51 protein-coding genes (2 of these 51 only partly in view) are annotated in these 56,409 nt (G+C 65.5%); 18 read left to right on the top strand and 33 right to left on the bottom strand.

Features of this window, described 5'->3' with window-relative positions; translation table 11 throughout:
- The 4 genes from AB4099_RS15805 to AB4099_RS15790 form a co-directional block, all read left to right on the top strand.
- On the top strand, positions 1-16 hold the 3' end of the coding sequence (locus AB4099_RS15805) for a methionine ABC transporter ATP-binding protein (protein ID WP_441478734.1). It extends 1,091 nt beyond the left edge of the window; 16 of the gene's 1,107 nt are visible here — the last part of the coding sequence; the start codon falls outside the window, past its left edge; it ends in the stop codon at positions 14-16.
- Positions 6-671 (top strand): methionine ABC transporter permease, encoded by a 666-nt coding sequence (locus AB4099_RS15800; RefSeq protein WP_113517950.1) that lies wholly within the window; start codon positions 6-8, stop codon positions 669-671. Before AB4099_RS15805 ends, AB4099_RS15800 begins: the two co-directional genes overlap by 11 nt.
- Before the next feature lie 43 nt (positions 672-714).
- Positions 715-1,515, top strand: coding sequence for a MetQ/NlpA family ABC transporter substrate-binding protein (locus tag AB4099_RS15795; RefSeq protein WP_113517951.1), 801 nt, complete (start codon positions 715-717; stop codon positions 1,513-1,515).
- A 159-nt stretch (positions 1,516-1,674) separates the two neighbouring features.
- Positions 1,675-2,070, top strand: a complete 396-nt coding sequence (locus AB4099_RS15790) for a cupin domain-containing protein (RefSeq protein ID WP_441478733.1) — start codon at positions 1,675-1,677, stop codon at positions 2,068-2,070.
- Positions 2,071-2,212: 142 nt separating this feature from the next.
- Here AB4099_RS15790 and AB4099_RS15785 read toward each other — a convergent pair whose 3' ends face one another.
- Both AB4099_RS15785 and AB4099_RS15780 read right to left on the bottom strand, forming a co-directional pair.
- On the bottom strand, positions 2,213-4,414 hold the full coding sequence (locus AB4099_RS15785) for an esterase-like activity of phytase family protein (protein WP_441478732.1): 2,202 nt from the start codon (positions 4,412-4,414) through the stop codon (positions 2,213-2,215).
- A 216-nt stretch (positions 4,415-4,630) separates the two neighbouring features.
- Positions 4,631-5,038: a hypothetical protein gene (locus AB4099_RS15780; protein WP_441478731.1), complete on the bottom strand. Its 408-nt coding sequence runs from the start codon at positions 5,036-5,038 to the stop codon at positions 4,631-4,633.
- Positions 5,039-5,180: 142 nt separating this feature from the next.
- On the opposite strand from AB4099_RS15780, the gene AB4099_RS15775 reads away from it, so the two are divergent.
- Together AB4099_RS15775 and AB4099_RS15770 are read left to right on the top strand one after the other, a co-directional pair.
- Positions 5,181-6,017 (top strand): helix-turn-helix domain-containing protein, encoded by an 837-nt coding sequence (locus AB4099_RS15775; RefSeq protein WP_441478730.1) that lies wholly within the window; start codon positions 5,181-5,183, stop codon positions 6,015-6,017.
- An 89-nt stretch (positions 6,018-6,106) separates the two neighbouring features.
- Entirely contained in the window at positions 6,107-6,298 is a 192-nt protein-coding gene (locus AB4099_RS15770) for a CsbD family protein (protein ID WP_043234134.1), read from the top strand.
- Between the two features lie 74 nt (positions 6,299-6,372).
- Here the strand turns inward: AB4099_RS15770 and dnaJ are convergent, their stop codons facing one another.
- Positions 6,373-7,512 (bottom strand): molecular chaperone DnaJ, encoded by a 1,140-nt coding sequence (dnaJ, locus tag AB4099_RS15765; RefSeq protein WP_113517956.1) that lies wholly within the window; start codon positions 7,510-7,512, stop codon positions 6,373-6,375.
- Positions 7,513-7,664: 152 nt separating this feature from the next.
- Positions 7,665-9,590: a molecular chaperone DnaK gene (gene dnaK, locus AB4099_RS15760; protein WP_113517957.1), complete on the bottom strand. Its 1,926-nt coding sequence runs from the start codon at positions 9,588-9,590 to the stop codon at positions 7,665-7,667.
- 331 nt (positions 9,591-9,921) lie between these two features.
- Between dnaK and AB4099_RS15755 the strand changes: the two genes are divergently transcribed.
- The gene (locus tag AB4099_RS15755) at positions 9,922-10,812 is read left to right on the top strand and encodes a hypothetical protein (RefSeq protein WP_441478729.1); all 891 of its coding nucleotides are present in this window, start codon (positions 9,922-9,924) and stop codon (positions 10,810-10,812) included.
- A 9-nt stretch (positions 10,813-10,821) separates the two neighbouring features.
- Here the strand turns inward: AB4099_RS15755 and AB4099_RS15750 are convergent, their stop codons facing one another.
- Positions 10,822-11,289: an Lrp/AsnC family transcriptional regulator gene (locus tag AB4099_RS15750; RefSeq protein WP_043234130.1), complete on the bottom strand. Its 468-nt coding sequence runs from the start codon at positions 11,287-11,289 to the stop codon at positions 10,822-10,824.
- A gap of 160 nt (positions 11,290-11,449) precedes the next feature.
- Between AB4099_RS15750 and AB4099_RS15745 the strand changes: the two genes are divergently transcribed.
- From AB4099_RS15745 to AB4099_RS15725, 5 genes are all read left to right on the top strand, one after another.
- Positions 11,450-12,475 carry an ABC transporter substrate-binding protein gene (locus AB4099_RS15745; RefSeq protein ID WP_113517962.1) on the top strand — a complete coding sequence of 342 codons (1,026 nt, stop codon included), beginning with the start codon at positions 11,450-11,452 and terminating at the stop codon, positions 12,473-12,475.
- Between the two features lie 19 nt (positions 12,476-12,494).
- Positions 12,495-13,247, top strand: coding sequence for an ABC transporter permease (locus AB4099_RS15740; RefSeq protein ID WP_441478728.1), 753 nt, complete (start codon positions 12,495-12,497; stop codon positions 13,245-13,247).
- Positions 13,235-13,999, top strand: a complete 765-nt coding sequence (locus tag AB4099_RS15735; protein ID WP_441478727.1) for an ABC transporter ATP-binding protein — start codon at positions 13,235-13,237, stop codon at positions 13,997-13,999. The genes AB4099_RS15740 and AB4099_RS15735 overlap by 13 nt, the downstream gene beginning before the upstream one ends.
- Positions 14,000-14,280: 281 nt before the next feature.
- On the top strand, positions 14,281-16,455 hold the full coding sequence (locus AB4099_RS15730) for a protein-disulfide reductase DsbD family protein (RefSeq protein WP_441478726.1): 2,175 nt from the start codon (positions 14,281-14,283) through the stop codon (positions 16,453-16,455).
- Between the two features lie 22 nt (positions 16,456-16,477).
- Complete coding sequence (locus AB4099_RS15725) at positions 16,478-17,116, top strand: redoxin domain-containing protein (RefSeq protein WP_113517044.1); 639 nt, start codon at positions 16,478-16,480, stop codon at positions 17,114-17,116.
- 149 nt (positions 17,117-17,265) lie between these two features.
- Here AB4099_RS15725 and AB4099_RS15720 read toward each other — a convergent pair whose 3' ends face one another.
- The 4 genes from AB4099_RS15720 to AB4099_RS15705 all read right to left on the bottom strand — a co-directional run bounded on the left by AB4099_RS15720 (position 17,266) and on the right by AB4099_RS15705 (position 22,938).
- A complete protein-coding gene (locus AB4099_RS15720; protein WP_441478725.1) occupies positions 17,266-18,147 on the bottom strand; it encodes a formylglycine-generating enzyme family protein in 882 nt (293 codons plus the stop codon).
- Positions 18,148-18,196: 49 nt separating this feature from the next.
- A complete protein-coding gene (gene nirK, locus AB4099_RS15715) occupies positions 18,197-19,327 on the bottom strand; it encodes a copper-containing nitrite reductase (protein WP_113517043.1) in 1,131 nt (376 codons plus the stop codon).
- A 353-nt stretch (positions 19,328-19,680) separates the two neighbouring features.
- Positions 19,681-22,338, bottom strand: a complete 2,658-nt coding sequence (gene uvrB, locus AB4099_RS15710) for an excinuclease ABC subunit UvrB (protein ID WP_441478724.1) — start codon at positions 22,336-22,338, stop codon at positions 19,681-19,683.
- Between the two features lie 183 nt (positions 22,339-22,521).
- Complete coding sequence (locus AB4099_RS15705) at positions 22,522-22,938, bottom strand: DUF1801 domain-containing protein (protein ID WP_441478723.1); 417 nt, start codon at positions 22,936-22,938, stop codon at positions 22,522-22,524.
- Between the two features lie 578 nt (positions 22,939-23,516).
- Here AB4099_RS15705 and greA point away from each other — a divergent pair.
- Positions 23,517-23,984, top strand: a complete 468-nt coding sequence (greA, locus tag AB4099_RS15700; protein ID WP_441478722.1) for a transcription elongation factor GreA — start codon at positions 23,517-23,519, stop codon at positions 23,982-23,984.
- A 9-nt stretch (positions 23,985-23,993) separates the two neighbouring features.
- Here the strand turns inward: greA and AB4099_RS15695 are convergent, their stop codons facing one another.
- Complete coding sequence (locus AB4099_RS15695) at positions 23,994-25,211, bottom strand: TIGR03862 family flavoprotein (protein ID WP_441478721.1); 1,218 nt, start codon at positions 25,209-25,211, stop codon at positions 23,994-23,996.
- Between the two features lie 73 nt (positions 25,212-25,284).
- Here AB4099_RS15695 and AB4099_RS15690 point away from each other — a divergent pair, with 73 nt between their 5' ends.
- Complete coding sequence (locus AB4099_RS15690; RefSeq protein WP_441478720.1) at positions 25,285-25,605, top strand: YnfA family protein; 321 nt, start codon at positions 25,285-25,287, stop codon at positions 25,603-25,605.
- Between the two features lie 104 nt (positions 25,606-25,709).
- On the opposite strand, the gene phoB is transcribed toward AB4099_RS15690, so the two are convergent.
- The 7 genes from phoB to AB4099_RS15655 form a co-directional block, all read right to left on the bottom strand.
- Positions 25,710-26,408, bottom strand: coding sequence for a phosphate regulon transcriptional regulator PhoB (gene phoB, locus AB4099_RS15685; RefSeq protein WP_043235687.1), 699 nt, complete (start codon positions 26,406-26,408; stop codon positions 25,710-25,712).
- A gap of 33 nt (positions 26,409-26,441) precedes the next feature.
- Positions 26,442-27,161 (bottom strand): phosphate signaling complex protein PhoU, encoded by a 720-nt coding sequence (gene phoU / locus AB4099_RS15680; protein WP_069878062.1) that lies wholly within the window; start codon positions 27,159-27,161, stop codon positions 26,442-26,444.
- 48 nt (positions 27,162-27,209) lie between these two features.
- Complete coding sequence (pstB, locus tag AB4099_RS15675) at positions 27,210-28,010, bottom strand: phosphate ABC transporter ATP-binding protein PstB (protein ID WP_069878064.1); 801 nt, start codon at positions 28,008-28,010, stop codon at positions 27,210-27,212.
- A gap of 44 nt (positions 28,011-28,054) precedes the next feature.
- Entirely contained in the window at positions 28,055-28,942 is an 888-nt protein-coding gene (gene pstA, locus AB4099_RS15670) for a phosphate ABC transporter permease PstA (RefSeq protein WP_113517038.1), read from the bottom strand.
- A gap of 13 nt (positions 28,943-28,955) precedes the next feature.
- Complete coding sequence (gene pstC / locus AB4099_RS15665; RefSeq protein WP_069878068.1) at positions 28,956-29,927, bottom strand: phosphate ABC transporter permease subunit PstC; 972 nt, start codon at positions 29,925-29,927, stop codon at positions 28,956-28,958.
- Positions 29,928-30,022: 95 nt separating this feature from the next.
- Positions 30,023-31,048 (bottom strand): phosphate ABC transporter substrate-binding protein PstS, encoded by a 1,026-nt coding sequence (pstS, locus tag AB4099_RS15660; protein ID WP_113517037.1) that lies wholly within the window; start codon positions 31,046-31,048, stop codon positions 30,023-30,025.
- A 100-nt stretch (positions 31,049-31,148) separates the two neighbouring features.
- Positions 31,149-32,210, bottom strand: a complete 1,062-nt coding sequence (locus tag AB4099_RS15655) for an ATP-binding protein (RefSeq protein ID WP_113517036.1) — start codon at positions 32,208-32,210, stop codon at positions 31,149-31,151.
- Positions 32,211-32,824: 614 nt separating this feature from the next.
- On the opposite strand from AB4099_RS15655, the gene AB4099_RS15650 reads away from it, so the two are divergent.
- Positions 32,825-33,115, top strand: a complete 291-nt coding sequence (locus AB4099_RS15650) for a peptidoglycan L,D-endopeptidase MepK (protein ID WP_441478719.1) — start codon at positions 32,825-32,827, stop codon at positions 33,113-33,115.
- Positions 33,116-33,227: 112 nt separating this feature from the next.
- Here AB4099_RS15650 and AB4099_RS15645 read toward each other — a convergent pair whose 3' ends face one another.
- The 4 genes from AB4099_RS15645 to AB4099_RS15630 all read right to left on the bottom strand — a co-directional run bounded on the left by AB4099_RS15645 (position 33,228) and on the right by AB4099_RS15630 (position 38,772).
- Positions 33,228-34,175 carry a lysylphosphatidylglycerol synthase domain-containing protein gene (locus AB4099_RS15645; RefSeq protein WP_162768303.1) on the bottom strand — a complete coding sequence of 316 codons (948 nt, stop codon included), beginning with the start codon at positions 34,173-34,175 and terminating at the stop codon, positions 33,228-33,230.
- 250 nt (positions 34,176-34,425) lie between these two features.
- A complete protein-coding gene (locus AB4099_RS15640) occupies positions 34,426-35,949 on the bottom strand; it encodes an ABC-F family ATP-binding cassette domain-containing protein (protein ID WP_441478718.1) in 1,524 nt (507 codons plus the stop codon).
- Positions 35,950-36,299: 350 nt separating this feature from the next.
- Entirely contained in the window at positions 36,300-36,863 is a 564-nt protein-coding gene (locus AB4099_RS15635) for a hypothetical protein (protein ID WP_441478717.1), read from the bottom strand.
- A gap of 109 nt (positions 36,864-36,972) precedes the next feature.
- Positions 36,973-38,772: an ABC transporter ATP-binding protein/permease gene (locus AB4099_RS15630; protein WP_441478716.1), complete on the bottom strand. Its 1,800-nt coding sequence runs from the start codon at positions 38,770-38,772 to the stop codon at positions 36,973-36,975.
- A gap of 254 nt (positions 38,773-39,026) precedes the next feature.
- On the opposite strand from AB4099_RS15630, the gene AB4099_RS15625 reads away from it, so the two are divergent.
- The 3 genes from AB4099_RS15625 (at position 39,027) to AB4099_RS15615 (ending at position 40,381) form a co-directional block, all read left to right on the top strand.
- Positions 39,027-39,299 (top strand): hypothetical protein, encoded by a 273-nt coding sequence (locus AB4099_RS15625; protein WP_113517031.1) that lies wholly within the window; start codon positions 39,027-39,029, stop codon positions 39,297-39,299.
- On the top strand, positions 39,289-39,606 hold the full coding sequence (locus AB4099_RS15620) for a hypothetical protein (RefSeq protein ID WP_113517030.1): 318 nt from the start codon (positions 39,289-39,291) through the stop codon (positions 39,604-39,606). Before AB4099_RS15625 ends, AB4099_RS15620 begins: the two co-directional genes overlap by 11 nt.
- 145 nt (positions 39,607-39,751) lie before the next feature.
- Positions 39,752-40,381: a nitroreductase family protein gene (locus AB4099_RS15615; RefSeq protein WP_441478715.1), complete on the top strand. Its 630-nt coding sequence runs from the start codon at positions 39,752-39,754 to the stop codon at positions 40,379-40,381.
- Positions 40,382-40,402: 21 nt separating this feature from the next.
- On the opposite strand, the gene AB4099_RS15610 is transcribed toward AB4099_RS15615, so the two are convergent.
- The 12 genes from AB4099_RS15610 to AB4099_RS15555 form a co-directional block, all read right to left on the bottom strand.
- Positions 40,403-41,449: a GSCFA domain-containing protein gene (locus AB4099_RS15610; protein ID WP_441478714.1), complete on the bottom strand. Its 1,047-nt coding sequence runs from the start codon at positions 41,447-41,449 to the stop codon at positions 40,403-40,405.
- Positions 41,450-41,595: 146 nt separating this feature from the next.
- On the bottom strand, positions 41,596-43,005 hold the full coding sequence (locus AB4099_RS15605; protein ID WP_113517027.1) for a polysaccharide pyruvyl transferase family protein: 1,410 nt from the start codon (positions 43,003-43,005) through the stop codon (positions 41,596-41,598).
- The gene (locus AB4099_RS15600) at positions 43,002-44,180 is read right to left on the bottom strand and encodes a hypothetical protein (RefSeq protein WP_441478713.1); all 1,179 of its coding nucleotides are present in this window, start codon (positions 44,178-44,180) and stop codon (positions 43,002-43,004) included. Before AB4099_RS15600 ends, AB4099_RS15605 begins: the two co-directional genes overlap by 4 nt.
- Positions 44,180-45,382 carry a polysaccharide pyruvyl transferase family protein gene (locus AB4099_RS15595; RefSeq protein WP_441478712.1) on the bottom strand — a complete coding sequence of 401 codons (1,203 nt, stop codon included), beginning with the start codon at positions 45,380-45,382 and terminating at the stop codon, positions 44,180-44,182. The genes AB4099_RS15600 and AB4099_RS15595 overlap by 1 nt, the downstream gene beginning before the upstream one ends.
- 41 nt (positions 45,383-45,423) lie before the next feature.
- Positions 45,424-46,728, bottom strand: a complete 1,305-nt coding sequence (locus tag AB4099_RS15590) for a glycosyltransferase family 4 protein (protein ID WP_244523375.1) — start codon at positions 46,726-46,728, stop codon at positions 45,424-45,426.
- A gap of 2 nt (positions 46,729-46,730) precedes the next feature.
- Positions 46,731-48,914, bottom strand: coding sequence for a glycosyltransferase family 2 protein (locus AB4099_RS15585; protein WP_441478711.1), 2,184 nt, complete (start codon positions 48,912-48,914; stop codon positions 46,731-46,733).
- Positions 48,915-48,918: 4 nt separating this feature from the next.
- Positions 48,919-49,668 (bottom strand): hypothetical protein, encoded by a 750-nt coding sequence (locus AB4099_RS15580; RefSeq protein ID WP_113517023.1) that lies wholly within the window; start codon positions 49,666-49,668, stop codon positions 48,919-48,921.
- Positions 49,665-50,918 carry a glycosyltransferase family 4 protein gene (locus AB4099_RS15575; protein ID WP_441478710.1) on the bottom strand — a complete coding sequence of 418 codons (1,254 nt, stop codon included), beginning with the start codon at positions 50,916-50,918 and terminating at the stop codon, positions 49,665-49,667. Before AB4099_RS15575 ends, AB4099_RS15580 begins: the two co-directional genes overlap by 4 nt.
- On the bottom strand, positions 50,915-51,748 hold the full coding sequence (locus AB4099_RS15570; RefSeq protein WP_113517021.1) for a class I SAM-dependent methyltransferase: 834 nt from the start codon (positions 51,746-51,748) through the stop codon (positions 50,915-50,917). The genes AB4099_RS15575 and AB4099_RS15570 overlap by 4 nt, the downstream gene beginning before the upstream one ends.
- Positions 51,745-54,021: a glycosyltransferase gene (locus AB4099_RS15565; RefSeq protein WP_441478709.1), complete on the bottom strand. Its 2,277-nt coding sequence runs from the start codon at positions 54,019-54,021 to the stop codon at positions 51,745-51,747. Before AB4099_RS15565 ends, AB4099_RS15570 begins: the two co-directional genes overlap by 4 nt.
- 62 nt (positions 54,022-54,083) lie before the next feature.
- Positions 54,084-54,878, bottom strand: a complete 795-nt coding sequence (locus AB4099_RS15560; protein ID WP_113517019.1) for a calcium-binding protein — start codon at positions 54,876-54,878, stop codon at positions 54,084-54,086.
- Positions 54,879-55,191: 313 nt separating this feature from the next.
- Positions 55,192-56,409 carry the 3' portion of an HlyD family type I secretion periplasmic adaptor subunit gene (locus AB4099_RS15555; protein ID WP_113517018.1) on the bottom strand. The gene runs 138 nt beyond the window's last position, so 1,218 of the gene's 1,356 nt are visible here — the last part of the coding sequence; its start codon lies beyond the right edge, outside the window; the stop codon is at positions 55,192-55,194.

Here is a 56,409-nt window from a genome sequence, read left to right as displayed (position 1 = left end):
CGGCCATGTCTCCTGAACTCATCCGCCTCATCGCCCAGGCGACCGCCGACACGCTGCTCATGGTCGCGGTCGCAGCTGGGATCGGTACGCTGATCGGCCTGCCCCTCGGCGTCTTCCTGGCAACCAGCAAACGTGGTGAGCTTTTCGCCGCGCCCGCCGTCAACGCCGTGCTCGGCGTGCTCGTCAACGCCACGCGCTCGACGCCCTTCATCATTCTCGTCGTCGCGATCATCCCCTTCACCCGACTGCTGGCCGGCACCTCGATCGGCACCAATGCCGCCATGGTCCCGCTCACCGTCGCGGCCGCCCCCTTCATCGCCCGGTTGATCGAGGGCGCCATCCGCGAAGTCGATCAGGGCCTGGTCGAGGCGGCGCGCGCCATGGGCGCGAGCCCGCTGCAGATCGTGCGCAAGGTTCTGGTGCCCGAGGCACTGCCGGCGATCACCCTCGGACTGACGCTGGCCATCGTCAGCCTGATCGGCTTCTCGGCCATGGTCGGTGCAGTCGGTGGCGGCGGCCTCGGCGACCTCGGCATCCGCTACGGCTACCAGCGCTTCATGCCGGACGTGATGGCCGTCGTCGTCGCCGTGCTGATCGTCCTCGTCCAGACCGTGCAGAGCATCGGCGACCGGCTTGCCCGCCGCCTCAACAAGCGCCTGCGCCACGCCTGAGCCATTCCGTCCTCAACCATTCAAACACCCGCAAGGAAACATCATGTCGATCAATCTGACCCGCCGCGCCGCGCTTGCCGCCTCCGGCCTCGCCCTTCTCCTCTCGGCGCCGGCCCTCGCCCAGCAGAACCAGACGCTGCGCATCGGCGTCTCGCCCGGCCCCCATGCCGAAATCCTCGAGAAGGTGAAGCCGATCGCCGCCAAGAAGGGCCTCGACATCAAGATTGTCGAGTTCTCCGATTATGTCGTACCGAACCAGGCTCTGGATGCCGGCGAGCTGGAGGCCAACTCCTTCCAGCACCAGCCCTATCTCGACAATCAGGTGAAGGACCGCGGCTACAAGCTGGTCAGCGTCGGCCTGACCGTGAACTTCCCGCTCGGGATCTATTCGTCGAAGTACAAGAGCTGGGCCGAGATTCCGGATGGGGCGACCGTCGCCATCCAGAACGACCCGACCAATGGTGGCCGTTCGCTGCTGCTGCTGCAGGACAAGGGTGTGATCAAGCTGAAGGACGGCGTCGGCGTGAAGCCGAGCGTCGCCGACATCACGGCCAATCCGAAGAAGCTGAAGATCATCGAGATCGATGCGGCACAGGCACCGCGCTCGCTTGCCGATGTCGGGGCCGCCTCGATCAACACGAACTATGCCGTCGACGCCAAGATCGAGCCGACCTCGGCCATCCTGCGCGAAGACCCGAAGGGCCCCTATGTCAACGTCATCGCCGTGCGCGAGGCGGACAAGGACAAGCCCTGGGTCAAGACCCTGGTCGAGGCCTATCACTCACCGGAGATCAAGGCCTTCGTCACCGAGCGCTTCAAGGGCAACGTGCTCGCCGGCTGGTGATCTCAACCGTTCCTCCCACCTGGTCACGCGATGCGGCCAGGCACCTGCCCCGGATGCGCGAGCATCCGGGGTTTTTCTTTGCAGGCAAGATAGGCGGGACCTGCCGCGGTGCAGGCGGTTATGATGGGCGCAGGATTACCGTGATCAGAGGAGGAGATCATGCGTTGCCTGCCGCTCGCCGCCTGCGCCCTCGCCTCACTGCCGGCCGCCGCCCAAACCGACCGGCTGGCGCGCCCTGAACTCGTGCTCAAGACAGTGGTTCCGGGAATGCCGACCGGCCCCCAGCAGGAAATCAGAGTGATGACCGCCATGATCAGGCCGGGAGACAGGACACCGTTCCATACGCACCGTTTTCCGGTGACGGTCCATGTCATCGAAGGCGCCTTCACCCTGGAAATGCAGGGGCGCACGGCCGTGACAGTGAAGGCCGGCGAATCGCTGGTCGAGCCGCCGAACGTCAAGATGACCGGCTACAACCGCGGCAACGAGATGCTGAAAGTGGTGATCTTCTATGTCAGCGAGCCGGACACGCCGTTCCTGGATCCGGTTCGCTAGAAACCCGGCCGCGTCAGAGCATCAGACCGGATCTTTCGGTCCGATGATCTGACCATCTCGTGTTTGCGTCGTCTTTCCCGAAAGGCGCAATCCGCTTTTCGGGACGGTGCCTGAGGCCCGCTGCCGGGCCATTGCGCGCCCCTTACTGCGCGATCTTGCCGAAGGCGAAGAACTGGGTCTCGCCGGAGGAATCGTCGACACCGTCATTGTCGGTGACAACGAAGAGATCGCCGGCCTTGTCGACAGCCATGCCCTCGACCTTGTCGAGCCCATAACCGCCAGCCTTCATCAGATCCGGCGTGAGATCGCGCAGCGGCTTCTTCTCGACGGTGGGGATGGCGGCGGCGCCGATTGCGGCCGGCGTCAGACCCTTGACCGAGAAGGTGGCCAGCGTCTTCACCGCCTTGGCGCCAAAGAGATTGTCGCGCTCGATCACGGCAAAGGTCTCGTTGCCGAGATAGGTCAACTCCGAGAGGCCCATCCAGGCACCGGCGGCCGGAGCCGTCAGCGGGTAATGCAGCACGCCCCACTGCTTGCTGGCCGGCTTGTAGGACAGGATCTTGGTCTTGCCCTTGGGATCGTCCTTCCATTCGCGCTGCACGGCAAGCCAGACGGTCTCGTCCGCGCCCTCGCCGGTCACCGTCACGCCCTCGAAGCCGAAGCGCACGGCATGCTTGTCGAGCTCTTCGGGAAGGTGGATCTCCTCCTCGATCTCACCCTTTGCGGTCGCCCGCAGCAGGATATTGCGGGTCGGCTTGTCCTTGATCTCGGGATTGCCTTCCGAAGCCAGCCAGAAGCCGCCATTGGCGCGGGTCGCGATCCCTTCCAGGTCATAGGAAGCGGGCTTGCCATCCTTGGTCACCGTCAGGCCGGCGACGATCCTGGCCGGCTTCTGCGTGGCGTCGATCTCGAGGATGCGGGACGGCGTATAGGCACTGTCGGTCACGGCAAAGAGGCGGCCAGCCGTGCTGCCATGGGCGGCAAGTCCGGACAGCGCGCCCCAGCCGATCGGCAGACCCTCATGATCCTGCGAGACGATCGTCGGATAGGCGGCCGGGCCTTCCTTGCGCTCATAGATCGTCACTGCGGAGCGGGCGCCGCCCTTCTCGCCGACATCGGTCTCGGAGGCCGAAACAAGGAGATTGCGCTGCGGGATGGCGAGCAGGCCTTCCGGACCGATGCCTCCCGGCAGGGCCTGGAGGTAACGCGGCGCTTTCCCGGCGCCCTCGTCCTTGAAGACCAATACGAGCGATGCGCGCTCCAGGCCGACGAAGATCAGCTTGTCATTGCCGTAGGTGCCGACCTCGATCCCTTCCGGCTCGCTGCCCTTGGCGGCCGAACGCTTTTCCGGATAATGGCCGTGACGCATGGCGATATGGTCGACCATCGAGGCGGAATCGAACTCGATCGTGCCTTCCTTGCGGAAGATGGTGAAGCCGCGCGAGCCACCCTTCCAATCGCCTTCATTGGCGGTGACGAAGCGCTCGGTGTCGATCCAGCGCACCGCGTCCGGCTCGCGGGCGACGCCCTTGAGTTCCTCGACCGGCTTGATCTCGCCGTCGCGGGTCTTGTCGATGTTCTTCAGATCGACGGTGCCCGCGGAGAAATGGGTGACGATCCTGCCAGTCTTGGTGTCGACGATGGCGAGGTGGTTGTTCTCCTGCAACGTCACCACGGCGAGGCCGTCCTGGTTGACGTCGACGAATTCCGGTTCCGGGTCGGTCGGCTCGATGGCGGCGATCCCCGTCAGGTCGACCACCTGACGCGAGGCGCAGTCGGCGCCCCCATCCTTGATGCCGATCAGGGTCAGGTTGCCGGCGGGCAGCTGCGGCAGCGCACCCTTGTTCAGCTTCTCGTCGCGCTCGTTCTCGATGACGATGGCGAGCTTACCCTTGTCCTTGGTCAGCGCGATCGAATCCGGCTGGCCGCCGAGCTCGCATTTGGCAACGACCTGCCGTGTCTTGAGATCGACCGTGGCAAGATGACCCGCCGGCTCCTTGAAATTGTCACCGGAGGTGACGACCACGACGAAGGCCTTGTCGCCAAGGATCACGACCGAGGTCGGCTCGCCTTCGAGCGGAATGAAGCCTGCCGGCTTCGGGGCGGAAGCCGTCGTGATGTCGATCAGGCCGAGGGCCTTCTGCTCGGCATCGGTATAGGCCAGGAGCGTCCCCGCTTCGTTGGACGCGATGATTTCAGACACGGTTTTCTTGGATGCGTCGCGGTCGGCCGGCAGGTTGAGCGGCACGGAGAAGGTCGCGACACGGTTGAACATCGGCTCGGCCAAAGCCGTGCCGCCAAGCAGGACCGAGGCGAGAGCCGCGAGAACGAGTGAGGTGCGCATGGGGCGGTCCTGTTCCGTTGGGGCAAGAAACTGTGCAGGCCGCATCAGCTATTGAGTGCGCACGACAGTTTCGTGACGCTGTCCCCGATCGGAGCCCGCGTGCTCCCTTATCGGGCCGCGAACAGCCCCCCGCCACGTGGTGGCTTTGCGAAAACAGCAGAACGCCCTCCGGCGGGGGCCGGGGGGCGTCTGGTTGGAGATGGCTGCTGCTCGCGTTCAGGCCGCGACGGCAGCCGCGGTCGAGCGCTTGAAGCCGATGATCTCGAGTTCGGTGACGATGGCGACCGCCGCAGCCTGCGCCAGGACGAAGGCTACGCCGAGCCCCGTCGGCGCAAACCATCCGGCGACCAGGATCAGGATGCTGTCGGCGATCCAGAGGAGGTTGATGCCGATCACCGCGTAGACGGCGAGCCGCGGCAGGGTCTCGCGACTGGAGAAGAGAGCCAGCAGCGCGGCGCAGGGAAGCAGCACCAGGCCGGCGCCGCGGAGGAAAGCTTCGGGGAATCCGAGCAATCCGGCGAGCGGCGCAGCAGCGAAGGCGAGCAGCAGACCGGTGGCAGCGCAGGCAGCGGCATCGAGAGCAAGGGCATTGCGGAGGAAACGCGAGGACTGGATCGAGGACATGGCGTGGTCTCCTGGGTGTGAGCCCGTTCCGGCAGCCGGCCCGGGCAGTTGATGTTGGAGCCATGCTGACGCCGTCCTGTCGGCGCGTCGATTAAGCCGGAGGTAATTGGAACGAACCGACAGCCCGGATAGGTTTCTCGCCATGAACAAGCATCATCAACCCACCGTCGGTCACCTCATCCGCGACTGGCGCCAGCTGCGCCGGCTGAGTCAACTCGACCTCGCAGTCGAGGCCGAGATCTCCCAGAAGCATCTCAGCTTCATCGAGAGCGGCCGCTCGGCGCCGAGCCGCGATATGGTCCTGCACCTGGCAGAATATCTCGCCGTACCGCTGCGCGAGCGTAACGCCCTGCTGCTCGCCGCGGGCTATGCGCCGGTCTATCTCGAACGGTCGCTGGAGGATCCGAGCCTGCAGGCAGCCAAGTCGGCGATCGATCTCGTGCTGAAGGGCCACGAGCCCTATCCGGCGGTTGCGGTCGACCGGCATTGGACGTTGCTCGCCGCAAATGCCGCAGTGACGCCTCTGCTCGGCCTCGTCGCCGATGCCGAGCTGTTGCGCCCACCCGTCAACGTGCTGAGGCTCAGCCTGCATCGGGGCGGGCTCGCGCCCTTCATCGTCAATCTCGCGGAATGGCGGAGCCATCTGATCGCCAGGCTGAGGCAGCAGATCCGGGCGACCGCCGATCCGATCCTGGCCGATCTCCTCGTCGAGCTGCTGACCTATCCGGCGCCGCTGCAGCCCGTTCGCAAGGGCCATGCGCCAGACCCCGAGGTGGAGGCGGCGATCGTCGTACCGATGCAGCTGAAGGTCGGCGACCAGGTGCTCTCCCTGATTTCGACGACGACCGTCTTCGGCACGCCGGTCGACATCACGCTGTCGGAGCTGGCGCTGGAGACGTTCTTTCCGGCCGATGCGGCGACGGCCGAAGCGCTCCGGGCGATGGCCGCGGCATCTGCGGACCGGTCCGGGCCGGCCTGAATTTTTCCGGGAACCTTTGCGCGTTCCAGCCGTTTCCTCAGCACAAGTCGCTGATGCGACATGCGTTTTTCAACAGAGGAACACGACTCATGGGCAGCACTGCAGACAAGATCAAGGGCATGGCGAACGAGGCCGCTGGCAACGTCAAGCAGGGCGTCGGCAAGGCGATGAACAAGCCGGGGCTTCAGGCCGAAGGAATTGCGCAGGAGCGCAAGGGCGAGGCCCAGCAGGCCGTTGGCAAAGCCAAGGATGCGGTCAAGAAAGTGATCGACAAGGCCTGATTTGCATCAGACCGGCGATCTGAAAGGCGGGTGCCCCGGACGGGTCGCCCGCCTTTTCAATTGCGGGGCCGCCCTCAGGCCGCGCCGCCGCTCATGCCGCCCAGGAACTCTTTGACGCGACCGAAGAAGCCGGCAGTTTCCGGATGGGTTGCGCCTGAGCATTCGCGCTCGAATTCCAGCAGCAATTCGCGCTGGCGCGCCGTCAGCTTCTGCGGCGTCTCGACCACGACCTCGATATAGAGATCCCCGACCTCCCGCGAGCGCAGCACGCTCATGCCCTTGCTCTTGAGCCGGAACTGCTTGCCGTTCTGCGTACCCTCGGGAATCTTGACCCGCGCCTTCTCGCCGGTCAGCGTCGGCACTTCGATCTCGCCTCCGAGCGCAGCAGAGGTCAGGCCAAGCGGAACGCGGCAGAACAGGTCGGCCCCGTCGCGCTGGAAGATCGCGTGCGGCTTAATCGACAGGAAGATGTAGAGATCGCCCGCCGGCCCGCCGCGCAGGCCCGCCTCGCCCTCACCGGCAAGCCGGATGCGTGTGCCGTCCTCGACGCCGGCCGGGATATTGACCGACAGCGTGCGCTCGCGGGTGACGCGACCCGCGCCCGAGCAGTTCTTGCAGGGGTCATCGATAACTTCGCCGCGCCCGTTGCAGGTCGGGCAGGTGCGCTCCACCGAGAAGAAGCCCTGATTGGCGCGCACGCGGCCATGACCGCCGCAGGTCGGGCACTGGCGCGACGTCGAGCCCGGCTTGGCGCCCGTCCCAGAGCAGGATTCGCAGGCGATCGAGGTCGGCACGCGGATCGAGGCGCTCTTGCCGGCGAAAGCGTCCTCCAGCCCGATTTCGAGATTATAGCGGAGATCGGCGCCGCGCTCGCGGCCATTGGCTCCGCGCGGCCCACCACGGCCACGCGCATCGCCGAAGAAGGAATCGAAGATGTCCGACATGAAGTCGGAGAAATCGGCACCGCCGCCGGCACCACCGCCGCCATTTTCGAAGGCCTGGTGGCCATAGCGGTCATAGGCGCCGCGCTTTTGGCCATCGGCCAGCACCTGATAGGCCTCGTTCAGCTCCTTGAACTTGGCCTCGGCCCCCTTGTCGCCGGGATGGCGATCGGGATGGCATTGCATGGCGAGCTTGCGGAAAGCACTCTTGAGCTCCGCCTCGTTAGCCGTCTTCGAGACGCCGAGGATCTCGTAGTAGTCGCGTTTGGACATCAAACAGCCACCCCTTCGTTCTTCTCGGCATCATGGCCGGGCACCCGGCCATACTCGTCAGAAGAACGACATTTTCCCTTGCAAGAGGCCCTTCCCGAACGAGATGGCCGGGGCAAGCCCGGCCAGGTCGTCGTGGAGAGGTCAGAGCGCGATCAGGCGCTCTTCTTCTTGTCGTTCTTGTCGTCGCTGACATCCTTGAAGTCGGCGTCGATGACGTCGTCCTTCTTGGCGTCGGCATGCTCTTCGCCGCCTTCTGCCGTGGCACCCTCGGCCTGGCTCGCCGCATACATGGCTTCACCGAGCTTCATCGAGGCCTGCATCAGGTCGGTCGTGCGCGAGGTGATCGCCTCGACATTCTCTTCGGCCAGCGCGGCCTTGAGCGCGTCCAGTGCGGTCTCGATCGCTGACTTGTCGGCGGCAGAAACCTTGTCGCCATAGTCCTTCAGCGATTTCTCGGTGGAGTGGACCAGGCTCTCGCCCTGGTTCTTGGCTTCCACCAACTCGCGGCGCTTCTTGTCCTCGGCGGCATTCGCCTCGGCGTCCTTCACCATCTTCTGGATATCGGCCTCGGAGAGACCACCGGAAGCCTGGATGCGGATCTGCTGCTCCTTGTTGGTGGCCTTGTCCTTCGCCGTCACCGAGACGATGCCGTTGGCGTCGATGTCGAAGGTCACCTCGATCTGCGGCATGCCGCGCGGCGCCGGCGGGATGCCCATCAGGTCGAACTGGCCGAGCATCTTGTTGTCGGCAGCCATCTCGCGCTCGCCCTGGAAGACCCGGATCGTCACCGCGCCCTGGTTGTCCTCGGCGGTCGAGAAGACCTGGCTCTTCTTGGTCGGGATCGTGGTGTTGCGGTCGATCAGGCGCGTGAACACGCCGCCCAATGTCTCGATGCCGAGCGAGAGCGGGGTCACGTCGAGCAGCAGCACGTCCTTGACGTCGCCCTGCAGCACGCCGGCCTGGATCGCGGCGCCAATGGCGACGACTTCGTCCGGATTGACGCCCTTATGCGGCTCCTTGCCGAAGAACTGCTTCACCACCTCCTGGACCTTCGGCATGCGGGTCATGCCGCCGACGAGAACGACCTCGTCGATCTGGCCCGCCGAAAGACCGGCATCCTTGAGCGCCTTGCGGCAGGGCTCGATGGTGCGCTGGATCAGATCGTCGACCAGGCTCTCGAACTTGGCGCGCGAGAGCTTGATGGCGAGGTGCTTCGGCCCGGAGGCGTCGGCAGTGATGTAGGGCAGGTTGATTTCGGTCTGCGCGGCGCTGGAGAGCTCGATCTTAGCCTTCTCGGCAGCTTCCTTCAGGCGCTGCAGGGCGAGCTTGTCCTTCTTCAGGTCGATGCCCTGCTCGCGCTTGAATTCGTCCGCAAGGTACTCGACGAGGCGCATGTCGAAGTCTTCGCCACCCAGGAAGGTGTCGCCATTGGTCGACTTCACCTCGAAGACACCGTCGCCGATCTCGAGGATCGAGACGTCGAAGGTGCCGCCGCCGAGATCATACACCGCGATCGTGCCGGCGGCCTTCTTGTCCAGGCCATAGGCGAGCGCAGCCGCCGTCGGCTCGTTGATGATGCGCAGCACCTCGAGGCCGGCGATGCGGCCGGCATCCTTAGTGGCCTGGCGCTGGGCGTCGTTGAAATAGGCGGGAACGGTGATGACCGCCTGCGTGACCGGCTGCCCGAGATAGGCCTCGGCGGTCTCCTTCATCTTGGTCAGCGTGAAGGCGGAGATCTGCGAGGGCGAATAGTCCTTGCCGTCAGCCTCGACCCAGGCATCGCCCGTCGGGGCCTTCTTGATCCGGTAAGGAACAAGATTCATGTCCTTCTTCGTCATCGGATCCTCGAAGGTCCGACCGATCAGGCGCTTGATGGCGAAGAAAGTGCGCTCCGGATTGGTGACGGCCTGACGCTTGGCCGGCTGGCCGACAAGCCGCTCGCCGTCATCGGTGATGGCGACGATGGAGGGCGTGGTGCGCGCGCCCTCGGAATTCTCGATAACCTTCGGTGTACTGCCTTCCATCACGGCAACGCAGGAGTTCGTCGTGCCGAGGTCGATACCAATAACTTTACCCATGGACGGGATCCCTTTCGATTAGCAGATCGCCGACCGGCGACGCATTTCGCACCGCCTGCCGGCCCATGGACCGGCCCGCCCCCGCCTTACGCGGCAAACGGAACCGGCATTCCACGTTTCGCGGTCGTCAAACCGCCTCTTGGCGGCGTATATAGTGAGGGTGTTCCCGCCCTTGCAAGACACGGAGCCGGATTAAGAATCGGCAACCGCGCGCGTCACGCGGGGAGCGGTCGCGGCCGCATCATTGCCAAGCAGTGTTGCGCCAATGCTCTTGCACGCATTCGCCCGCCAATTCATGCAGAAGATTGCGTTTACCATTTCACGGCACCCGATGCTGACCAGACCCGGCCGCATAGCCCTCAAGATCTTCGCGATTCTGGCTGCAGCCGGTTCAGGTGGGCTTGCCCAGGCTCAGCCGATGCAATTGCCGGGCGCGCAACCCTTCAATCCGCCGGGCGCACATCAGGCGGCGCCCCCCGGCACGAGCGGACCGGCCAAGCCGCACACCCCGTCGATGCCGGCCATCAAGCTGCCGACCGAGGACGGGATCATCGGCCGCGTGCTCCGGCAGAATGGCGGCGCCGGCGAAGCGGTCTTCGAGAAGACACCGAGCGGCTTTGGCCTCAAGCTCAACGCGGCCGGCTTCCAGCCCGGCAACCTGACGGAGCCCTGTGCCATTTCCTTCGGCGACGCGCCCCTGCCGGTGACATCGCTCGGTAAGCCGACCGGCGTGCCACGCTACAAGCTGGAGGCCTCGGCCTGCCCGATCGTGTTCGATGTCCTGGAAGGCGCCTTTCTGGTGGTCGAGCCGGAGCACCCCTGCGTGATCGAGGCAGCCGCCTGCCGGATCGATCCGCGAGGCCTCTGGGGGCCCGATGCACGCACTCTCTCGGCCCGTGCCAAGGAGACCGAATCCGAGCGCGGCAGGGCGGAGCGCGCCGTGCGAGAGGGCTTTCGCGCCCTCGCCGCCAAGGGCGATCTCAGTACGCAGCGCAGCATCGCACGGGAACAGGCAGGGTTCACGTCCGAGCGCGAGCTGATCTGCCGTGATTTTCAGCGCGAGGGCACGCTCGGCTTCTGTGCCGCGCGCATCACAGAGGCCAAGGCTGCCGCGATCCGCGCCCGCCTCGGCCTGCCCGAACCCAAGCCCGAGCGACCCAAGCCGGCGCGACCAACCGTACCCCGCCCGGTTGCACCGCCTGTTGTCGTTCCAACCCAGTAGGCCTGGTCCTTACACTTTCGGCAGGTCCGGAACCTTGTAGGCCGTGGTCGCCTTGATCCGTTCCATCGCGAAGCGGGAGGTGACGTTCTTCAGCGGAATCGTCTCGATCAGCCGTTTGTAGAACCCGTCATAGGCCGCCATGTCGGCGACCACCACGCGCAGCATGTAATCGACATCGCCGGCCATTCGGTAGAACTCCATGACCTCCGGCATCGACGCGACCATCTGTGCGAATTTCTCCAGCCAGGGGCCGGAATGGTCGGCGGTCTCGATCTGGACGAAGACGGTGAGCCCGAGCCCGATCTTCTCCGGCGCCACCAGCGCGACACGCTTGGTGATGACCCCCGTCGCCTCCAGCCGCTGAATCCGCTTCCAGCAGGGCGTCTGCGAGAGGCCGACGCGATCGGCCAGCTCGGCGATCGAGATGTTCGCATCGGCTTGCAGGACAGTCAGGATTTTTCGGTCGATCGCATCCATTCTCTCAGCCCATCAATTGGAGAATTAATTTCCTATTGAATTGGCCATCGAGAGAAAATTCATCTTTTCGATGCCCGCATCTTGCATTCAGATAGAAAATCCTTTTCTCAATCTGTCAACCGGCGTTCTCGCCGGGCCGCTTTTGATGAAGGATGGATCGATGGATCGCCGCCAGTTTCTGCTCGCCGGATCTTCGCTTCTCGCGAGCACTCCCCTTGCCGGCGCTGCATGGGCCCAGAGCGGCGTGGCAGCCCGTGTCGGCTACATCCCGGTCATCGGCACGGCGCCTGTCTTCGTTGCCAATGGCGAAGGCTGGCTCAAGGAGGCCGGCATCAATGCCGCCTTCACGGTTTTCGAATCCGGTCCGAACATGATCCAGGCACTGGCCTCGGGCACGATCGACCTCTATGTCGCGGGCATCGCACCGCTTGCCGTCGCCCGCTCGCGCGGCGTCGACATTCGCGTCGTGGCCGCAACTGCGATCGCCGAAAACGTCTTCGTGGCAGCTCCCGCGCTCGCCAGGTATTTTACGCCCGGCACCGCACCGGCTGCGGCCTTCAAGGCACATAAGGCCGCCACCGGAAAGGCGGCCCGGCTTGCGACCCAGCCGGCCGGCTCGGTGCCCAACACCACCCTGCAATATTGGCTCTGGGAGGTCGCCAAGGCCGACAAGGCCGATGTCGAGGTCGTGCCGATGGGCATCGACGCGACCCAACAGGCCGTGCTCGCGGCAGCCGTCGAGGGCGCGATCGTGCGCGAGCCGGCGCTGTCGATCATCCAGACCCGCAATCCCGGCATCAAGCTGATTGCCGGCGGCGAGGAGCTGTTCCCGGGCCAGCCCGGGACGGTGGTCGCGGCATCAGGCGATTTCATCACCAAGAATCCCGACGCCGTGCAGAAGCTGGTGACGAGCCTCGTGCGTGCCGCCGCCCTGATCGCCAAGGATCCCGACAAAGCTGCCCCGCATGTCGGCGCTGCGCTTGGCAAGGGCATCGTCGACCCGGCCCTGATCCGACAGGCGCTGACCTCGCCCGCCAGCAAGTTCCAGATCGATCCGCGCGTCATCATCGAGCCATCGCGTGCCATGCAGGCCTATCAGGTCAAACTCGGCTCGCTCGAGAAGGAGCTGCCTTTCGACGGCCTGTTCGAGACTCAGTATTACGAGCGCGCCATCAAAACCCTTTGACAGAATCCGGCGGCTGATCTTGACCTCGCTCAGGGCTCCGGCCCTCGCCTTTGCAGGCCTCCTCGCCTTCCTGCTGCTCTGGGAGGCGATCCCCTATTTTGGCCTGGTGAACCCGGCCTTCCTGCCTGGCCCGTCTGCCTTGCCGAAGGCATTCTGGCGCGAGGTGACCTCGGGTGCGTGGCTGTCGGCGATCGGCGGCTCGCTCGGCCATTACTTCACCGGCCTCATCGTCGGCGCCGGCCTCGGCATCGCCACCGGCGTGCTCGTCGGCATGTCGCGCACTGCGGAAGAGGCCACGGCCTGGGTCGTGCGCGTGCTCCGGCCGATTCCCGGCCTCGCCTGGGTGCCCTTCGCCATCATCTGGTTCGGGGTCAATCCATCGGCGGCGGTCTTCATCATCGCCATCGGCGTGTTCTGGATCGTCTTCTTTGCGGCGCAGGGCGCGATCCGCGGCGTCGACCGTGACCTGATCGAGGTTGCGGACGCGTTTGGTTTCCGATCGGCTTGGCAGCGTCTGAGCAAGATCCTGCTGCCGGCCGCAATGCCCGGCATTCTGGTCGGCGTCCGCACCGCGCTCGGCCAGGCCTGGATGGCGGTGGTCGCCGCCGAGATCTTCGGCGTCGCCGGCGTCGGGCAGCGCATGATGCAGGCCTCCAGTCTGCTCGCGACCGACATCGTGGTGATCTACATGCTGACCATGGCTGCGCTTTACGGCCTGCTCGACACCGCCTTCGTCGCTTTCCAGGGATGGGTGCTGCGATGGAAAGCGTGATCGACATCAAGGCCCTGTCGCTGACCTTCACCCGCGACGGGGAAGCGACCGAGGTGCTGCACAAGCTTGACCTGCAGGTCGCGCGCGGCGAATTCCTCGCCATTGTCGGCCCATCCGGCGTCGGCAAGTCGACGCTGCTGCGTGTCATCGCCGGGCTCGCGAGGCCGAGCGGCGGCGAGGTCATCTTCCATGCCCGGGACCGGACGCGCCGGCCGGTCGCGCTAGTCTTCCAGGATTCGCGCCTGCTGCCCTGGCGCAAGGTGATCTCCAATGTCGGCTTTGGGCTCGAGGGGCGGGCCTCGCGCCCTGCGCGGCTCAAGCGGGCTCAGGAGATGCTCGATCTCGTCGGGCTCGGTCAGCTCGCACAGCGCTGGCCGCACCAGCTCTCGGGCGGCCAGCGCCAGCGCGTCTCGCTGGCGCGCGCGCTCGCGGTCGAGCCGGAAATCCTGCTGATGGACGAGCCCTTCTCGGCGCTGGACGCACTCACGCGCGAAACCCTGCAGGACGAGTTGATCCGCGTCTGGCAAAGCACCGGCAAGACCGTGCTCTTCGTCACGCATGACATCGACGAGGCTGCCTATCTCGCCGACCGCGTCGTCGTGCTCTCGGGCGCACCCGGCCAGATCATCGCCGAGCATCGGATCACCGCTCCGCGCCCGCGCCGCCGCGGGGCCGCCGCCGAGACCGAGATCGTGCGTGCCGTGCGCCGCGGACTTGGCGCCGATATCGTCGCGGATGGCGCAGCGATCTGATCGCCGGTCACACCACGTCGTGATTCCAGCCGACGCGCAGCGCAGCCTCGGACGCTCTCAGGGGCGCCGGGAGCGATGCTGGCGTCCGGAACGGCGGCGCCGCGCGGCTCGGACGGAATGATGAAGCTCCCGTGCGCGGGGCGACATCATGGCGCGGGGCATCCTTGCACCTGATGCCCGAAGAAGGCCCTGCTCACGCGCTATCACCGGCTTGTCATTGGCATGCGGCTCCAATCTGGGGCAGGTGAGCTGAGGCTTTTACGGATTAGATGACGGAAAACATGGTCGAGCGCATTACAAACGGCTTGCTGCGGCGGGGCCTTCTCATCCTCGCACTGCTCCTGCCCGGCGCCGCCCTTGCCGCTGAATCGGCTGCGGTCACCAGCCCCCGCGTCACCGCGACCCTGCTCTCCAGCCGCGACGTCGTTGCACCCGGCGAGCGCTTCCAGGTCGCGCTCAGCCAGAAGATCGCCAAGGGCTGGCACACATACTGGGCCAATCCCGGCGATTCCGGCGAGCCGACGCGAATCGAATGGACTTTGCCCGCAGGCTTCAGCGCCGGTGCGATCCAGTGGCCGGCGCCGAAGGCGCTCCCGGTCGAGCCGCTCGTCAATTTCGGCTTCAGCGATGCCGTGTTGCTGCCGGTGGAGATCACCGTTCCCGAAGGCGCACAGCCGGGCGAGCGCCTGACCCTCAAGGCGAACGCGACCTGGCTGGTCTGCGAGAAGATCTGCATTCCCGAGGAAGGCTCCTTCACGCTCGACCTCAAGGTCGGCCCGGCCCCGGTCGCCGATGAGGCGGCACAGTCGCGGATCGACGCGGCCCGCGCCGCGCTGCCGCAACCTGCCGATTTCCGGGCGAAGCTGACCCAGGACGGCGATGCGCTCGCCCTCGCGCTGCCGGGCCTCGCGCAGCCCGTCGAGGAGCTGCGCTACTTCCCGCTGCTCGAGACCTTGATAGAGCACGCCGCCCCGCAGACCGCGACGAACTCTGCCGCTGGCACAACCTTGCAGCTTGCCCGTTCCAGCTCGTTCAAGGTCGGCGAGACCGAACTCAGCGGGGTCATCACCTATCGCGAGGCCGGCGTGCCACGCGCGCTCAGCCTGATGGCCGATGTCGAGCCTGCGCTGGTCAATTCCACCCCTGCGGCAGCCACGCCGCAAGCTGCCCCGGCCGTGGTGCGCGCCTCCGCGGCGCCCGAAGGCAACCTGACGCTCTGGGCGGCACTGGCCTTCGCGTTCGCCGGCGGCCTGATCCTCAACCTGATGCCCTGCGTGCTGCCGGTACTGTTCATCAAGGCGCTCGGCTTCGCGCAGGCCGCGCAGGCGAGCCGCGCCGAGGTGCGCGAGCAGGGCCTGCTCTTCCTCTGCGGCGTCCTTACCAGCTTCATCGTCCTTGCCGGTGCGGTGATCGCGCTGGCAGCGCTTGGCACCAGCATCGGCTGGGGTTTCCAGCTGCAATCGCCGCCGGTGGTGATCGCGCTTGCAGTCATCATGGTGCTGATCGGCCTCAACCTGCTCGGCGCATTCGAAATCGGCGGCTCCGTCCAGGGCGCCGGGCACGGGCTTGCCTCCAGCGGCGGGCGCTTGGGCGCCTTCATGACCGGGGCGCTCGCCGTCATCGTCGCGACGCCCTGTACCGCCCCCTTCATGGGCGCGGCGATGGGATATGCCGTGACGCAGCCGCCGCAGATCGCGCTTGCGGTCTTCCTGGCGCTGGCGCTCGGTTTTGCCGCGCCGGTGGTCATCCTGTCCTTCGCTCCCGGTTGGCTGCGTCTGCTGCCAAAGCCCGGCCGCTGGATGGTGATCCTCAAGCAGGCCTTTGCCTTCCCGATGTTTGCGACCGCCACCTGGCTGGTCTGGGTCGCCTCCGTCCAGGCCGGGCCCGGTGGCGTGCTTGCCGCTCTGGCGGCGATCCTCGCCGCCGGCTTCCTCGTCTGGCTGCTCGGCCTCGGCCGCAGTGCCGGCGGGCGGACCCGGATCGCCCTGTCGGCTCTCGCCCTGCTCGTCGCCGTGAGCGCCGGGGCCTTCGTGCTGCAGAGCGCCGTTCCAAGCGCGACGGACGCAGCACGGGCCGGCGACATCGAGCCCTGGTCTCCCGAGCGCGTCGCCGCGCTGCAGGCGGAAGGGCGTCCCGTCTTCGTCAACTTCACCGCGGCCTGGTGCATCACCTGCCTCGCCAATGAGCGGGTCGCGCTGGTCCGGCAGGAGGTCAAGGACACCTTTGCCAAGCTGAACGTCGCCTATCTCAAGGCCGACTGGACCAACCGCAACGCCACCATAGCGGCCGCACTCGCCGAGCACGGCCGGGCCGGCGTGCCGCTCTATCTGTTCTATCCCGGCACGAAGGGCGCACCGCCCGAGATCCTGCCGCAACTCCTGACGACCGACATGCTGGTCGAGGCTGCCGGCCGTGCCGCCGGCAAAGAGGCGAGGACCGCAGAGAACCGGCCCTGATCCTGGGAAGAGGGAGGCAGACATGACAGCTGTGACACGTCAGAGTTTCATCGCAGGCTTGGTCCTTGCGGGCCTCACCCTCGCAGCGGGCTCGGCGCAGGCGCAGAACGGCCCGCGGGTCGGCGCCCCGGCTCCCGCCTTCTCTGCGATCGACGTCGAGGGCCGGACCAGGTCGCTCCCGGAATTCGCGGGCAAGACCGTGATCCTAGAGTGGACCAATCACGACTGCCCCTATGTCCGCAAACACTACAACAGCGGCACCATGCAGAGCCTGCAGCGCGACATGACGAAGGAGGGCATCGTCTGGCTGAGCGTCGTCTCCTCGCCTCCAGGCGAGCAAGGCTATGTCACGGCCGCCCAGGCCAAGGAGTTGACCGCCTCGCGCAACGCTGCCCCCAGCGACCTGTTGCTCGACCCCAAGGGCACCATGGGCCGCGCCTATCGCGCGCAGACCACGCCGCATATGTACATCATCGATGGCAAGGGCATGCTGGTCTATGCGGGCGCGATTGACGACAGGCCCTCGGCCAGCGCCGCCAGCCTGAACGGCGCCAAGAGCTATGTGCGCCAGGCAGTCGCCGAAATGAAGGCCGGCAAGCCGGTCTCCGAGGCCGCGACCAAGGCCTATGGCTGTTCGATCAAGCTCGCACCGCTGAGCTGACGCCTGCAAGCGCCGCGCCCGCGCTGTCGCGGCGCCCCGAAGCCATCTGTGCCGGCGTCAGCGCGGCACCGTTTGTGACCTACCTCATCAACAAGGGGGTCACTGGTCCGGCGGGAGGTCAGGGACGCTTCTGATACGCTGAACGTGGCCTAGCTTGAGCCCGGCTGGACCAATCTCAAGACAAAGCGCAACCCGGGCCAGGACACGTCGTCTCGTACGAGCCGGAAGCCCAAATTGCTCGGCGGCGTGCCCGATGCGCAGCCCCCAGCACGCGCATCGCGCACGAAATCGGCCATATAGGCGCGATGAAGGCCCTCAACGACACGAACTCCGCAATTGGCCACGGCGGCCGTCCTTGCCCCCGCAGTATCCAGGGTGATGCGCTGAAAGCAGGTATCGGTCCATTCCCAGACATTGCCGGCCAGATCGAGAAGTCCATTCTCGTTCGCGCCGAAACTTCCAATCGGCTGTGGTGCCTTGTCGGCCGCCATCACGCGACTCGCGTCCCTGTCATAGATCGCAAGTGCCCGCTGGCCCGGGTCGCTGCGATAGAGCTCCTCCGGAAGGGCGTCGTCGTGGAATCGGCTCGCGGCCGCGTAGGCCCATTCTTCGTCGGTCGGCAGCCGGAATCTCGTCCCCGTCTCGCGTGACAGCCAGGATACATAGGTCTGAGTGTCCCGCCAGCTCACCCCGACAACAGGACGGTCGGAGGCGGTCTCGCCTGGACCCGTCGCCGGACATGCTCCGGCTTTGACGCAGAGCTGATAGTCGGCCACCGAGACCTGATTTTTCATCACGGCCAGCGGCCTGTCGACCGTGACCGCCACGATCGGCGCGGTGATCGGCTTCCCATCCCGTAGGAACTCGCCGTTGGCACGGAAATGGATCGCCCCAGTCCGGAGTTCCACGAGCTCCGGAAGCTGCACACTTGGTGCCGCCGAGCCCGTGCCATATCTCGGCGCGAGGGCCGAGATCGCGATGGGTGCGAGCCCCGCGGTGGCCAGGGCCATGAGCTTGAACGCGGACAGCATGGTGCCTCCCGAGGCGGCCGTCCGACGGCCCAAAGGGCTGATGGTCAGATCACTGATGCGCGGCGCTGCTCACAATCGGCCCGGGTGCCATTACCTGGGTCATCAGGTCATCATTCCATGGGCCCTCGACCCTGAAATGGGCTGTCGCGCCAAGCTCGAAGGCCTCGATCATGTTGTGGTTCACGTAGCCGACAATGCCCGGCTGAAGGAACTTGGTGAGCGCCGCGCCCGCAGACCCGCCCCGAATGAACCAGGTTTCGAGGTTGGTTTCGGGAGGATTCGAGAACTTGCCGGTCTCCCAGACATAGTCGCCGAAGCCGCCGACCAGATGCGGACGAGTGTCGCGGCTGGCCTGGGAGTGAACGATCAGTACGTTCTCGCCGACCTTTGCGGGCATCGCGTTCCTGCCAGTCAGGGCTCCGACCGCGCCGTTGAACACGACGTGACTTGGCACCAGCTTTCGCATGACCTCCATCGTATCCATGTAAGCGTCGCCATGGCTGTCGTAGTGCTTGAATTTGCCCTTCTCGTCGCGCGGCACGTAGTAGTCGGTCTCGCCGATGTAGTAGACGCGATCGTAGCGGAGTGGCCGTCCGGCGCCGTCTTTGAGGCCGTCCCGCGGCAGCACCATCACGGCGCCGCTCATACCCGAGGTGATGTGCCAGGGCGTCATCGCCCCCGGGATGCAGTGATACGCGAACACCCCCGTCCGGGTGGCCTTCCAGCGCAGCACGGCCCGCTCCCCGGGGTTGATCAAGGTCAGGTCGGCGCCTCCTGATGCGCCCGCGGCGGCATGGAAGTCGATATTATGCGTCATCACGTTGGTGTCGGGGTTGGCGAGCGTCACCTCGACATAGTCGCCCTCGTGCACGACGAGGAGCGGCCCGGGGATCGACCCGTTGAAGGTCATGGCCTGCAGCTTGGTGCCCTCTTCGTCGATGACAATCGTCTTCTCTTCGACCCAGAGCCTGAATTCCATGATCCTCGGGCCCAGCTTGGTCGCCTGCTCGTGAGGATGAACGAAGGGCGGAGCGACAAGCTCAACCTTATGCCGCGGCAGATCGAGCGCCCAAGCCGATGCAGGAGCGAGCAGCGCCCCGGCCAGGAGTGCGGCGCCCCTGAGGGCGACCCGTCGGGAGATGGTGACCTTACCATCGGCAATCTCGAATGCCTGTCCCATGGCCATCCCCCTCGAGCACCATTCATTCGAAAGGATACCGGCGGTGCAGTCGTGGAACTACGGACCAAGGTCGAAGAGCATTCGTGCTGTAGGTCTTGCAGCCCTTTGGCCGTGGCGCCGGCGCGCCCGGATCAGGGTGCGGCAGATGCCGGACCAAGGCAGAGCTACTGCGAGTCCCCGACCTCCGCCACCAGCCCATCTCGTCCTGCCTCGGCGTTCATGTCGGCGACAGACACCACCGCTCGCCGGCCGGTGGGCGTGCCCCGCCTGGCAGGCGCCCCGGTCGTGTGGTGGGCACGATCATGATATCCGCCGCCGATCTTGCGCTGCGCGGGGAATTCCGCTGCTTGCGGCTAGCGCCGCCCCCGTCGCCTGGTCTGTTCCCCCGCGCCCTTCGGCCGAGATTCCGGCACCGGGCCCATCTCGTCCAGGCTCGGCTTGCGTGGACGGGAGACCGGTTTGGCTTCGCCGCCGCCCCAGTTATGCGGGCCCATATCCTCATCGGTGGGCTTGCGCGCCCGCGTCGGCAGGTTCGCCGATGCCCCGTAACTGCGCTCCCCCTTGTACTTGCCAGCCGAGGCCTCGACGTCGCTCTGGCGGGCGAGCGGATCGTCGGAGATGGCGAGTTCGGTCGCCTGCAGGCGCTTGATCTCGTCGCGCAGGCGGGCGGCCGTCTCGAATTCGAGATCGGCGGCAGCCTCGCGCATGCGCTTCTCGAGATCCGCCAGCGCAGCCTTGAGGTTGTGACCGGCGATCGGCGCATCGACCAAACCCTTGTCGACCGTGACATGGTCGCGCTCGTAGACCGAGCCGAGGATGTCGCCGATGGCGCGCTTGATCGTCTGCGGCGTGATGCCGTTCGCGAGGTTATAAGCCTCCTGCTTCTCGCGGCGGCGATTGGTCTCGGCCATCGCCCGCTCCATCGAGCCGGTGATGTGGTCGGCATAGAGGATGACCTTGCCGTCGACATTGCGGGCGGCGCGGCCGATGGTCTGGATCAACGAGGTCTCGGAGCGCAAAAAACCCTCCTTGTCGGCGTCGAGAATGGCGACGAAGCCGCATTCCGGAATGTCCAGCCCCTCGCGTAGCAGATTGATGCCGACCAGCACGTCGAAAGCGCCGAGGCGGAGATCGCGCAGGATCTCGATGCGCTCGATCGTATCGATGTCGGAGTGCATGTAGCGCACGCGCACGCCATTCTCGTGCAGGTACTCGGTCAGGTCCTCGGCCATGCGCTTGGTCAGCACTGTGACGAGGCTGCGGTAGCCCTTCTCGGTGACCTCCTTGATCTCGTCGAGCAGGTCGGCAACCTGGTGCTTGGCGGGGCGGACCTCGACCGGGGGGTCGATCAGCCCGGTCGGACGGATGACCTGCTCGGTGAAGACGCCGCCAGTGCGGTCCATCTCCCAGCCGCCGGGCGTCGCCGAGACATGCACCGATTGCGGGCGCATCGCGTCCCATTCCTCGAAGCGCAGCGGCCGGTTATCCATGCAGGACGGCAGGCGGAAGCCGTACTCGGCCAATGTCGCCTTGCGGCGGAAGTCGCCCCGGTACATGCCCCCGATCTGCGGCACGGTGACGTGGCTCTCATCGGTGAAGACGAGCGCATTGTCGGGCAGATACTCGAACAGGGTCGGCGGCGGCTCGCCCGGCTTGCGGCCGGTGAGATAGCGCGAATAGTTCTCGATGCCGTTGCAGGAGCCGGTCGACTCGATCATCTCGATGTCGAAGGTGCAGCGTTGGTCGAGCCGCTGAGCCTCGAGGTAGCGCCCCATCCGATTGAGCTCCTCAAGGCGGGCCTTGAGCTCCTCCTTGATCGACTTGACGGCCTGGGTCAGCGTCGGGCGCGGCGTGGTGTAGTGCGAATTGCCGTAGACTTTCACGAATTCGAGGTCGGCTGTCTTCTGGCCGGTGAGCGGATCGAATTCCGAGATGCTCTCGACCTCATCGCCGAACAGGCCGATGCGCCAGGCGCGGTCCTCATAGTGGGCCGGGAACAGCTCGATGACGTCGCCGCGCACGCGAAAGGTGCCGCGGGCGAAATCGCCGAGCGTGCGCTTGTATTGCAGGGCGACGAGGTCGGCGATGAGTTGGCGCTGCTCGATGCGCTCGCCGAGTTTGATGGCGAAGGTCATCGCCGTATAGGTCTCGACCGAGCCGATACCGTAGATGCAGGAGACGCTGGCCACGATGATAACGTCGTCGCGCTCCAGCAGAGAGCGCGTGGCCGAGTGGCGCATGCGGTCGATCTGCTCGTTGATCGAGGATTCCTTCTCGATGAACGTGTCAGATCGCGGGACGTAGGCCTCGGGCTGGTAGTAATCGTAGTAGGAGACGAAATACTCGACCGCGTTGTCGGGGAAGAAGCTCTTGAACTCGCCGTAGAGCTGTGCGGCGAGCGTCTTGTTCGGGGCGAGGATCAGTGCCGGGCGCTGCGTCTCCTCGATCACCTTGGCCATCGTGAAGGTCTTGCCGGAGCCGGTGACGCCGAGCAGGACCTGGTCGCGCTCCTGCCGTGCGACACCATCGACGAGATCGGCGATCGCGGTCGGCTGGTCACCTGCGGGCTCGAAATCCGACTGCATGCGGAAGGCGATGCCGCCCTCGGACTTGTCCGGTCGAGCCGGGCGATGCGGCGTCCAGGGCTTGCCGGGATCGATGAAAGGACTGCCGGACTCCAGCAGGTGCTGCAGCGAATGCGCGGTGACGGAGGCCGCGGTCTCGCCCTCGGCCTCGCCGAAAGCGGAAGCCGCGTCGCCCTTCTTCGGCTTCTTCTTCAGCTTGGTGTCGCCGGGGCGCGGCTCGCCATAGCCGGCCTGTGGCTGGTCGCTGAAACCGGAAGCGCCACCCGGGACCGCCCTGCCGCGGTTGATCGCGGGATTGAGCAGATCGGCGAGATAGCCCTCGAGCGGCATCAACTCCGGCTTGGTGGCCTTCGAGTTCGGCGTGCGCGCGGACGCGGGCTTCTTTGCAGGCTTCGCCTTGGCGGTCGTGTCGGAGCTTTTCGGCATGGCCGCAATATGGGGCGAAACCGGTCCGGGCGCGAGGGCTAAGCGGTCGCAGCTGGCGCATAGCTGACAGCAGGTGACAGGAGCACGCCGTGCCGTGCGCACCCGGATTGAAGCGATTCCTGAGCGGGCGCGATGGGCGTCCGGCCTTATCGCGCGCCTGCGCATGTCGAAACGGAGCGAGCCTTATCCGCGCGACTTGGTCTTGCCACGAGCGCGGGACGTATTCAGGGTCACGGCTGCGCGAATGAGAGCCTTCAATGCCCCTTCGTCAATCGTCTCGCCCTCATGGACGTCGATGGCACGCCTGGTGTTGCCGTCGAGACTGGAATTGAAGAGGCCTGATGGGTCGTCGAGCGAAGCCCCTTTGGCAAAGGTCAGCTTGACGACGCTCTTATAGGTCTCGCCGGTGCAGATCATTCCGTGGTGCGCCCACACGGGAACCCCTCGCCACTTCCACTCCTCGACGACCTCGGGATCGGCCTGCTTGATCCATGCGCGGAGCAGGGAGAGCATCGTGCCCCGCCAGTCTCCCAGCTCGCTGATCCGCTCGTCTATCATCTGGGACGGGGAGTTTTGGTTCTGGGACTCGCTCTGGCTCATGATCTTCCCTCGATGCTGCTGTTTCTTGGACGAGGCCACCGTCTGCTCGACATCGCGATACAGCCTCTCGAAGAGGCCGCTTCGGCCCGGCAAACGTTTGGGAGAGCACGCTGCGACGGCACGGGATCAGGACGCATAACTCTCTGGCTATTGGTCTGAATTCATAACCAATAGGATATGTGTCGGTCAATCGAGACCGTCACTCGCAACGATCCGTTGCCGCGTTTCCAGGACGATCCACTTCGGGTCTCGCGACACACGATCAGAGTGGCCGCGATGGAAAGTCTGGTGCGAGCGCAGAGCTTCTCGGGCATGGCTGCAACCTTCAAGCGAGACTGTGCTCGCTATCCCGGGGCAGCGGCGGCGCGATGGTTCCGCTCTCGATGGTGCGGCCGGACACGTCGGTGTAGACTGCCCGGGTCTTGTCTTCGGCAGTGCCTGATCCCCATCTCCAAGTGATCGCCGCTTCAGATTCCAGCATCGGGTTGGCGCTGCAGCACATGCAGCCGTGAGGACGTAACACTGAAAGCTGTGGTCCGGTTCGCCGGATGTGCCGAGATCAATAGGAGGAGGCCAGAATGACTCGCGCCTTCGTCAAGGAAGCCGAGGAAAGAGGGACCCTGGACGAGCTGCCAGACCGGCCAGTCTCGCCTCACCCGAACCTCGTGACGCCTGAAGGGCTCGCACAGATCGAGGCCCAGCTGGCGCGCTGGCATGACGAACACGCGGCGGCGCTGGCTGGAGGCGACCGCACCGAGATCGCTCAGACGCGGCGCGAGTTCCGCTACTGGACCGCGCGGCGCGCCAGCGCCAAGCTGGCCCCTGCGCAGGAAAGGCACGACATCGTCCGCTTCGGCTCGACAGTGACGATCCGCCGGGCCGACGGGCGCAAGCAGAACTGGCGACTGGTCGGCGAGGACGAGGCCGATCCGGCGCGGGGAACGCTGCCCTATGTCGCGCCGTTGGCGAGCGCGCTGATGGGCAAGGGCATTGGCGAGAGCGTCAGCATCGGCGTTGAGGCGGTCGAGATCATCGCAATCGCCTGAGGCGATCGTTCAGCTTTCCGCGAGCCAGGCCTGAATCCCTGCTGCAGCTGCGACTCCGGTCGCGAAACAGGCCTGCAGCAGATAGCCGCCGGTCGGCGCCTCCCAATCCAGCATCTCGCCTGCGACAAAGGTACCGGGCAAGCGTTTCAGCATGAAGCCTTCCTCGACCTCGGCCGCGGCGACGCCACCGGCGGTGGAGATCGCCCGCTCGATCGGTCTGAGACCGGTGAGCACCAGAGGTGCGGCCTTGATCAGTGCGGCCAGCCTCTCCGCGTCTTGGGGAAGTGGCCCCTTCGCCGCTTCGCGCAGCAGCGCAATCGCGGATGGAGCAAGACCTGCAGCCTTGCGCAGATGATTGCTCAGCGTCACGCCCTTGCGACGATGCGCGAGCCGCTGGACCAGCAGCGCCGCCTCGTGATCGGGCCGCAGATCGACGGTGATGACCGCCCTGCCCTCGCGCAGGATCGTCTCGCGGATCGGGGCAGAGAGTGCATAGACCGCCCCGCCTTCCAGACCCGCCGCATCGATCATCGCCTCGCCGGGCACGGATTGGCCGCCGAAGCTCAGGACGATCCGTTTCAGCGGCACGCCGGCAAAACGCTCGCGCATGGTCTGCGACCAATCGACCGTAAAGCCGCCATTGGATGGGCGCAGCGGCGCAATCGCAATGCCGCGCGCTGCCAGCAAAGTCGCCCAGGCGCCATCGGACCCTAGCCGCGGCCAACTTGCGCCGCCGAGCGCGAGCAGCGTCGCGTCGTGCTTCGCCTCGAAATCGGCGCCATCGCGGCTCCGGAACGTCAGAACGCCCGCTTCGCTCCAGCCGGTCCAGCGCTGCCCAGGCGCGAAGGCGACGCCGAGACCATCGAGCCGGCGCAGCCAGGCACGAAGCAGGGGGGAAGCCTTCATGGCGCGAGGGAAGACACGCCCGCTGCTGCCGACGAACGTGTCCTGCCCGAGCGCATCGGCCCAGTCGCGCAGGGATTGCGGCGGGAAGGCACGAATGGCCGGCTCCAGCCAGGTTCGGGCATCGCGATAGCGGGCCAGGAAGCTGTCGAGCGGTTCGGAATGGGTGAGGTTCAACCCGCCGCGCCCGGCCAGCAGGAATTTGCGAGCCGGCGAGGGCATGCGATCGTAGATCGTGACCGCATGGCCGGCCACTGCGAGGCGCTCGGCCGCAATCAGCCCGGACGGCCCTGCTCCGATGATGGCGATGTGATGTGAGGACATCGGTCCGGCTTGCCGTCCGCGCGGCCTGCGGTCAAGGGTAATCCCGCCGCGCGGGCCATCGATAGGACGAACCATGCCGACCATCGCCGCCTATCTTGGCGCAGCCATTCTCGAAATCGCCGGCTGTTTCGCGTTCTGGGGCTGGCTCCGGCTCGGCAAGCCGATCTGGTGGATCGTGCCCGGACTGGTTTGCCTCGCCCTGTTCGCCTGGCTGCTGACGCTGGCGGAGAGCGAAATGGCCGGACGCGCCTATGCCGCCTATGGCGGCATCTATATCGTGAGTTCGCTCGCCTGGCTCTGGGTCGTCGAGGGCTTTCGCCCCGACCGCTGGGACATTGCCGGCGGGCTGATCTGCCTCGCCGGCGCGGCGGTCATCATCGCAGGGCCGCGCTAGAGTATCGGCCCGAAAAGTGGATTGCGGCTTTCGGGAAAGCCGATGCAAACATAGACGATCAGATCATCGCGCCGGGTTCGATATCCGGCCCGACGATCCAAGTCTCAGCTCCGCGCAAAGGTCTCGTCGAAGGCGTAGCCGGCGCCACGAACGGTCCGCAGCGGATCCTTGGCGTTGTCGGGGGTGATCGCCTTGCGCAGGCGGCCGACATGGACGTCGACAGTGCGCTCGTCGATATAGACATCGCGACCCCAGACCGCGTCGAGCAGCTGGGCGCGGGAATAGACCCGACCCGGCGCCTGCATCAGGAACTCGAGCAGGCGGAACTCGGTCGGGCCGAGATGCAACTCGCTCCCTGAGCGGCGGACACGGCGGGTGGTGCGGTCGAGTTCAAGATCGCCGGCGGCCAGCAGCCCGGCAACATGACCCGGCTTGGCGCGGCGCAGCAGCGCCTGGATGCGCGCGATCAGCTCGGGCAGCGAGAAAGGCTTGACGACATAGTCGTCAGCCCCGGTGGCAAGGCCGCGCACACGCTCGGTCTCCTCGCCGCGGGCCGTGAGCATGATGATCGGCACTCGCTCGGTATCGCGACGGGTCCGCAGCCGCCGGCAGAGCTCAATGCCGGAAAGGCCCGGTAGCATCCAGTCGAGCAGCACGAGGTCCGGCGTATGATCGCGCAGATGCAGCTCGGCATCGTCGCCACGCGCTACGCTATCGACCTCGAAGCCTTCGGCCTCGAGATTGTAGCGCAGCAGCAGGGTCAACGGCTCTTCGTCCTCAACGATCAGGATGCGTGCAGGCATGTCTCACTCGGTCCCAAAGGTGTCGGGCGCCGGTCACTCACCGGTGGCGGCGTCCAGAAGAATGTTGGTGGTGTCGAGCTTCGGACGGGCTGCGTCCAAGGCTTCGCCCGTGACGAGATAGTGGATCGTCTCGGCGATGTTGGTGGTGTGGTCGCCGATACGCTCGACATTCTTCGCGCAGAACAGGAGATGCGTGCAGAAGGTGATGTTGCGCGGGTCTTCCATCATATAGGTGAGCAGCTCGCGGAAGAGCGAGGTATAGAGCGCGTCGATCTCGTCGTCTCGGCGCCAGACCTCCATGGCCTTCTGCTCATTGCTGACGGCATAGGCATCGAGCACGTCCTTGAGCTGGGCCTGAACCAGGCGGCTCATATGCTCGAGGCCGACGACCGCACGCGACGGCGGCTGGAACTGGCCGGAGATCGCAACGGCGCGCTTGGCGATATTCTTGGCGAGATCGCCGACACGCTCGATATCGGCGGCGATGCGAATGGCGGAGATCAGCTCGCGCAGGTCGTTGGCGAGCGGCTGGCGCCGGGCGATGGTGAGGACCGCCTTCTCCTCGACCTCACGCTGCAGGTTGTCGAGGCGCTGGTCGGCGCTGATGACCTTCTGTGCCAATCCGGTATCACGGCGCACCAGGGCGACCGTCGAATCGCCGAGCATGCGCTCCGACATGCCCCCCATCTCGGCAAGGCTGCGGCGGATCCCCTCGAGATCGGCGTCATATGAGCGGACGATGTGATCAGTCATCGCGGCGTGTCCTTTGTCGGCAAAGCAGTTGGAAGGCTTGGTACCGTTTCAGCCGAAGCGACCGGTGACGTAATCCTGCGTCTGCTTCTTGTGCGGGTTCATGAAGATGGTGTTGGTGGCGTCGAACTCGATCACCTCGCCCAGATACATGAAGGCGGTGTACTGCGAGATGCGCGCCGCCTGCTGCATGTTGTGGGTGACGATGACGATGGTGAAGTCGGTCTTGAGCTGCTCGAGCAGGTCCTCGATCTTGCCGGTCGAGATCGGATCAAGCGCCGAGGTCGGCTCATCGAACAGGATCACTTCCGGCTTCTGGGCGATGGTACGCGCAATACAGAGGCGTTGCTGCTGGCCGCCGGACAGGCCCATGCCGGAGGTCTTCAGCTTGTCCTTGACCTCGTCCCAGAGGGCAGAGCGGCGCAGCGCACCTTCGACGCGGTCGTCGAGTTCGGACTTCGGCGGCTTCTCATAGAGGCGGATGCCGAATGCGACATTGTCGTAGATCGACATCGGGAAGGGCGTCGGCTTCTGGAACACCATGCCGACGCGCGAGCGCAGCTCGTTCACATCGATATCGTTGCTGATGACGTTGCGGCCGTCGAGCAGGATCTCGCCGGTGGCGCGCTGCTCCGGATAGAGTGAATAGATCCGGTTGAAGATGCGCAGCAGGGTCGACTTGCCGCAGCCCGACGGCCCGATCAGGGCGGTGACATGGCGGTCCCGGAAGTCGAGATTGATGTTCTTCAGCGCCTTGTGCTCGCCGTAGTAGAAATCGAGGTTCTTGACCGCGATCCGGACGGGGGCCTCGGCATCAAGCGCTTGCGGGCTCAGTTCCAGCGTCGAAAGCATCGACTTGTTCCTTCAGATCGAACGCGACGAGGGTTTAAGGCCGTTCATTTGCCGCCCCGCACGATACGGCGGGCGATAAGCGAGAGGCACAGGATCGAGACGGTGATGATCAGCGAACCGGCCCAGGCGAGCTGCTGCCAGTTCTCATAAGGGGCGGAGGCGAACTGGTAGATCGTCACCGGCAGGTTGGAGACGCCGCCGACGAGGGTGGGCGAGAACCAGAAATTGTTGTTCAGCGCAGTGAAGATCAGCGGCGCCGTTTCGCCGGCGATGCGCGCCAGGGCCAGCAGGATACCGGTGACCATACCGGATTTCGCCGCCCGCCAGGTCACGCTGGTGATGACGACCGAAGGCGGGGCGCCCAGCGCAGCACCGGCTTCGCGCAACGAGCTCGGCACGAGGCGCAGCATGTCCTCGGTGGTGCGCACGATCACCGGGATCGCGATGATGCCCAGCGCGACGCCGCCGGCCCAGCCGGAATAGCCGCGGAACGGCTCGACCAGGATGACGTAGACGAAGAGGCCGATCAGGATCGACGGTGCCGAGAGCAGGATGTCGTTGATGAAACGGATCAGATCCGCGAGCTTCGAGCCCTTGCCGTATTCGGCAAGATAGGTGCCGGCGAGCACGCCCACCGGCGTCGCCACGGCGATGCCGAGGAAGGTCAGCACGATCGAGCCGACAATGGCGTTGGCAAGGCCGCCCCCCTCGCTGCCGGGACCGGGCGTGACCTGGGTGAAGGTCGCGACGGAGAGCCCGCCGATCCCCTTCACGAGCAGCATGCCGAGAATCCAGAACAGCACGAAGATGGCGAGAAGGGTGAAGCTGGTGGCGATGATTTTCATCGCCCGATCGGCGGTGCGGCGCGCGGGACGGACACGGCCCCAGACCTGATGAGGCGTCGTGGCGGGCGGGGTGACGGCGCTGTTCATGGCCAGGCTCCGCTCAGAAGGACTTGACGCGCGCGACAAGGATACGCGCGATCACGAGGACGACGAAGGTGACGAAGAAGAGGATACAGCCAAGCGCGATCAGCGCGTTGAGCTGCAGGCCCATCGCCTCGTTGAATTCGTTGGCGATGCGCGAGGCGATGGTCGAGCCGGGATCCATGATCGAGGCCGAAAGCCGGTTGGCGTTGCCGACGACGAAGGTCACCGCCATGGTCTCGCCAAGCGCGCGGCCAAGACCGAGCATGATGGCGCCGATGATCGAGACGCCGGCCTGCGGCACCAGCACATGGCGCACGACCTCCCAGGTCGTGGCGCCGATGCCATAGGCGCTCTCACGCAGTACGGACGGGATCTGCTCCAGCATGTCGCGGGTGATCGAGGCAATGAAGGGGATGATCATGAAGGCGAGGATGATGCCGGCCGTCAGGATGCCGAGGCCCGAGGGCGAGCGCGAGTAGAGCACGGTGCCGACCAGCGGAATGCCTTCGACGATGTTCGAGACCGGGATCTGCACATAGGCCGCGAAGAGCGGCACGAAGACGAAGAGACCCCACATGCCGTAAATGATCGAGGGCACGGCAGCGAGCAGCTCGATCGTCGTCGAGACCGGGCGCTTGAACCAGGGCGGCGCGAGCTGGGTGAGGTAGACGGCGATGCCGAGCGAGAGCGGTACGCCAAGGACCAGCGCGATCAGCGCGGTCGACAAGGTGCCGACGATGGCGGGCCAGGCGCCATACTGCTCATTCTGGGTATCCCAGACGCTGGACGTGATGAAACCAAGGCCGAATTCGCGGAAGGCAGGCCAGCCGCCGATGATCATCGAGGCGATGATGCCTGCGAGCAGCACCAGCACGAAGAGCGCAGCGGCCCGGCTGGCATTGCGGAAGACAATGTCGAAGGTGCCCTTTGGAGTGCGGCGAATGGCAGGCGCACCGGGCGCGGCCATCTGGTCTGTCACGGCAGCCATCCGTGGTTACTCCGGTCGCATAAGAAGCACGAGGAAACGGGTCTCACAAAGTCGAACGCGAGGCGGGAACTGCCCGCCTCGCGCCATAGCATGGATCAGAAGATCGGCTTGCCGGCCGGGTCGGTGACGCCCTTCCAGGCGGCGCGGACCTGATCCTTGACGTTGGCCGGGAGCGGCACGTAGTCGAGATCGAGCGCGAGCTTGTCGCCGTTCTTGTAGGCCCAGTCGACGAATTTCAGCGCGGACTGCACCTCTTCCGGCTTCTCCGGCTTGGCATGCACGAGCAGGAAGGTGGCGGAGGTGATCGGCCAGGCCTGGGCGCCCTTCTGGTTGTTCAGCGAGATGCCGAAGCCGGGAGCCTCGTTCCAGTTCGCATTGGCGGCAGCGGCCTGGAAGGACTTGTCGTCCGGAGCCGGGAACTGGCCTTCGGCATTCTCGACCAGCGCATGGGCCAGCTTGTTCTGCTTGGCATAGGCGTATTCGACATAGCCGATCGAGTTCGCGACCTGCTTGACGGAGGCCGAGACGCCCTCATTGCCCTTGCCGCCGATGCCGACCGGCCACTGCACGGCGGTGTTGGTGCCGATCTTCGACTTCCAGTCCGGCGAAACGCGCGAGAGATAGTCGGTGAAGACGAAGGTCGTGCCCGAGCCGTCCGAACGATAGACCGGGTTGATGTTGGCGTCAGGCAGGGTCAGGCCGGCATTGATGGCGACGATCTTGGGGTCGTTCCACTTCTTGATGGTGCCCTGATAGATGTCGGCGATGATCGCGCCGGTGAGCTTCAGCTTGCCCGGCTCGACGCCGGCAATGTTGACGGCCGGAACGACGCCGCCCATGACGGTCGGGAACTGGATCAGGCCGTCCTTGGTCAGGTCCTCGCCCTTGAGCGGGGCATCGGTCGCACCGAACGCAACCGTCTTGGCCTTGATCTGCCGGATACCGCCGCCCGAGCCGATCGACTGATAGTTGAGACCGATATTGGTCTCCTTCTTATAAGCTTCAGCCCATTTCGAGTAGATCGGGAAAGGGAAGGTCGCGCCCGCGCCGGTGATGTCAGCGGCCTGGGCAACGCCGGCCAGGCCGATCGTCGCAGCCGCGAGAATGAGAATTTTGCGCATTAGAGGAGTCCTCGTCTGGGTCGCAGTCTTTAGCAGCCCCGCTAGAACACCTTCCATATGACAGACAGATGACAGACCGTCACGTTCGCCGTCACATTGGTCAGGATGGGCTCCGCATCATCGCGCCGAGGCGCGGCAGGATCGCCTTGAAGAGCGCACCCTTGCCGTACTCGCTCTCGATGGTGAGACGGCCGCGATGGCGTAGCACGATGTGCTTGACGATGGCGAGACCGAGGCCCGTGCCGCCGGCCTCGCGGCTCGCGGCCGTGTCGACCCGATAGAAGCGTTCGGTGAGGCGGGGCAGATGCTCGGGCGGGATGCCCGGCCCATCGTCACGAACGCTGACGCTGGCTTCGCTCACGCCCTCGACCACATTGATCGCAACCACGCCGCCCTCGCGGCCATATTTGATGGCGTTCTCGACGAGATTCTCCATCAACCGCAACAGCTCGTCGCGGTCCCCCGCGACCTGGACCGGCTGGGGCGGCGTCTCGAGCTTCAACGTCACCTTGCGCCCGCGTGCCATCAGGGTGAGCGAGTCGACGATCTCGCGCGAAATCGCGGAGAGATCGACAGGCGTGTCCGGTGCGAGATGGGCGCGCAGCTCGATGCGCGAGAGCGAAAGCAGATCGTCGACCAACCGCGCCATGCGCAGGCCCTGCTCGCGCATGATGGCGAGGAAACGGTCGCGCGCGCCGGTATCGTTGCGCGCCGGCCCCTGCAGGGTCTCGACGAAGCCGAGAAGCGAGGCGAGCGGCGTGCGCAATTCGTGGCTGGCATTCGCCACGAAATCGACGCGCATGCGTTCTGTGACGCGCAGCTCACTCAGATCCTCGAAGGTCAGCACCACGGGATTACGCCAGACGCCGCCGGTCAGCGCCGCGATGTGGATCCGGAAGGTGCGCTCGACCGGCACGCGCTCGATCAGCTCGATGACCCGGCGCCCTCCGCGGCGCGAAACCTGCTCGATCGCGTCGATCAGGTCGGGGTCGCGCAGGACGAGCGTCAGCGACTGGCCGCGTTCGAGCGCTGGAATGAGCGCACGCATCGCCGGGCTCAGCGCCTGCGCCACACCCTGCGCATCGAGCAGCACCACGGCGGCCCCCAGCGCCTCGATCAGCGCTGCAGTGGCCGGCGCGTGGGGATCGACGACATCGACCATGTGAACATGCCTATCAGGAGGAAGCTGGCGCCCTCATAGGGGGTGGCACGCACTCTGCCAATCGCTCCGGGCGAGATGCCCCGCACTTGCGAGGCCTCCCAGAGCGTGCAGCGACAGCGCGGGCGAAAGCCATGCCATCCCGGATCTCAGCAGGAGCGAGAATGTGCTCGGGTGATCACTATCGGCAACGCGCTAGGCGCCGTGGAGGTCGAGGCTGTCTTGACCACGGTCGGGATTGCGACCGGCCTTCTCGCTCAGATCAGGAATGTATCTCCAGCCAATTATTGCCTCTTGATTGAGGCATTCTCGAACATGGAAAGGATCCGAATGATGATGCTCACCCGACAGAATGATGACCCTCGACCTGGCCAGCCATCTTTTGGCCTTTTAACGACACTATTCGGACATGGAACTGCTCGGCCAGACCAAGAATCTGGTGGCTTGAGCCTTCCATCCTCCCCAGTCTTGTTGAGTATTTTATGCGTCGCATTATCTTGTCTGCATGTGTTGCAGTGTGCCTCCCTGTATCCGCCTATGCCAACGTTCCCCCCGGAAAGGTCTCGTTCCAACCGCAAGTGAAGGGGTTGGGCTGCCTCAAACCCGAAACCCTGGCGATGATCAGCGAGTTGGTCGCCAAGATCGGCCCGATCAAGATCACCTCGACCTGCGGTGGTCGCCATGCCCGGAACTCGCAGCACTATAGCGGAAAGGCGATCGATTTCAGGCCGGTGGCTGCTTCAACGCGCAGCGCGGTCGCTGCGGCCAAGGCCCTCGCGAGCACCGGCGGCGTCGGCTCCTATTCGAACGGCCTCGTCCATGTCGATGTCGGAGCGCGCGAGGCCACCTGGTATGGGCACAAGCGCAGCAGCCGTCAGGTCGCCTACGCAGCGCGCAGCAGCCGCTAAGACATCGCTCCGAAAAGTGGATTGCGGTTTTCGAGAAAGCCGCTGCAATCACAGGAGGTCAGATCATCGGACGGACACGAGATCCAGTCCGATGATCTGGAAGTGCCGCGCCCTAGATGTCGTGGCGCTTGATGCGGCGGATCATTTCGTGGAGCGCCAGCATCACCAGCGCCAGGATGAAGGGCAGCAGATAGTAGATGATGCGGAAGAGCAGCAGGGCTCCAAGCACATGGCCATAAGGCAGCCGGTTGAGCGCGACGAGCATCGTCGCCTCAAAGACGCCGAGCCCGCCGGGCGTATGGGCGGCTATGCCGATCAGGCAGGCAAAGACATAAGCTGCCAGGAAGGCCGGATATTCCAGCCCATAGCCGCCGGGCAGCAGCACGAAGAGCACGGCAGCGGCGGCGCAGACCTCGCAGGCGCCAAGCGTCATCTGGCCTAGCGTGATGCCCAGTCCCGGCAACGGCAGGTTCCAGCCGCGAACCCGGAAGGTGCGTTCGTCGGTCGCGACCCAGGCGAGATAGCCGAGGATGGCGAGCGCCGTCGCGGCTCCGACGACCTGCACGACCCAGGGCGAGGTGCGTGCCAGCAGGGCGACAGAATCGGTGGCATAGAACAGGCAGGCGCTGAGGATCGCGCCGAGTCCGAGCCAGAAGGTCAGGCCGGCGATGACCGTCAGGCGAGCGACCTCCGAGGCGCGCACACCCTTGGCCGAATAGATCCAGTAGCGAACCGTGCCGCCCGTCACGATCGGGAAGCCGAGCGTGAAGGACACGGAATAGCTGGTGAAGGAGGCGAGCGCGGTCGTGCGGTAGGGGATCGACATCCCCAGCCTTCTCAGCGCCAGCGCATCATAGCCGGTCAACAGCAGATAGCTCAGCGCGGTGAAGCCGAGCGCCAGCCCGATCTGGCGGCGGCTGGCATCGGCGAAGGCACCGGCCACCTGGCCCGGCTCCATCTCGCGGATGATCAGCCAGAGGACGGCCAGCGAAGCGACGAAGATGACCGTGCTGGCAAGTGGGCCGAGCCAGCGCCAGCGGCTGCGTTTGCGCAGCGGCATTCCGGGCTCGTGCGGGCCGTACGACATGCTCTCTCGTGGTCAATTGCGCGAGGTGGGAGTGTGGCTCGCGCCGATTGCGGACGGGAGGGCACCGCAGCACCCCGGCCCCGACAGATAGCGCCTCGGCCGCGATCCACAAGACGGAAGGACGCGGCGAATGCGCGCCATGAGGCTGATGCAGGGCGCGTCGGGCCGGCATTGCGACGGCCCGACAACATCTGTCCGCTCCGGCCCAACCGTTTGGCTATCCTCAGATTTCTCTGACTTGAGCGGCCGCGAAGAATGCCTCCGGCCCCTCGATCTCGACCAATTTGCGATTCTCGATGAGCCAGAAGCGATTGCCGACCGCCCTGACGAAGCTGCGATCGTGTGAAACCAGCAGGCAGCTCGCCTCATGCGCCATGAGTTCGCCCTCCAGTGCCTCCTGCCCTTCGATGTCGAGATGGTTCGTCGGTTCGTCGAGCAGATAGAAATTCGGATTGGCCAGACGCAGCACCAGCATGGCGAGCCGCGACTTCTGTCCGCCCGAGAGCGCGCCGATCCGGCTGCTCTGCATGTCGATCGACACTCCCGCACCCGCCAACAGGCTGCGCGCCGGTTGGTCGCCGACATCGAACCGTCGGGTGATCACGCCATGCGGCGTATCGCTATCGGCAAGTTCGGAGAGGCTCTGGCTGCTATAACCCAGGGCAAGCGACGGCGTGACCTTGATGCTCGCACCGTCGGCTTCCGCGATCGCATCCCTGATCAGGCCGATCAGTCGCGACTTGCCGGTTCCGTTGCGGCCAAGCAGCACGATCCGGTCACCCTGGGCGATCGAGCGTTTGCCGGTCTTGAACAGCAGCGCCCCATCCGGCGCCTCGACGGAAAGATCGTCGAGCGTCACCAGGACCTTGGCGTGCGTGCCGCGATTGGCCAGCCGGATCGCTCCCGATGAGCGCTCCTGATAGCCAGGTCGTGCCGCCTCCTCCAGGCGCTCGGCTCTTTGCCTGAGCTGCTTGGTCTTGACCACGAGCAGGTCGCTGCCGGAATTGATCCCGATATTGTTCAGCTTCGCAGCCTGCCGGCGCAGCTGCTGGGCCGTCTTCATCTCGCGCTGGTAGCGACGCTCCTCCCCGGCATCGACCTCATCCAGCGCGGCGCGCGCCAGCGTATAGGGCAGCGCGAAGACCGGTGAGCTCTCCAGCCTGAGGAACAACGTGCGGTTGGTCACCGCGTCGAGGAAGGCGCGGTCATGGCTGGAGATCACGACGGGCACGTCGCGCGGCAGGCCATTCAGCCAGTCCTCGAGTTGGCTGATCCGGGCGAGGTCGAGATGGTTGGTCGGCTCGTCGAGCAGCAGCATGTCGGGATCGGTCACCCAGACGCTGGCCAGCAGGGCGAAGCGCTGCCAGCCGCCGCTCAGCTGCGACAAGGGGCGCCGGCGAAGCGCCTCGGGAATCTCGAGCGCTTCCAGCGCGACGTCGACGCGCCAGGATTCCGTCTCGGCCTGCTCCGGCGACAGGGCCTGAAGCACGAGGTCATAGAAGGGCAATGCCAGCAGCGCGGCCGGAATCTCCTGCTCGACATGACCGACGCGAAGCCCGCGCGAACGCGTGATCTCACCCGTCGTGGGTTCATGGGAGCCGCCGAGGCAACGCAACAGCGTGGATTTGCCCCGACCATTGGCGGCGACGAGGCCGAGGCGATCGCCCGGCCCGATGGCAAGATTGAGATTGGAAAAGAGCGGCGCACCAAGCGTGACGCCGAGTTTGCGAGCGTTGATCAAGGCCATAATCGTTCTCTGGACTGCCCGAGCCGTTGACCGGCATCCAGGAAAGGCGCGTTTCACGGCCTTGTGGATGCAGATGCCAGATGCCTGTGCGGCGTCAGCTCGTTGAATTGGGAGAGGCGCAGTTCACCGGAGCCATAAGGCTCGATGCTGCGCCGCCACGAAGGGCAGACCGGGAAGAGAACCGCTGAGGGATCGTCCTTGGGTCAGCCCTGCAAGACTGCTTGCAGGGCCTGAACGGGGCCACGCTGACGATGGTGACGAAAAAACGTGATCACGCAGCCCCCCTTTCTCGAATGAGCGATGGAAACAGCCCTAGCGCCGTTCCCGATCGTTCGCAACCGCAGCTTGTCTCAGGCTGTCTTGCGGAACACGCGCAGGGTCTTGAACTGGCCAATCTCCTCGACCGAGCGCGACTTCACCCAGTCCGCAATGATCGGCTCGGCCGAGGCATAGGCGAAGGAGCCAGTGTAGAACAGGATATGGCCGCCAGCATCGGTCTGGTCGGTGAAGAGCTGCATCACCTCGAGATCGGTGAGCGCGCCATAGGCGTCGTTCTTCTCGCTGCGGAACTCGCAGGAATGGAACAGGGTGACGATGTCGAAGCGCGGCAGCAGTTTTGCGTTGCTGGTGTAGATGTCGCCGAAATAGGCGGAATAGGTCTTGGTGATCGAGGGGTTCTCGGTCGCCAGCTTGACGAAGGCATCATATTCCTTGGGCGAGGCGGTGATGCCCAGCACGGAGCAGTCGAGCTCCGGCTCGGCGCAGCGGATGCCGATATAGTGATGGCCGCCGGTCCCGAAATGATAGATGCGCTTGCCAGTGAGGCCCTGATCTTCGAGCCATTCGACGAAATGCACGTCACAAGGGCACTGCTCGACCCGCAGGCCCCAATAGACGTCCCAGATATTCAGCATGCGATCAGCTCCGTAACAGGCAGGCCCGACGGGCCTGCGGCATGAGGCAAGGCGGGCTCGATCAAGCCCGGGGCAAAGGGTCTCGCGGCATGGCGGCACCAAGAGATCGTCATGTCAGGCCCCGCTCCACCGCCCCCGCCCGCACGGCGGACGTGCCGTCCGGATTGGCCATCCGCGCCACGCCGCCGGCCCGCTTCATCACGAGATGCAGGCTGGCAGCCTCGGCAAAGCCAGGGCTCTGGCCCATCAGCAGGATGATGGCGCCGGGTTTTGCGGCTCGGAGTTCGGCGATGAGTTCGAGCGCAGTGTCGGTTTCCAGGGCGCTGGTGGATTCGTCGAGCAGGAGGACGTCGGGCGCTTCGAGTTCGGCGCGGGCAAGCGCCAGGCGCTGCCTGTCTCCCGTCGCCAGAAGCTTGTCCCAGTCGCGATGCTCGTCGAGGCTCGCGGCGAGCGCAGAGAGCCCGTAACGGCGCAAGGCATCGGCAAGCGCATCGCCCGGGCGGGTCAACGCGGTATCGAGAATCGTGCGCAGACTGCCTTCGCTCAGGTGCAGGCTGTGCGGCACGACGGTCACCCGCGCTCCCTCCGGCAGGGAAATCTCGCCTCGCCCCCAAGGCCAGAGACCGGCGAGCGCCTGGATCAGCGCCGATTTGCCGAGCCCGAGTTCGCCCGAAAGATGCAAGGTCGCTCCGGCCGGCAGGGAGAAGCTGAGATCGGCGGCCAGGTTGCGACCATCGCGATCGGTCAAGGTGACATCCACGAGACACAGCAGAGCGTCAGGGCTTTGCTTCACAGTCAGATGATCATCCGGCCGGCTCTGCTCGACACGGTCGAGCGCGGCGGCCAGCTCATTGACGCGCCGCGCGGCGGCCAGCCACTCGGCGATGCGCATGAAATTGTCGAGCACCCAGTTGAAGGCGTTCTGCACGGCCACAAAGGCGGCAGCGACCTGAACGACCCCGCCGAGCGACATCTCACCGGAGAGATATTTCGGGGCGGCCAGCAATAACGGAACGACTGGAACGAGCGCACCGCTGCCATTGGTGATCCAGGTCAGCCGGCCGCGTTGGCGGATCATGGCGAGCCAGCGCTGCGCCAGGCTGTCATAGGTGCGCGCGACGGCGCGGCGCTCGCCGGCCTCGGCGCGAGCGAGCGCGATCGGCTCGCCATGATCGCGAATACGCATCAGGGCGAAGCGCAACTTGGCTTCGCCCTCGTTTCGCGCCGCGACGAGACGCGGCAGCCGGCGGCCGACAACGGTGATCAGCAGCGAAACCAGCACCGCATAGAAGATTGCTGCCAGCACGAGATAGGCCGGGATGGTGATCGCCCCGGAGCCGGCCGGAATCGTCAGCGCCCCCCCTATCTCCCAGAGGATCTCGATGAACATCACGATGGTGATGAAAGCCGACAGCAGACCTATGGCAAAATCGACGAGCGGTTCAGTGGCCCAGCGCACATCGTCGGCGATGCGGTATTCGGGATTGGCCGGCTCGTCATTCGACAGGCTCAGACGAAAGAAGCGTCGCTCTCCGACCCAGCCGTCAGCAAGCTTTGCCGTCACCCACTGCCGCCAGTGCACCTGGAGTGTCTCGCGCGTGACCAGGATGGCGACACCGATACCGGCGACGATGAGCGCGAGCACCGGGAAAACCGCCATGGCGGTCAGCGCGCTTTCCGTGTCCTTCTTCTCCAGCGCATCGAAGAACCAGCCATTCCAGCGATTGACGGTGACATTGACAAAAACGCTGAAGATGATCGACGCCGCCAGCGACAGCGTCCAGAACCAGGCCTTGCCGCTGGTCGCGCCGCGCCAGAAGCCGCCGGTCAAGCCGGCAAAGCGCCAGGCGACCTGCCGGTCGGAGGGCAGGCTTTCGGCAACACCAGGCGCTTCGACAGCTCTCAGCAAGAACGATGATCCCCCCGGATCGCAACAACACATGTCCACCCCCGGGTTTTCCCGGTTGATGCGCACGCCTGCCGGAATGGCGCGTATCGCGCGCTCGATGAACCCAGGCTGAATGACTCTGACCTTGCGGCACCAACGGCGCTTCGCAGTTTCGAACTGTTCTATTTATTCAATAAAAACAATAAGTTGCACAACCATGCCCTCGCGCGTACTGAGTTGCGCCATGTAAGAATCGGTCACGACGAGGCATCGAGATGAGCGAGATTTCTGCAGGAGACGTGGTTGCGGCAATCGGCCGGAGCGACGAACTCATCATCCGGGAAACGCTGCGGACCAGGGCAACGCCGCTCGAACTGCGTCGGGCGCTCGCCTTCGCAAAGGGCCCCGCCAATGCGAGCCCAGCCGCTTATCAGGCGCTGCCGGCGCGGATGCAGCGTCTCGTCGACCTGCTGACTGCTGCGCTGGAGGGATCGGCGCAGGGTGAGAAACCCAGCCATCGGCGGGAGGACGCGCACCGTGCCGCTTGAACTGATCCATGACGAGAACACCGACGCCGCCCGCGCCGCGCTGCGGCAGGTGGTGATGACGGCGTTCTGCAACGCCTTGCACGATTCCCAGCTCGCCCCGATGACCGTGATGCGGCTCGCCGCCGAGGCGATCGGCTCGATCTATCGCGAGGTCTCCGATGCCCATCGCCATGAGGACGCTTGTCCATGCGGCTGGCGGCCGAGCCCGGAGCAGGATATCGACGCCCTGCAGGCGGCCTTGGCGCGTCTGGCAAGACCGGCGCCGATCGCCGATCTGAGACTGGTCGAGGTTGCCGGCCGGGCTTAGATCATCAGGTCGGATATCGTACTCGGCCCGTTGATCTGAGTTTTAGGGCTTGCATCGGCTTTCCCGAAGACCGCAATCCACTTTTCGGACGGATGCTTCGGGCGCGGGCACGCGCTCAAGCGCCAATGATCGAGGACGTGAGGACATGAACCAGAGCCAGGCGGCCCTTGCCGCAGCGCCGGGGGATGGCGAGGCGCTGCTGCGCCTGCTCGAAACGCGCCGCTCAGTCGGGATGACGATGCTCAGCGAGCCGGGCCCAGATGCCGCGGCGCTGGCCCGCATGCTGACGATCGCCGCCCGCGTGCCCGATCATGGCGTGCTCGAACCCTGGCGCTTCATCGTGCTTGCGGGCGAAGCGCGCAAACGGGCAAGCGAGCGTGTCTCGCAGCTCTATGCCACCGAGAACGCGGCGATGGATGCCGAGAAACGCGAGAAATTCACTGGGATCATCGGCCGCTCGCTGACTTATGCGCCCCTGATCGTCCTGGTCGTCAGCAAGAGCGACCCCGAGGCGCGCGTGCCGGTCTGGGAGCAGGACCTCTCCGCCGGGGCGGTCTGCATGAACCTGCTCACCGCAGCCCACGCGCTTGGCTTCGGCGCGACCTGGCTCACCGGCTGGGCCGCCTACAGCCCCGGCGTGCACGCCCTGTTCGGGCTTTCGAGCGGCGAGAAGCTCGCGGGCCTCGTCCATATCGGCACGGCGAAGGAAGCGCCGACCGAGCGCCGGCGCCCCGATATCGAGGCGATTACCACCGTGTGGACGGGAACAGACTGACCGGGCGCCAGCGAGCCTGTGTCAGACCAGGGCCGGGCTGCCAGTCGTACCGACCGGCTGAGCGAGATAGCCGCGTTCGAAGGTCTCCATCACCGTCGCCACCATCTTGCGGGCGACGTGGAGCTGGTCCTCCTCGAAGGCGATCGTACGCGGCGAGTTCAGGACGATCTCGTAGCTCGGAAAATAATCGACGAAGTCGAAGCGTCGGTAGAGCTCCTCGGCGACGGCGCGCAGCACCGATTTCGAGGCACTGTTGGCCACGATGACATCGGCATCCTTGAACGTCGCGCCGAGCGGCACGGGCGAAACGGTGACGATGAAACGCATCTCCGGATGGCAGTGCTCGCGGATCAGAGCGATCACGCCGAGCATGTCGTTCAAAGTCGCCTCATAGCCGTAGTCGACGAAGCGGAAGCGCTCGGGCATGCGCGAGAGCCAGGTCGGGCCGGGATGGATATTCATGGCGAGCCCGGTTTCGGAGTCGAGCCAGGTTTCGGTCAGCCCCAGCGTGAAGAAGCAGATCCGCGCCTCCCTGATCCGCGCAGTCGCGGCCGTCAGGCGCTTGCGGTTGGCAAGCGCGGTCTGCTTATCGAGCAATCTCAGGCCGCTGGCGTGCGGGTCGAACCACTGGTCGGGGGCGAGCTCGATCAGCCCTTCATTCGGATAGGGCTCGTCGAGCAGGACGCGTTTGAGCTCATGCGTCATGGACCGCACCGAGTATTTGTTGAGCGCGCCGCGGCTCAGGCTTCCGCGCGCCGCGCCGCCACCGCGGCCCGTGGCCTCGTTCCAGCTCTCGAAATGCTCGGCTGGAACGCCATGGCCTTCGAGCAGGAGCGACAGCCCCCGCATCATCAGGATGTTCTCGACCTCGCGCGCGAAGCAGGACCCCATCGTAAAGATCGGCCAGGCCGGATCGATCTGGAACTTCGGTTTGTGCTCGACCGAGAGATAGTTACCGGTGGTCAGCCGCTCCTTGGCCATGCGCTCGGGCTTGCCCGAGATCCAGCCGCGCACCGGATTGCCGCGCATGATCGTGAGCGCGGTGCCCGCGTCGTATTCGATCTTCATGGTCTGCTCCTGCCGCTTCTCGCCGCCGGCACCATGCCGCCGGCCTTCTTCGGGGTGTTCGGTTCAAGCGCTCTCGCAGCGTGCGTGCTGCGGAGAGGCACTCGCTCGCGCCTCGACAATCGGGTTTCAGGACAACGGCGGCCGCCTCACATCCGGTGAGGGACGCCGTTCCTGTCGAGGAAGTCGCGCATGCGGTCGTAGGAACCGGCATAGCTCTTCGCGAGCGTATTGAGCTGGGCTTCCTGATAGACGGCTCGCCAGCCGCCTTCGGCGAGGGCGGACTCCGGCACGACGGGGATCTTCAGGGTCTCGGCCAGTTCCTGGCTGCGCGTGTCATAGGCGACGAGAACGCCCGGCACGCCCTGCGCCACTGCCGGCAGCACGCCGTGGACGCGATAGCCGACCGCGAGATCGAGCCCCTGCGCAAAGGCGTCGTAGCGCTCGACATCGAAGAAGGTGAAGAGCTGCTTCTCGTAGATCCGGCGCATCGCCGTATCATCGGCGCCGCTCCACCAACCGGTGTGAACGAACTCGGCCACAGCCTTCTCCATCGCCTTCTCGTCGCGCAGGAAGAAGGCTTTCTCCTCCTGCTCGCCATGCGAGGACATCACCATCTCGCTCTGACGATCGACCTTGAGAAGCGCGGCCTTCTGGTTACGCAGATAGGCTTCCGGATCGGCGGTATAGCTTTTGTCCGCTTCGCGTCTGAGGCTGAAGGCCACTTTTCGGATCTCGCGCTGGTCCGGAATCCGGATGGCGAGATCGCGCTTGCGCGTCCGGAAGATCGAGGGGCAGCCGACCACCTCGACATTGCGAATGCCGTTATGGCGCAGCGTCTCGGCGCTGAAGGCGCCGCGCACGCCAATCGCTGCGCAGCGGTCGGCAACGATCTGCCAGAATCGCTTCGAGGCGTCCGGCAGTTCGATGGCGCGGTTCTGGCTCGCCTGCGCGCCGACACCGATGGCGTAGACCGGCAGCTTGACCCTCTCCAACACCTCGACGGCACGGAACCACTCCATCTTTTCATGGATGAAATTCGAGCCGCGGACGAAGACGTAGTCGAACTCGCTGGCATAGCGCTCGATATCGGCCTCAGTCGGATTCATGATCTTCATCGGCTCGAGATGCGCATAGCGCAGCAGCTTGAGCGTCGAGTCGAAGACGATCATGTCGCCGATGTTGAAATAGTCGGAGAGCAGCTTCTCCATCGGCGCCCGGTACCAGCGCACCTTGTCGTGCTCGTAGACTTCTCCGGCGGGGTAGATCACCAGCGCGCGCAGCTTCTTCTCGGTCGCGATCGGCGCGAGTCCCGACCCGGGCGCGACCTTGCCGCTCTCGGCGTCAAGCACCGAGACCTCACGCGGCCGACCGTCGGCGAGCCTGGGCAGCGGGATGGTGAGCTCGGCGCCGGCAACGTCGCCGACGATCACCGCGCCCGGCTGGATCGTCGCATAATCCTGACCGTCGAGCCGCAGGCGCAGCGCCGGCCAGCCGCCATCGGGACGCTTCGTGACGGAGACGACGATCTCGTTCGTTGTGGCACGCAGGATTTTCAAGGCTGGTCCTTCACGATGTGAATCTTGACGCGGACGAGGTCGCGCTCGGGCCCGAGCTTGCAGTCCTTCACCCGCATCCGGGTCATGAACAGGAATGCCTCGTCCCCGGTCGTTTCGAAATTGCGCGAGGTGGAGTCGGGGTCGGCAACCGCGCCATAGGCGTAGCGGGTCGTGTCAGCGCAGTTCTTGCTCCACATCGTCGGATGCACGACGAGCGTCTGCAGCGGCGACCAGCGCAGAAGATCCGCAGACCAGCTATAGGCAACGCGGCCGCCCGCGATCCCCTGGCTCGGGTCGGGACCGAGATGAAGCACGGCCAGATAGAGTCCGCTCGGCTCGTGCTTCGTGACGGAGCCGATCGTGGTCGGCAGTCCCTTGAGCGGCTGGCAGGGCTTCGCTTGCGACAGGTCCTCGCGATAGGGATCGACCGCGCGAACGGTGTAGTCCGTGCCGTCAAAGGCCCGCCACGAAGCGGGATCCTTGATGTCGGTGCTGCGGAACAGGCAGACGCCGCCCTTCTGACCCTCGCCGCCGGTGGTCGCGATCAGCGCATACCAGGCGCCGTCCCGCTCGATGATGTTGGACGGGTTGAAGAACCCGCGATGGCGCCCCTGGCCGACATCCTGGCGGAAGGCCGGCGCGGCGACGAGTTGGCGCGGCTCTGCGCTGAAATGGCGCCCGCCATCGGCCGAATGCGCGGCGGTCACGACATTGTACCAGCAGCTCATCCTGTCCCTGAAACGGCAGGCATTGCCGTAGCGGTCGGCATGGTATTCCGCATGCACCAGCCCGAAGACGTCGCGACCATTGCTGGTCCATGTCGCGGTGAGCCAATTCTTGTCGCTGAACTCGCTCGGATCCGGACTGCTCTTGGCCTCGTAGGAGACTGAACAGGAAATCCCGATCCGGTCGAGGCTGGGGCCGGCCATGGCGCGGTTGCGGTAATTGCTGGCGAAGGCGACCACCGTCCCGTTCTGATTGCGGAAGGCCCGCAAGGGCGCGTCTGGAATATGCCATTCCTCGCAGCGCTGGCGTGACCAGGCGTAGACGGTCTCCTCCGTGGCGCCGGGAACGATCTCGACGCGATAGCCAGATGCCTGCGCAAACGACGGGTGCGGAACGGTCAGCAGCGGCAGCGCCGCCAGCGTCGCCGCAAGGATGGAGCGTTCCACCATCAGGCCACCTTTCGTTCGGCCTCGGGCATGGCGGGAGGGACCGCCCTGAGCGCCGGGGCGCGCATCTTGGTGTCGACCTTGTTCTCGACCAGGAAGTCGCGCATCGCGGCATAGACTTGGGCGTAGGTCGTGTTGAAACGGTCGAAGCGCGCCTGATCCCAATGCTCCTCCAGCCTGAAATCCTGGCCGGAGAAAACGTCGAAGCTCGGAATCTGGAAGGTCTCGGCGAACTCGACGGTACGACTGTCATAGGTGAAGTAGATCGAGGGCGTACCGTTGGCGAGCGCCATCAGGTTGCCGTGCAGCCGGTAACCCAGCACGAGGTCGAGGCTGCGCACGAGATTCTCGTAATCGGCAACCACGTCCGAATAGAACATCCGCCCGCGATAGAGCGCCTCCATCGCCTCATCGAGGTACCAGGAGGTGGCCCACTCGTTCTGGCGCAGCGCCGCCATCGCCTCCTCCTTCTGCTCCGGCGTTCCCAGCGCGAGTTTCTTCTCCTCGATCTCGCCCTGCGCCATCAGCGTCGCCTCGAACCGGCCCGCCAGCGACTTCACGAGGTCGCGATGGAAGGTGAGGTAGCGCTTGATGTCCTGCGCATAGGTCGGCGAGACCTCGCGCCGTAGCGTGATGCCGACCTTCTTCACGCTGTCGAGTGCAGGCAATTTGATCGCGAGATCCGGCCTGTTGGCGCGGAACGCCGTGGGACAGCCGATGATCCGGACATTCTTGATACCGATCTCGTTGAGGATCTCGGCCGAGTAGGTGCCACGCACGCCCAGAGAGGCGGTCGAATCCGCCATCAGCCTGAGCACGGTCTTGGTGTCCTCGCTGAGCTCCAGCTTGCCGCTGACCGGCGCCTGCGCGCCAATGCCGAAAGCGATGACCGGTATCTTCAGCCGGCGCAGCACATCGGCCGTCTGATTCCATTCCATCTCGGCATGGACGTAGTTCGAACCGCGCAGGAAGACATAGTCGTATTCCGCATTCATCCGGTCGATCAGCGCCATGTCCGGATTGGCGATCGGCAGGACGTCGAGCTTCTCGAAATTGAGCAGCTTCAACGAGGAGTCGAAGACGAAGGCGTCGCCGATATTGTGGTAGTGGTTGATATGGCTCGCGAGATCCGCGTGCTGGTACCAGCGCACATTGTCATGGTCGTAGACCTCTCCCGACGGGATCATGACGAGGATGCGGGCCATGGTTCTGTCTCCCCTGCTTTTCGTGTCGGCTTCTTCTGGCATCAGGCGATCATCGGCGTGGCCGCGCGGCTGGCCGGAACCGGCATGCCGCGCTGCTCGATCAGGCGCTGGTAGAGCGCGATATGCTGGGCGGCGCAGTCGATATGGGTGAGCGGACGGGTGATCCCGGCGCGCAGGCGCGACCAGAGATCGGGCTCGCTCAGGGCGCGCGTCATGCAGTCGACCAGGTCTTCCGAGCTGCCCGAGCGGAAATGCAGGCCGTTGACCTCGTCGACGATCTTCTCGGCCATGCCGCCGATATTGCTCGAAAGGATCGGGCGGCCGTGGAAATAGGCCTCCTGGATCACGATCGGCGAGTTCTCCCACCAGACCGAGGGCATCACCACCCAGTCGACCGAGCGCATCAGGTTCGGCATCTCGTGGTTCTGGAAGGCACCGCAGAAACGCACGCGCCGGCCAGCATTCTCGACGAGCTCCGCGAACTTCTTCTTGTAGGCCTCGGGCTGGCGCTCGAGATTGCCGCCATAGACGAGCAGGATGGAATCCTCTCCCCAGACGGCTTCCGGGATACGGGTGACCGCGTCGATCAGCACATCCGCCCCCTTGTAGGGCGTGAGCTGGCCGAAATAGGCGAAGCGCGAACGTCGTGCCGCCTTGTCCGGCAAGGGCCGGGGCGGCGCGACCTCGGCAACGTCGATGCCGTTCTCGATCACCGAGAAACGATCGGCCGAGAGGCCCCAGTCCTGGTAGCGCTCGGCCAGGAAGCGGCTCGGTGAGATGAAGTGATCGGCGAGGTTGAGCATGCCCCGGATGAAGGTCTCGCGCGCCAGGAAGCGGCCGGGCGCGATATCCGGGAAGCAGGCATTGCAGTCGGTCGGCGAGGCCCTGTAGCAGAGCTTGAAGGCACCGGTCTTCACCATCTGGCCGTGGTGATGGCAGATGCTGAGATATTCGTGGAAGGTCACCACGATGAGAGCGTCGGGCAGCGTGTCCCGCACCGCGAACAGGCATTCGAGCCCGAGCCCGATGAAATGGTGGAAATGCACCACATCCGGCTTCAGATCGCGGAGCACGCGGACGAAATCGCGCTCGATCTCCTCGGTGTTCCGGTTCGAGAGCAGGAAGTGATCGTATTCCTCAGCATAGTAGAGCAGCTCGCCGCCGCGCTGGCGCAGGCTCATCAGTGCCGTGCCGGCATGGCGCGGCGTCGGCGAGCCGACACGGGCGAGGTAATGCGCGTCGAGGCCTTCGCTTGCCTGCAGGCCCTTGTGCAGGTTGTAGGAGGCGATTTCGGCGCCGCCGAGAGACAGGGTCGGGTGTCCATGGGACACGACGAGTACGCGCATCATCATCCTCGCATGTTCGAAACGGCCAGCGCCCAGCGACGGTCGAAGCTGGAGCGGTCGGCGAGCTGGGCAAGCGAGACCAGATGCGGCCGCGCCATCTCGCCATCGTCGACGACATAAACCTCGACCTCCGGCACCCAGACCGATGGGAAGCCGTTCATCCTGAGCTTCAGGCAGAGATCGAGGCCCTTTTCGGCCGTCGTGAAGTAGTTGCGGGCGAATCCCCCGGCTTCGATGAAGGCGGCGCGCGACATCACGCAGCATTCGGTGGCGCCAGCCGCGACTTCCATCGGGCCGAGATTGCCGATCGCCTCCAAGGGATAGCCGACGAAGCGATTGAAGACGCGCCGGCTCGGCCCCTCCCCTTCCATCCAGGCGCCGGCCCAGCGGATCGAATTGTCTTCGAAAAGCAGAGTCGGGCTCGCGACGCATTGTCCGCCGCGCGCCTTGAAGGCGCGCTCAAGCCGGCCAAGCCAACCGGGCATGCGGATCTGCGCAGCACCCGACAGGAGCGCGATGGTCTGGAAGCGGCAGGCGCGCGCGCCAGCCTCCATCGCGTCGCAGGCATCCTCGACCCCATCGACGAGCGCAAGCCGCACGGCGAGGCCGTAGAAGCGAGCGAGCCGGCGTGCTTCCGCACCGACCCGATCGAAGCTCTCGCCGGGGACCGCGAGCACGATCGGCACCGGCCGGATCTCGGGGTCGATCGCGAGCAGCGCGAAGAGCGAGGAGAGCTCTCGCTGGCGATGGTCGAGGCCGATCACCAGACCCAGATTCGCATCGGCCTTGAAGGCGCCGATGTCGAAGGTCTCGATCACGCGCGGCGGCGCGATCTCGGCGGCTTGCAAGGCGGGAGCGATCTGGCGTTCGACCACCGAGGCTGCGGTCGAGGATTTCGGATCGAGCAGGGCGAAGACACGCTCGAGCGTGCGCCGCGGCTGGCCGCGCCCGGCCTCCAGGGGCAGGAAGGCAGGGCCGGACCCCTCGATCTCGAACTCGAGATAGAGCGGCTGCCCGGGCTCGGGCGTGAGCTTCGGCGCGAAGACGATGAAGCCGTGGCTGTTGCGCCGGCCGCTGAGCATATGGGCAAAGCGCGGGTCGCCCGCAAAGGCATCGGCAACGTCCGGGCGCGACACACGCGTCCAGACACGGTCGAGCACGCAGGACTGGCTTCCGGAGCGCAGCGTCACCGCGCTGACATGGCGGTCTGGATCGAACAGCCAGCCGATGATCAGCGTGCCGGTGCCCTCCACGATGGTCGCGTCGTCGATGCCGGCCCGCACCGGCGCCTCCAGCAATGCGACCGTGTCGCGGCCGTCGAAGCGCTGCGAGGCACGCCGGAGCTTGTCCGACGTCGCTTGCGGCGCGCTGCCGCGCTGCAGCCCGTCGCGCAAATGGCCGGGAACCGTGATCGGCTCGAGCAGGACATGGCGCTCATAGACATCGAGCGCGCGCCAGCCATCCGTGGCGCGGAAGAACAGCCGCTCGATCTCGCTGGGATGGCGGATCTGGCATTCCTCGAGCAAGCCGAAGAAGCCTCGCGCACCGTCGGCCAAATCGTCGCGCTCGAAGGTTCCTGCCTCCAGAACGGCGAAGGACAGCCCGCCATGGGCGATCAGCAGCTTGGTCCGGCCTGCCGAGAAATCGGAGGTCCAGCCCTGGATGAAAACGCCGTCGTCGATCGGCCCCATAACCTCGACGAAGCCGCCGGGCTTGGCGATCGACTGGAGCAGCATCGAGGCAGCACGCAGGCGGCGCGGATTGGGCTTTCCGGCGAGCAGGATCTCCAGGAGCCCGTCGACGACCATCGGGAAAGCCTGCCCCGAATCTTCCGCAAGGCCGGCAAGGAAGGATTGCAGCGGCAGCGGCTTCGACGCCAGCACGAGGCGCAACGGCCGGCCGGGGCGACCGAGCAGCAGGGCGCCGGAACCGGAGCGGTCGGTCGCGGGCGCGGGTGCGAGACAAAGGAAGCCGATGGCTGCCGAGGCTTCGGCTTGCGGCCGACGCCAGGTCAGCGCCATGGTCTCGGCCTTGTTGCGCGGATTGCCATCGACGGCGACAGGCACCTTGCCCGGCATCGCGTCGCAGGTACTCATGATCAGGATGGCGTTCTCGCCGAGCGGCGTCCAGGCGACGGTCGGCGCCGGGCTGATCCGGGTCTGATCGGGGACGATCACTTCACTCATCGCATCACCGGTCCAGCAGGATCAGGGTCAGGGTCACGAAAGACATCAATGCGGCGAGCCCGGAGAGCGAGCCGAGCAGGATGGTCGCCTGCCGCATCGGGCGCTGCGCCTCCTTGCGGATCGTGACCAGGCGCTCGTCGAAGCTGCGCAGCGTTGCATCGAAACGGAGCTGGAAGACATCGAGCTCGGCCAGGCGCTGGGAAATATGGTCGGCGCGCGCGGCCTCCGCGGCCTCATCGCGCTGTACGCCGCTGCCCGCCATGCGCGTCGTCATCTCGTCGAGTTTCTCGACGAGTTCCTTCTGGGCGAGCTGTCCACGCCGGTTGAGCGCGATCAACGCCTCGACGCGATCGAAGAAGCGCGCCAGCGGCACGGCGATCGCAGCCTCGGCCGCGAGCTCGGCCGGCGGCGGCAATCTGAGCTCAAGCTCGACATCCGTGCTCGGAGAGACGCCGACGATGCTCAGCCGGTCGCGGGCTGCGACCAGAGTGTCATCGAGTTCCATCGCAAAGGCGTGGCGCCCGTCGCCAATGCCGTTGCGACGGAGGTCGATTCGGCTCTGGTCGGCAACGGCCTCCATCGCAACCCGCCCATCGAGCTTGAGCCGGACCTTGAGCCGTTCCTCGGGACGGGTTTCATCCCAGATCCAGCCATGCAGGCGGTTGCCGTCGAGGGCATCGACACGGCCATTGAGGCGCGCCGGCACGACATTGGGCAGCCGCTCGGTTCCGTCTGGATCGCGCATGACCGTCATGCCGCCTCCGCGAGTGTGAGCCTGTCGAACAGCGCGAGATGCGCCGTGGTGCAATCGGCGATGGTCGGCTGGGGCCGGATGCCTTCGACGAGGCGATCCCACAGGCCCTTCTCCTCGACCGCGCGCCGCAAGATGCGAGCAAGCTGCGCCGGATCGCCCGGACGGACATGCAGCCCGTCGATGCCGTCCCGCACCATCTCCGCCATGCCACCGATGCCGCTGGCGATGACGGGGCGGCGGTGCTGGAACGCCTCCTGAATGACGAGCGGGGCGTTCTCCCACCAGATCGAGGGCATCACCACCCAATCGATCTCGGCCATCAGCTCCGGCATCTCCTCGCGCTGATAGGGACCGCAATGGGTGACCGTGCCGTCCGAGGCCGCGAGCGCCGCCTCGAACTGCGCAACGAAGGCCTCGCTCTGGAACGGAGCCCCGCCATGGATGCGCACTTCGAAGCCGCGCAGGCCCGAGGCACTGAGCAGCGAGGCGGCCTTGACCAGCTCCAGCACCCCCTTCCAGGGATTGACGTTGCCGAAATAGCCGAAGCTGGCACGGGGCCCGCGCTTGGCCCGGTGCGGTGCCGGCTCGCGAGCCGGGCGGGCGTTTTCGATGACGTCGATGCGGTCGCCCGCCAGCCCCCAGTCGACATAGCGCTGGCGCAGGAAGTGACTCGGTGCGACGAACTGATCGACCACTGCGAGATGGGTCTTCAGGAAGCGCTCGCGCAGCAGGAAGCGGTCGGAGCCGATTCCGGGAAAGCAGCTCCGGCAGCGTGTCGGAGAGGCTGCGGTGCAGCGCTCCTTATCGGTCGGCCGCACCATCAGCCCGTCATTATGGCAGATCGGGTAATAGTCGTGCAGCGTCATCACGATCTTCACCGCCGGCAGGAGGCGCCGCGCCAAGGTCAGGAACTCGGCGCCGATCAGCACGAGATGGTGAATGTGGATCACATCCGGCCGGTATTCCTGGAGCAGACCGGCAAGATCCTGCAGGGTGCCGTAGTGATCGATCTGGCTGAGATAGAAGCGGTCGAAATGGCCGCTCCACAGCAGGACATCGCCATCCGTTCCGGTAGCCTGCAATGCCGTGCCGGGATGCGCCTCGCGATGGATCGCGTTGGTCGCGCCGAGGAAGAGCACGTCGCAGCCCTGCTCGCGATAACCGGCGGCGAGGTCATGAGCCAGAATCTCGGTGCCGCCGGGATGCAGATCAGGATGGTTATGCGCAACGACGAGGATGCGGCGGCTCATCGGCTGCGCTCCGGCTTGGTCGCGATCAGCACGTCCTGATAGTGCGGTGCGTTGATGCCACGCCAATGGCCGCGCCCAAGGCTCTCGACGAGCAGCCCCGCCTCTTGCGTCTGCGCGATCAGGAATTCCTCCTCAATGCCGGCGGCAGCGAGCGGTGCCTCCTCGATCGCGTACCAGCCCGGCCCATCGCGCCAGCGCTTGAATTTCAGGCGCTCCTGCCCCGTCGGCTGCCCGTTGATGGCGAAGGCGGTCAGGAACAGGCGTCCGCCCGGCGCGAGCAGGCGGCAGGCCTCCTTGAGGTAGACCGTCAGTTCCTCCGGCGGCAGATGCGTCGCCACAGAGACCATCGTGATGAAATCGAAGCTCTGGTTCGCGAAGCCGAAAGCGACTTCGGTGCCGGGCAGCGAACCCTGCGGATTATAGAGGGGATGAGCGATGTCGAGCCGCTGAAAGCGGAAGCGCGGGTAGACCGGCGTGATCGTCTGGGCGCACCAGAGGATGCCGTCCATCACGGGGTCAACCCCGTCATAGCTCGCTTTCGACGGATCGAGATACTGCGTCAGCGGCACCGCCATGCGGCCAATGCCACAGCCGATGTCGAAGACCCGCTCGGTCGGCTTCAGGCGGCCGATCCGGACGTAATGGCCCAGGAATTCCGCGCCGATCTCGCGGTAGTCGCCGTCACCGACAAAGATGTTCTCGGCCGGCGGATGCGGCAGGAAGCGGTTGGTGCGGATATGGTCGAGCAGCCAGTCGAATTCCTTGCCGGGTTGGCTGGGGATCGTGCCCGGGCTGGGCTCGATGGGACGCAGTGCCAGGGTCGCCGTCATGCAGCGCTTGCCCTCCTGAGGACGGTGCGGGGAAGGATGTCGGGGTCGCGCGCAGGCGCGACCTTGCGCGGCAGAGCCGATTCATCGGCCATCAACGCGTCGATCTGGGCATCCCAGCGGCTCGTCTGCAGCCAGGCATTGTGCTGCGAGGCGACGCCGCGGGTGTAATCCAGGCTCTTGGAGATCGACTGGCGCTCGAGATGATAGAGCGCGACGGACGGCACATATTTGATGCCGAAGCCGGCCTGCCGGATCTTCAGGCAGAGATCGCTATCCTCGTAGTCGCCGATGACATAGCTGTCGTCGAAGCCACCGACCTCGTTGAAGAGCGCACGCGGCAGCACGATGCAAGCACCGGTGACACCTGGGACGAGCCGCTCGACATTGGCGGGCCGATAGCTGCCCGGCATGCCCTTGAAGTAGTGATGATTGAGCCAGACGCCGTGACGGTCCCGCTTGAAAAGGAGGCCGGCATGCTGCAGCGAGCCGTCGTCATAGAGCAGTTTCGGCCCAACGGCGCCGACACGCCCGCGCCGGTCGAGTTTGCGCGCCAGAGCGGGCAGCCAGCCGGCCTCGCTCGGGATCACATCCGAATTGACCATGGCGAGCACATCGCCGCGCGCCGCCTCGGCCCCGGCATTGCAGGCGGCCGAGAAGCCGCCATTGCGGCCCATCACCACAAGCTGGATCGGCAGGCCATAGGCGAGGTGCAGGCCACCGAGCAGATGCGCGACTTCAGCCTCATGCTCGGGGGAATCAAGCACATAGATCAGCTCGGCCTTTTCGACGAACCAGGGATCGGCCGCAAAGGCCGAGACCTGGATCCGCAGGAAGTCATAGACTCGGTAGAGCGGGATCACGACCGAGACGCCGGGCCGGTCCGGCAAAGTGCCGATCGTCCGCAGCCGTGGCTCTGGCAGGCTGTCGCGCAGCGCGGACTGGCATGCGGCTAGCACGGGCGCGAGGCTCTGCTGCAGGATTTCAGCCGTGAGGTGCTGCGGCGGGATCGAGGCCAGGGCCCGGGCACGGATGGTCGCGATGTCGGCGGGCTGCGGCGCCGGGCGCAGGAAAAGCGTGGTCCCCGATCTCAGCTTCAGCTCGCAGCGCGGCTGCAGGACAGGAGCGCCGCCGGCATAACCGGGCACGAGACCGAGGAAGCCGGTCACGGCTCGGTTGTCGCCGCCGGGCTCAGCCACCACGGCCGGGAACCGCGCGATCCGATCGCCGATCGGGCTCGGCGCGCCGGTGCTGCGGTGGATGAGGATTTGATCGAGCAAACCGTCCAGATCGCGGTACCAGCCACCGAGCAGCAGGCCGGCAGGGGTCGAAACCGCGAGATCGAGCTCGGCCGAGGGCAGGTCGTCGTGACGACGGACGCTCTGGACCGGCAAGGGCAGTCGCCTCTGCATCTCGATCGCGAGCAGGCGCCCCTGTTCGGATTGGCCGGCCAGTTGCTCGACGAGCCAGCTGCGCAGATCGTCGCGCTCGCTGGCCTTCCCGGCCCACCAGCGGCCAAGCGTCGGCGCTGTGGCGCGCTCGGGAAGGGCACGGACGATCAGCCCGACATCGCTTTGCAGAACGAGCAAGCCGGGACCGCGCGGCTGAGGCTCGTCGAGGATAAGGTGCAGCGAGCGGCGGGCGCTCCGGTCAGGTTTGCCGAGCCTCGGATTCGCAGCGATGCGCGTCAGGCTTGCGGGGCCGAGCCAGTATGCCACCTTGATCGCGTCGAGGCGCCCGGGCACCGAGGATTCAAGAAGGATCTTGCCGTCGGGCAGCGCAGCGACCGGCAGCACAGGAGTCGGCTTGCGTGAAAGGGCGAGCAGGAACTGGCGCAGGAAGGCGAGATAGGCGGTCGTCTCCCGCAGATTGAACAGGGTCGGCCAGGTCGCGATCAGGGCGCTTGCCAGCGCAATCCTCGCGGCCGGCGTCAACTCGCGCAGGATCTCGGGCGCCTCCGCCATTGCATGCACGAATTCGGGATCGAAGGAGACGGCCTGATCCGGACCGAGATTGCCACCGGACAAGGTCGCGACGATCTCGTCATGGCCAGAATGCCGGAAGACCGAAACGATCCGGGTGCGCCCGTCGCCGAGGCCCAGCGTCAGCGAAGCGGAGGAAACGCGCCGCTCCCGGCTTGCCAGCGACACGACCTGCCGATCAGCCAGCGGTCCGTCGAGGCTCCAGCTCAGCAGGAACACGGAACCACAGAGCCGCAGCAACTCGGGATTGGAGTTTTGGTCTCCGACCAACTGGGTCGTCGTGATCGTCAACATGGCTCAACTTCCGACGTGTCAGGGTGCGACGCCGGCCAGGAGTAGCCGGCGTCGCGAGGTCGTTACGCGACGGTGAAGTAGGAGTTCGGATCGCTCTGGACGTCCTCGGCGGTGACGCCGACGAGAGTGAGCGAATCGCCGTTGCCGAGATCGACAACCGCATTGCCGTTGACCGTCGTCGTCCGCGCGGCGAGGTCGTCTGCCGAGGTAACGCCGGTGCCGTTGATGTCGGAGGCGATCTGCAACATGTCGTGACCGGCATCGAAATCGAGCACGAGATCGTTGCCGCCGCCCCCTTCGAAGACGAAGACGTCGTTGCCGGCACCGCCGGACAGGATGTCATTGCCTTCGCCGCCGAAGAGCAGGTCGTCGCCCGAACCGCCCTGGAGGATGTCGTTACCCTCGCCGCCCATCAGGACGTCGTTGCCCGAGCCGCCCTGGAGCAAGTCGTTGCCGAGACCACCCTCGAGCACGTCATTGCCGGAGCCGCCCTGGAGGATATCGTTCCCTTCGCCACCGATGAGGACGTCGTTGCCGGAGTCGCCCTGCAGCAGGTCGTTCCCTTCGCCACCCATGAGCACGTCATCTCCTTGGCCGCCGGAGAGCAGATCATTGCCCTCGTCGCCGGAAAGGACATCGTCGCCTTGACCGCCGAAGAGGATATCGCGCCCCTCGCCACCGAAGATGACGTCATCGCCTTGGTCGCCGAAGAGGACATCGTCGCCGTCTTCGCCGAACAGGACGTCTGCTCCATGGCCGCCCTTGACGACGTCGTCGCCGGCACCGGCATGAATCACATCGCTGAACCGTGTCCCGATCAAGAAGTCGTCGAACGCGCTGCCTTCTATCGTGGCCATAGTCACCTCCTGGAAATGAACTGAGGCGCCCCAAGGGTCTCGGCGCGCATTCGCCAAAACACCTCGCAAAACGGCGCCGCCCCAATGACGAGCAGATGACTCGTCATTGCTCAACGGAGCTAAGCCTACCGAATATGTGCGATGCAGCAAGAGATTTGTTGTGACAATATTATGGCGCGAAAAGATTTACTGGCGTTAATTCTCTAATTGCCAAACGTTATACATTGAATGAATTTCAAAATTCGAAATATAAATCGAAACGTATTCTTACTTTGCTGAATTCACTGTGAAAATTCGCACCGGCCGCCCCTGTTCAGTCCTCCCGGAATGCCCGGTTGAAGCTCTCGGCGAAGGGGGCCAGCAGATAGTCCACGGCGCGCCGCGAGCCGTTCACGATCAGGACCTCTGCGGCCATGCCGGCATGAAGGGTGACCTTGTTCTGGGCGAGGCTCTCTGGCGTGATCTCGGCCCGGACGATGAAATAGGCGACCCCGGACTTCTCATCGACAAGCTGGTCGGCAGCGACATAGGTCACCTTCGAGATCAGCGGCGGCATCAGCCGCGCATTGAAGGCGGTCAGCCGCACCCGCGTCTCGGCACCGAGCTTGACCGAGTCGATGTCGCGCGGATCGACCTTGGCCTCGACGATCAGGGGCTCGCGCTCGGGCACGATGTCGAGAATGGCCTCCCCGGCAGCAATCGCACTTCCGGCGGTCCGCGCCCGGATATTGGCGACGATACCCTCCTGCGGGGACATGACCACGAGGCGGCGCAGCACGTCCTCAGCCTGGACGATGCGCTCGACCACCTCGGACAAGGCGAGCTGGCTATCCTGCAGATCCTTGGCGATCTCGTTTTGCCGTTCGAGGCCGAGCGAGGTGATCTCGAGTTGCGCGCCCGCGACCGCCTGCTCCGCCTTGGCCTTGCGGGCCGCGGCTTCGCCACTGCGTCCGGCAAGCTCGCTCTGCTTGGTTTGGAGTTCGACGAGCTGGCTGCGCTTGGCATAGCGCTTCTCGTAGAGGTCCCCGACCACGCGGACCTCCTCGTCGATCAGGCTACGCTGAAAGCGAGTCGCCTCGATCTGGGCCTGAAGCGCCTCGGTCTCGGCCTGATGCTGCTCAATGACACGCTTCTGGATGCTGATGCGCCCATCATAGACCTGCGTTCGCGCCTGGAAGAGCTTGCGTTCCGCTCTGATCACCTCCTGCGCGATCGGCGTTCCGGCCATCTTGAGATCATCGGGAAAGTCGATCTCCGTCGCGTTGTTCTGCTCGGCGCGGAGCCGGGCCAGCCTGGCCTCGAAGCCGACGCGCTTACCGTGGAGCTGCTGCAGCTCGGCGCGGGCACGGGCATCCTCGAGCCGCAACAGGGGCTCATCCTTGACGACGCGGTCCCCCTCAAGCTTGAGCAGCATCTTCAGGACGCCGCCCTCGAGATGGCTGACGGTCTTGCGCTTGCTGTCGACCACGACAGTACCGACCGCGACGGCGGCATTGTCGAGCCTTGCCGTCACCGCCCAGGCCCCGAAGCC

The sequence above is a fragment of the Allobosea sp. 2KB_26 genome, from assembly GCF_052115715.1.
Classification (GTDB): domain Bacteria; phylum Pseudomonadota; class Alphaproteobacteria; order Rhizobiales; family Beijerinckiaceae; genus Allobosea.
This window is presented reverse-complemented; position numbering and strand designations above follow the sequence as displayed.

Excerpts from the sequence above, each read along its gene's own strand:
- AB4099_RS15600 (WP_441478713.1), bottom strand. The coding sequence starts at position 44,180 with ATGGTGGAACGCTCCATCCTTGCGGCGACGCTGGCGGCGCTGCCGCTG.
- AB4099_RS15785 (WP_441478732.1), bottom strand. The coding sequence starts at position 4,414 with ATGCGCACCTCACTCGTTCTCGCGGCTCTCGCCTCGGTCCTGCTTGGC.
- AB4099_RS15640 (WP_441478718.1), bottom strand. The coding sequence starts at position 35,949 with ATGGCCTTGATCAACGCTCGCAAACTCGGCGTCACGCTTGGTGCGCCG.
- AB4099_RS15595 (WP_441478712.1), bottom strand. The coding sequence starts at position 45,382 with ATGGCCCGCATCCTCGTCATGATCCCGTCGGGAGAGGTCTACGACCAT.
- greA (WP_441478722.1), top strand. The coding sequence starts at position 23,517 with ATGACTCGCGCCTTCGTCAAGGAAGCCGAGGAAAGAGGGACCCTGGAC.
- AB4099_RS15730 (WP_441478726.1), top strand. The coding sequence starts at position 14,281 with ATGGTCGAGCGCATTACAAACGGCTTGCTGCGGCGGGGCCTTCTCATC.
- AB4099_RS15750 (WP_043234130.1), bottom strand. The coding sequence starts at position 11,289 with ATGGATGCGATCGACCGAAAAATCCTGACTGTCCTGCAAGCCGATGCG.
- dnaJ (WP_113517956.1), bottom strand. The coding sequence starts at position 7,512 with ATGTCCAAACGCGACTACTACGAGATCCTCGGCGTCTCGAAGACGGCT.
- AB4099_RS15650 (WP_441478719.1), top strand. The coding sequence starts at position 32,825 with ATGATCAGCGAGTTGGTCGCCAAGATCGGCCCGATCAAGATCACCTCG.
- AB4099_RS15580 (WP_113517023.1), bottom strand. The coding sequence starts at position 49,668 with ATGACGGTCATGCGCGATCCAGACGGAACCGAGCGGCTGCCCAATGTC.
- nirK (WP_113517043.1), bottom strand. The coding sequence starts at position 19,327 with ATGGGACAGGCATTCGAGATTGCCGATGGTAAGGTCACCATCTCCCGA.
- AB4099_RS15735 (WP_441478727.1), top strand. The coding sequence starts at position 13,235 with ATGGAAAGCGTGATCGACATCAAGGCCCTGTCGCTGACCTTCACCCGC.
- AB4099_RS15755 (WP_441478729.1), top strand. The coding sequence starts at position 9,922 with ATGCTGACCAGACCCGGCCGCATAGCCCTCAAGATCTTCGCGATTCTG.
- AB4099_RS15625 (WP_113517031.1), top strand. The coding sequence starts at position 39,027 with ATGAGCGAGATTTCTGCAGGAGACGTGGTTGCGGCAATCGGCCGGAGC.
- pstC (WP_069878068.1), bottom strand. The coding sequence starts at position 29,927 with ATGGCTGCCGTGACAGACCAGATGGCCGCGCCCGGTGCGCCTGCCATT.
- AB4099_RS15790 (WP_441478733.1), top strand. The coding sequence starts at position 1,675 with ATGCGTTGCCTGCCGCTCGCCGCCTGCGCCCTCGCCTCACTGCCGGCC.
- AB4099_RS15655 (WP_113517036.1), bottom strand. The coding sequence starts at position 32,210 with ATGGTCGATGTCGTCGATCCCCACGCGCCGGCCACTGCAGCGCTGATC.
- AB4099_RS15795 (WP_113517951.1), top strand. The coding sequence starts at position 715 with ATGTCGATCAATCTGACCCGCCGCGCCGCGCTTGCCGCCTCCGGCCTC.
- AB4099_RS15745 (WP_113517962.1), top strand. The coding sequence starts at position 11,450 with ATGGATCGCCGCCAGTTTCTGCTCGCCGGATCTTCGCTTCTCGCGAGC.
- AB4099_RS15725 (WP_113517044.1), top strand. The coding sequence starts at position 16,478 with ATGACAGCTGTGACACGTCAGAGTTTCATCGCAGGCTTGGTCCTTGCG.
- AB4099_RS15780 (WP_441478731.1), bottom strand. The coding sequence starts at position 5,038 with ATGTCCTCGATCCAGTCCTCGCGTTTCCTCCGCAATGCCCTTGCTCTC.
- AB4099_RS15585 (WP_441478711.1), bottom strand. The coding sequence starts at position 48,914 with ATGAGTGAAGTGATCGTCCCCGATCAGACCCGGATCAGCCCGGCGCCG.
- pstS (WP_113517037.1), bottom strand. The coding sequence starts at position 31,048 with ATGCGCAAAATTCTCATTCTCGCGGCTGCGACGATCGGCCTGGCCGGC.
- dnaK (WP_113517957.1), bottom strand. The coding sequence starts at position 9,590 with ATGGGTAAAGTTATTGGTATCGACCTCGGCACGACGAACTCCTGCGTT.
- phoB (WP_043235687.1), bottom strand. The coding sequence starts at position 26,408 with ATGCCTGCACGCATCCTGATCGTTGAGGACGAAGAGCCGTTGACCCTG.
- AB4099_RS15645 (WP_162768303.1), bottom strand. The coding sequence starts at position 34,175 with ATGCCGCTGCGCAAACGCAGCCGCTGGCGCTGGCTCGGCCCACTTGCC.
- AB4099_RS15590 (WP_244523375.1), bottom strand. The coding sequence starts at position 46,728 with ATGCGCGTACTCGTCGTGTCCCATGGACACCCGACCCTGTCTCTCGGC.
- AB4099_RS15565 (WP_441478709.1), bottom strand. The coding sequence starts at position 54,021 with ATGTTGACGATCACGACGACCCAGTTGGTCGGAGACCAAAACTCCAAT.
- AB4099_RS15615 (WP_441478715.1), top strand. The coding sequence starts at position 39,752 with ATGAACCAGAGCCAGGCGGCCCTTGCCGCAGCGCCGGGGGATGGCGAG.
- pstA (WP_113517038.1), bottom strand. The coding sequence starts at position 28,942 with ATGAACAGCGCCGTCACCCCGCCCGCCACGACGCCTCATCAGGTCTGG.
- phoU (WP_069878062.1), bottom strand. The coding sequence starts at position 27,161 with ATGACTGATCACATCGTCCGCTCATATGACGCCGATCTCGAGGGGATC.
- AB4099_RS15575 (WP_441478710.1), bottom strand. The coding sequence starts at position 50,918 with ATGAGCCGCCGCATCCTCGTCGTTGCGCATAACCATCCTGATCTGCAT.
- AB4099_RS15705 (WP_441478723.1), bottom strand. The coding sequence starts at position 22,938 with ATGAGCCAGAGCGAGTCCCAGAACCAAAACTCCCCGTCCCAGATGATA.
- pstB (WP_069878064.1), bottom strand. The coding sequence starts at position 28,010 with ATGCTTTCGACGCTGGAACTGAGCCCGCAAGCGCTTGATGCCGAGGCC.
- AB4099_RS15570 (WP_113517021.1), bottom strand. The coding sequence starts at position 51,748 with ATGACGGCGACCCTGGCACTGCGTCCCATCGAGCCCAGCCCGGGCACG.
- AB4099_RS15560 (WP_113517019.1), bottom strand. The coding sequence starts at position 54,878 with ATGGCCACGATAGAAGGCAGCGCGTTCGACGACTTCTTGATCGGGACA.
- AB4099_RS15800 (WP_113517950.1), top strand. The coding sequence starts at position 6 with ATGTCTCCTGAACTCATCCGCCTCATCGCCCAGGCGACCGCCGACACG.
- AB4099_RS15690 (WP_441478720.1), top strand. The coding sequence starts at position 25,285 with ATGCCGACCATCGCCGCCTATCTTGGCGCAGCCATTCTCGAAATCGCC.
- AB4099_RS15720 (WP_441478725.1), bottom strand. The coding sequence starts at position 18,147 with ATGCTGTCCGCGTTCAAGCTCATGGCCCTGGCCACCGCGGGGCTCGCA.
- AB4099_RS15695 (WP_441478721.1), bottom strand. The coding sequence starts at position 25,211 with ATGTCCTCACATCACATCGCCATCATCGGAGCAGGGCCGTCCGGGCTG.
- AB4099_RS15610 (WP_441478714.1), bottom strand. The coding sequence starts at position 41,449 with ATGAAGATCGAATACGACGCGGGCACCGCGCTCACGATCATGCGCGGC.
- AB4099_RS15770 (WP_043234134.1), top strand. The coding sequence starts at position 6,107 with ATGGGCAGCACTGCAGACAAGATCAAGGGCATGGCGAACGAGGCCGCT.
- uvrB (WP_441478724.1), bottom strand. The coding sequence starts at position 22,338 with ATGCCGAAAAGCTCCGACACGACCGCCAAGGCGAAGCCTGCAAAGAAG.
- AB4099_RS15775 (WP_441478730.1), top strand. The coding sequence starts at position 5,181 with ATGAACAAGCATCATCAACCCACCGTCGGTCACCTCATCCGCGACTGG.
- AB4099_RS15635 (WP_441478717.1), bottom strand. The coding sequence starts at position 36,863 with ATGCTGAATATCTGGGACGTCTATTGGGGCCTGCGGGTCGAGCAGTGC.